The sequence below is a fragment of the Pontibacter brevis genome (assembly GCF_054779655.1).
In genome coordinates this window covers 115,343-159,596 of sequence record NZ_BAAGXV010000032.1, presented here as the reverse complement: position 1 = coordinate 159,596, position 44,254 = coordinate 115,343, and the positions used below count along the sequence as shown (strand labels likewise).

The following is a 44,254-nucleotide window of genomic DNA, read 5'->3' as shown; positions in this document are numbered from 1 at the left end:
AGAAAGTTCTGCCTGCCCGTGCGCTTTACGCCGTTTTTGACTACCTTCATACTGTGGCAGTAGGGGCAGTTTACTTGGATAGTTATCTCGCACATAACTTCCTATAAACACCCTTGCTGCCATACCTATTCCCGCATCATACATTGTAGGCCACAACCAATTATTTAGGATAGTTTATTAATTGCCGCAGCCTATGATCCAGCTAAATAATATCCATAAATATTATGCCATGGGGCAGAATAAGATGCACGTGCTGAAAGGGATAAACATGCACGTGCGCGAAGGTGAGTTTGTGTCTATTATGGGCTCTTCCGGTTCAGGCAAGTCCACGCTGCTTAACATTCTGGGTATTCTCGACGACTACGACAGTGGTGAATACACGCTGGCCGGCACCCGGATAAAGAACCTGTCGGCCTCTAAGGCTGCTTTTTACCGCAATAAGTTTCTGGGTTTTGTATTTCAGTCGTTTAACCTGCTCTCTTTTAAAAATGCGATGGAGAACGTAGCGCTGCCGCTTTATTACCAGCAGGTAAGCCGCAAGCAGCGCAACAAGCTAGCGCTGGAGTATCTCGATAAGGTGGGGCTGAAGGACTGGGCAGCGCATTCCCCAAACGAGATGTCGGGAGGGCAGAAGCAGCGGGTAGCCATCGCCCGGGCGCTTATCTCGCAGCCCAAGCTCATCCTGGCTGACGAACCAACCGGCGCCCTGGACACCCAGACCTCTTACGAAGTGATGGACATCTTCAAAGAGGTAAACCACAAAGGCATGACCGTGGTGATTGTGACGCATGAGAACGATATAGCCGATCAGACCCACCGCGTCATCCGGTTGAAAGACGGCCTGATTGTAAATGATCACGGCCTTCATGAAACTGCTGAAGCAGTGGCTTCGGGAGAGGCAGCGCGATAAATAATGCCTTCAATTATAGTAACAACCACAACATAATTACACGCAGATGTTTGACCTTGATAAATGGCAGGAAATAGGTGCTACGATGCAGAAGAACAAGCTGCGTACGTTCCTGACTGCTTTCGGCGTGTTCTGGGGTATTTTTATGCTGGTGCTATTGCTGGGGGCCGGTAAAGGCTTGGAAAACGGGGTGTACAACCGCTTCGGCGATGGTGCCAAGAACAGCATCTACGTCTGGAGCGGCAAAACAGCTGTAACGCACAAAGGCATGAAGCCTGGCCGCGAGATTAAATTCACAAACGAGGACCTGAAAGCTATTGAGCGCGAGGTGGCGAACCTGAACATCCTGGCACCCCGCAACCGCGTGTGGGGTGAGTACACCATCAACTATAAAAAGCAGAACGGCTCTTACCAGGTGTTTGGTGCTGAGCCAGCATTCCTGGCGCTGAACGGGGAGCGTCCCTTCCGGGGCCGCCTGCTGAATAAGCTGGATGAGCAGGAGAAACGCAAGGTGGTGGTGCTGGGCGAGCAAGTGGCGAAGGTGCTTTTCGGTGAGGTGGACCCGGTGGGGGAATATGTGAACATCCGGGGGATGCACTTTAAAGTAGTGGGCACGTTCAGAGCAAGCGGCAACAACAGTGGCCGCCGTGAAGAGCGGGCCTATATCCCTTTCGCTACCCTGCAGAGTGCCTTCAACCAACCAAACCTAGTGCAGATGATGGCGCTTGTTGCGCAGGAGGGTGTTCCGGCAAAGGAGCTGGAAGACCGGCTGAAGAAACTGCTGGCGCAACGGCACAAGTTCGCTGAGAACGATGATATGGCATTGGGGGTGGAAAACACCGAAGCAGAGTACTTGAAGTTGATGGGCCTGTTCAGTGGCATCCGCATTTTTGTCTGGATAGTGGGCATTGGCACCTTGATCGCAGGCATTGTGGGCGTCAGCAACATCATGATGATTATTGTAAAGGAGCGCACCCGCGAGATTGGCGTCCGGAAAGCGTTAGGGGCAACTCCGGCTTCCATTGTAAGCCTGATTCTGCAGGAATCGGTGGTGATTACAGCCTTTTCAGGCTATATGGGGCTATTGATGGGAACAGGTGTGCTGGCGCTGCTGGAGTATCTCCTGGTCTCGTCAGGGGCAGAACTGCCCTTTTTTGCCAAGCCAGAGGTAGACCTGGGGGTGGCTGTTTCGGCCACGGTGGTGCTGGTGCTGTCAGGAGCGCTGGCTGGTCTGATGCCAGCCCTTAAAGCCGCCAACATCAAGCCCATAGAAGCCCTGCGGGCGGACTGATGCTGAATGAGCGAATGAGTGATTGAGTGAATATCTCATTCAGAAGGAAAATAAACAGCGTGTTGAAGGCTGTCTTGTTCTAATAAGGAGCCTTAAGGAAGAGTAGCATGAAGTTCAGTTGTTAAAAATTGCTATTCACTCAATCACTCATTCGCTCATTCAAAATTAAAAAGAGCCATGATAGACATCGATAAGTGGACCGAAATCTATAACACCGTAAAAAAGCATAAGCTGCGCACGGCGCTGACAGCTTTTGGTGTGTTCTGGGGCATCTTTATGCTGGTGGTGTTGCTGGGAGCAGGCAAAGGGCTTGAAAACGGCATCACAAGCGAGTTTAACATAGCTAAGAACGCAGTCTTCATCTGGACGCAGCGTACCAGTGTGCCTTACATGGGCCTGAAAGCAGGGCGGTTTGTCCAGATGACGAACGACGATGTGGCTGCCATCAAAGCGACTATACCCGAAGTAGGCGTGGTGGCGCCCAGCAACCAGCTTCACGGCGACTTTACCGTCAATTACAAAGACAAGAGCTCCGCCTTTACCGTGAATGGCGAAACACCTGAGCTGCTATCGGTAAAGCCGCTGAAAGTAGCTACCGGTCGCTTCCTGAACGAAATAGACATGAAGGAGAAGCGTAAGGTAGCCATTGTGGGGCCGCGTGTGCTGGAGGTACTGTTTCCGGGAGAAGAGCAGCCCATTGGCAAGTACATCAGCATAAAGGGAAGCTATTTCCAGATAGTAGGTACCTTTGAGCCTGTTGGTAAAGGCGAAGATATCGTGGAAGACTCCAAAGTAATTTTTATACCCCACACTACACTGCAGCAGACATACAACCAGGTAAACAAGGTTGGTTTTATGGCACTCATTCCAAAACCGGGAGTTTCTGCTGCTGTGGTAGAGGAAAAGGTAAAAACCCTGCTGATGCAGCGCCACCAGGTAGCCCCGGAAGATTTGAAGGCATTCGGTTCTGCAAACGTGGAGAAAGAATTCCAGGATGTGCAGGGGCTTTTTGCTGGTATTGCCGGCTTTAGCTGGCTCGTCAGCATCGGCACCATTCTGGCAGGTATCATTGGAGTAGGTAACATCATGCTGATTGTGGTGAAGGAGCGGACAAAGGAGATTGGTGTGCGCAAAGCGCTGGGAGCCACACCCTGGTCCATCATCAGCTTGATCATCCAGGAATCTATTGTAATAACAGGTATGGCCGGTTACCTGGGGCTTCTGACAGGTACAGGCATTATTGCGCTGATTGAATATTTCATGCGCAAGTACGACGTACAGGCGGGCTTTTTTGGTATGCCCGAAGTGAACTTAGGCATAGCCGTTACGGCCACAGTGCTCCTGGTATTTACCGGTGCGCTCGCCGGACTGATACCTGCCACCAAAGCAGCCCGCATGAGCCCGGTGGTAGCACTGCGCGACGAGTAAACATTTCCTGTGTCATCCTGAAAGGGTATTGTGGGCAAGCCGTAACAGCTTCGCCTTTATTTCAACAGGATTCTTTCACAATGACAGGAATAACATAAGTTCGAAACATTCATCTGCAACAACGAAACATTAAATATTGCATTCTATGAAAAAGGTATTGCTTGGCGTTTTTGTGTTAGTCTTCCTGGGCCTGTCGGTTTGGCTGGGTTACTACTTCTACAACAAAGCGAACACAGATCCGGTGGTATATAAAACGGAGGCGCCGTTTGAGACAGCGATTGTGAAAAAGACTGTGGCAACCGGTTCTATTGTGCCGCGCCGCGAGGTGCAGGTGAAATCGCAGGTGTCTGGTACGGTGGAGGAACTACACGTAAAGGCAGGCCAGGTTGTGAAGAAGGGGCAGCTGCTGGCTAAAATCAGGATAGTGCCCAACATTGTAAACGTGAACAATGCCGAAACGCAGCTACAGACGGCGAAGCTGAATTTTGAAGAGGCGGAGCGCGAACTGGCGCGCTATGAACTACTATATGAGCAGAAAGTGGTGCCGGAGCAGGAGTACCGCAAATACAAAGCAGACTATGCCCTGAAGAAGGAGGCGATGCAGGCGGCAGAGACCAACCTGCAGTTGGTGCGCGAAGGTTCTTCCCGCAAAAGGGGACAGGAGTCTTCTAACCTGGTATACTCCACCATAGACGGTATGCTGCTGGATGTGCCGGTAAAAGAGGGTACTTCTATTATTGAACGTAACAACTTTAACGAAGGTACTACCATTGCTACCGTGGCAGATATGCGCAGCCTCATTTTTGAAGGTAAAATAGACGAGTCGGAAGTGGGCAAGCTAAAAGAGAACATGGACCTGTTGCTCACGATTGGCGCTATTGAAGGCCGCGTGTTCAATGCAAAACTAGAGTATATCGCGCCGAAAGGTGTGGATGAGGAAGGCTCCATTAAATTCCCAATCCGGGCGCAGGTGCTGCTCGATGAGAAAGACTTTATCAGGGCTGGTTATAGTGCCAACGCAGATATTGTGCTGGAAAAGCGCGACAAGGTAATCGCCATCAAAGAAAGTATGCTGCAGTTCGATAAAGAAAAACCTTATGTAGAGGTGGAGACAGGCCCTCAAAAGTTTGAGAAGCGCATGATCAAGACCGGCCTATCAGACGGTATCAACATTGAAGTAGTTTCCGGCCTGAATAAAACAGAGAAAGTGAAGGTGCCTGAAGTGGGTATAGCTCATATATAGTGTCTGATGATTTCCAAAGCCGCATCCATTCAGTCCCCTTAGTCCCAGCGGGACGACCTGTTTATAGAAATTACCCGACGATCATTCCTTTAGCTCCATCAGAGCGACCTGTTGTACGTTTATACCAAACAGGCCACTCCGGTGGAGCTCGAAAAGTGCAGGAAGGTGTTGCTGCTATGCACAGCAACTGATAATCGATACATCCAACTGCAGCTAAACTGCTTTACTTTTTGCGAGATGCTTTAGTTAAAGATCCATTTCAGCAGAAAGTGGGAGGGCAGGATAACTGCTGTGGCCCAGATGGCCATGACACATAGGAGGTACAGGCCCGGCGGGATAGCCTTCTGTGGCTTATTGCCAGGGCCAAACACCCAATTGATGTTCTCCTGCGGGTCTGTAATGAAGTAAGTTACCGGCAGCACGACCCATGTCAGGGCGGTTTGCCAGTAAATCGCTCTTGTGTCGTATCCCCACTCTATCAGTAGCCAGATAACAACGGCAGGCAGAACCACATGGAAAAGAGACAGGCCCCGCAGGAACAGGCTTTTGTCTTTGTCAAACATATAGTCCGTCAGCCCCACCAGTTGCTTTCCTGTAAATAACTGCACAAAGTAATCCACGTTCCAGATAAGCTCCAGCGCCAGCACGCCTACCGCCATCATGCTCACTAAAAGCTTGCTCCCGGTCCAGAGGGCAATACCTGTTGAGAAGAGGGCAATATCTGAAAACCAGAGAAAGTTGGCAGGTCCGTAGCGCTTCCAGTAAACAGGTATGAGTACCAGCACAAACAGGGTATAACTTAGCTGTAACCAAAGCGGAACGGAGGATTCCATCTGCAAAACAGGATTAACTTAAAGCAAAGTGTTGTAGGATCTCGCGCTTTGTCCACTCTTCTAACTACATGAAGCAGTAAACCGGGTAAAGCCTGAACATGCGCTGTTTAACTATGAATGCCTGATTGAAAGATTTTTACGCCGCCTCAGCTGTTAAGTTGATGCGCCAGACAAATAACCTGCAAGACAAGTGCTTGACAAATAACCTGCAAGACAAGTGCTTGCTAGAGAACTACTACAGCACGGCTTATGCGGCTTTGTACCAGAACATTTAGAAAGCTTAGTGCCAGCTATTAAATTTGCAGATACAGATTAACCGCTATACACATGCCACAGCATTATACCATGCCGTCGTCTATTCAGATTGTAGATTTTAACCCTTTCTACGCGAAGGCTTTTTATGACCTGAATCACGAGTGGATTTCTAAGTATTTTGTGATGGAAGAGGCCGACGAAAAGTCATTGGGCGACCCACAGAATTATATCATCAACAAAGGGGGCCACATCCTGATAGCGCTGTTCCATGGAGAGCCTGTAGGTGCCTGTGCCTTGCTGAAGGAGGAGGACGGTGTATATGAAATGGCTAAAATGGCTGTTACGCCCCGGGCGCAGGGGCTTCATATTGGGCGGTTGCTAGGCGAGCGGATTGTTGAAAGAGCTAAAAAAGCGGGTGCGCGTAAAGTATACCTGGTGTCAAACAGGAGGCTCACCACAGCGCTCAGCCTCTATACCCGCCTTGGCTTTGTGGAAGTGCCTATGCCTCCCAGCATTTATGAGCGCGCCGATATTAAAATGGAGCTGGACCTGGAGAAGGTGGAAAGTTAGAGAGTTGAGAAGTTAGAGGCTTAGAAAACTGATAAGGTGTAAAGTCAAAGAAGTGGATGTTTATCTGGTGTAACGCTCATCAACTCTTCCGGCTTCCTGATTAGGCGCACTTTGGATGTGCTAGGCCATAAGTCTAGCCTGAGCAGCCCTTGCGTTTTTTACATAAAAGTTGTTTCTGCACCTGGCTCCATACGGGCAATGCCCTCTGTCATCCAGCAATCTTTGTAACTGCCTTTGCGCTGTTTTGAAAGTATGAACATGTATACTTCCTCCCGGCCATTCCTGCCATCGATTACGACCAGTTGATAAGCAGTGTTATCCGTGATGACCATCTGCCCGGTTTTGTAACTTTTGAAGTTTAATATGGACCTATAGGCAGGGTCTCTGACGAGAACACGAAAGTGGTTAAGAGGACCGATGTGCAGCTTGTTTTTAGGAGATGAGAAGTTGAACATGGTGATTACTCCACTATCGCTTTGATCGTTTTGTTGCAGGGCGCGCAGCTGTATGCCCACTACTTCTTCCGGAGAAAGCGCCTTATCTGGTTTTAAATATGTCCATTTAGATGTAGAGGTGGTTTCTGCATTAGGTGTCATGTAAGAGGCGTAATGCTGCTCTTCTATTGTTGGCATGGCGGGGAACTGCACCCAGAATAGTATCAGCAGGAGAACCCCTATTACGAGCATTATCTTGTCAAACACGTTATCTTTTCCCTTCATATAAATATGTACTTTATTTAGGTAACAAGGGTTGTGGAGTTATCCTTTTTTGGGGTGTAGGGCTATTGTAGGGTAGGCAAGAGAGAATATTAGCAAACAAACCCGAAGGCCTGCGTATACCTTCATCATTGTATTCTCATGAAGAACGTCCTGACCAGTGATGTAAGGAAAGCGCTTGACTGGCTAAAACATCAGCCTGTCTTGCTGCGGCTGCGGCAGCGGTATCCTAATTTATCACGGTTCTTCATCAACCGGTTCAACACCAGGGTGTTTGTCGGCTTGCCGCTTACGCTGGTGCTGTTGGTGTTTGTGGTGAACATGGCACTTTTGTCGCAGCTGACGGAGAGCGTGCTGGAGTCTGAGGGAATGGTGGTTTTTGATGAACATTTCACTTCACTGCTTTACAAAGTACGCTCCGATACCCTAAGCAAGATGTTTTTTGCCTTTACCCTACTGGGTGAGCGGGAGGCTGTTTTTATAATCGGAGGCTTTGTCTCGGCTATTTTTCTCTACCGCAGAAATTATGTGGCGCTATTTGCCTTCTGGCTAACGCTTGCCGGAGTAGGGCTTTCCACCAGGTATGGCAAAACCTTTATCAGCCGGGAGCGGCCTGCCGACGTTGCTTACTATGTAGTAGAGCACTTTTCCTTCCCGAGCGGCCATGCCACCACAGCCATTGCTATGTTCGGCATACTGGCCTACTTCCTGTACCGGCATTATGAGGCACCCACGCAACGGAAGTTGGTGCTGTGGCTAGCTGCAATTCTGATTTTACTTATAGGCTTCAGCAGGATCTATCTGGGAGTACACTATTTATCGGATGTGCTGGCGGGTTTCCTGCTCGGAGCGCTCTGGCTATTGGTCGGGATTAGCTTAACGGAGGTTATGATGTACCGGAAAAAGAAGCGTTCCCGGATAAATGGCGCTTAAGCCTGCACCCTATGGCAGGAAGCGACGTATGTGGCATATTTAGACTATATGGGAATTAGAATATATAAAAGGCTCCTGTGTCTTGCCTTCACACTGTGTCTGCTGCTAACCACCGCGCCTACGGCTTTTGGCTATGGCATTTTGGCGCACCAGGCAGTGGTGGATGCCGCCTGGGAGAAGAGCCTGAAGCCACTCCTGCTTCAGCGTTTTCCCAATGCTACTGAAGAAGAACTGCAGCAGGCACACGCTTTTGCCTATGGTGGCTCTATTGTGCAGGATATGGGGTACTTTCCCTTTGGCAACGTCTTTTTCACTAACCTGACGCACTATGTACGCAGCGGCGATTTTGTGATGAACATGGTAAACGCCTCTGAAACGTTAAATGAATATGCGTTTGCGTTGGGCACGATGGCTCACTATAACGCAGATATTTACGGACACCCCATTGGTACCAACCAGGCAGTACCACTAGTTTATCCCAAAGTACGCGAGGAGCATGGCGACACGGTAACCTACGAGGAAAATCCGCTCGCTCACATAAAAACAGAGCTCGGATTTGATGTACTGCAGGTGGCGCGAAGCAACTTTGCGCCGGAGGCATACAGGAATTTTATTGGATTTGGGGTTTCGGAGGAAGTGCTGCAAAAGGCGTTTGTAGAAACCTATGGGCTGGAGTTAAACAAGGTGTTCATGAACCTGCCGCTGGCTGTCGGGAGCTATCGTTACACTATACGGAACTTGTTCCCAAAACTAACAAAAGCTGCCTGGCAAGCTAAAAAGTCAGAAATACAGGAAGCGCAGCCTGGAATTACCCGACGTAGGTTCGTTTACCATATGAACAAGGCAAAATTCCATGAAAACTGGGGGCAAAACTATGAGCGGCCCGGGTTTTTCACACGCATCCTGGCCTGTTTCATTAAAATGCTCCCCAAAATAGGCCCATTGCGTCCTCTTGCTTTCAAACCACCTACTCCGGAAGCAGAGGAGCTGTTTTTAAAGAGCTTCAACGCCACAGTAGACGGTTATAGTGCCATGCTGGGTCAGTTGGGGCAGGGAAAACCTGTTATGAAGAACATGCACCTTGATACAGGACAACAGACAGCGCCAGGACAATACGAACTAACAGATGAAACCTACGCAGAGCTGTTGAAAAAACTAGATGACAACGATTTCAAACAGGTAACTCCTGCTTTGCAGTCCCATATTCTTCAGTTCTATAAAGAGGCTCGTGCACCACATCAAAAAGAGGGAACAGATGATTGGGAAGAGACGCAGGAGCAGCTTATAAGGCTAGCCGCTATGCAGCTGTAAACAGCCCGTTCGGGATTTGAGCGATACAGATGGCAACTTAAGAACTGCTGCTGCCGGGAAGGAAGAAAAATAAGTAAACAAGAAGAGCAGTAAAGCAGAAACACAGCGGCAGACGCAACTATATCGGTAAATTCACGATAAACTACTTTAGACTCTGGCAATAGCCAAAAACATGTAAAGAGATTGCCAGGGCTTAAAAATCGTACTAAACTTAATAAAGATAAAACCATGGAAAACAACTTAAATAATAAATCAGCACAAGGTAATAACAACACATCTGGTAAAGGTTCTTCTGCATCAGGCAACATGAACAGCAACCAGTCAGCGCAAGGCCGAAGCAACCAGCAGGCTACATCAGGACAGGGAGGCATGAAGAACATTCAGGACATGCTGCAGCAGTACTCAGGCCCAATTGCTAAGAAAATCAACGGCCTTACTACTACGCAGAAAATTGTGGGTGGCTCTTTACTTGCCCTGGGTGCAGGTTGGATTGCGATGAACACTGGAAATAAAGAAAAGCTTAAGAGCAAAGCCAGTGGTTTAACATCTTCCGCCAAGCAGATGATGAACAAGAACAAAGGCAACAATTCAAGTGATAGTACTTCCAGAGGTAACTCTAACAGCAGCAATGCTAACAGAACTGGAAGCTCTGCTATGGATGCAAGAGCAAAATAAGCTTGCTAGCAGCAGCTACAATAAAAAGCAAAACGAGCCGGGCCTGAAAGCCCGGCTCGTTTTGCTTTAGACAAATGAAAGGGCGCCTTTTCGGTTGCCACATTTATTTGCAAGAACTAAATTGTTGGTACTTATGCAGTTCTTCCACGTACAGCCGAATACACTTCATCAAACCTAAACTAAGCTAATGACAGATAAAATAACGCTTCAGTTTGACCCGCAGCAAAGCCTGAACCCCGAAGGGAAGCACGTGCGCGACGGCTTATCGACAGCACTCCGTACAGGAAACAACCTTTGGCTGAGTTGCGATGAGCGTACCACGATTGAGCGGCTCACCCTCACCAGCGACGGTTCCTTTGCCAAACATCGCTCCTTTGACCTGACAAACTACCTCGACTTGCCCGACGCAGACAACAGCGAGATTGACATTGAAGGAATGGGCATGGCGGGTAATTACCTTTGGATTGTGGGCTCGCACAGCTTAAAGCGCAGAAAGCCGCGTCGGCACGATTCGGTGAAAGACCAGATGAAGCGCCTGGCTAAGGTAAAGAACGACCCGAACAGGTACTTGCTGGCCCGCATCCCCTTTCTGCTTGATGAAGCCTCAGGAGACTACGTGCTGCATAAAACATGTGAAGATCCTGAGCAGCCCGGCCATGTGCTGCGGGCGGCACAACTGCGTGGCAACAGCACCAGCAGCATTCTGACAGATGTGTTGCAGCAGGATGAGCACATAGCGCCTTTCATGCATATTCCCGGTAAAGACAACGGCTTTGATGTGGAAGGACTGACGATTAGCGGCAAGCGCATCTTTATAGGTTTGCGTGGGCCCGTTCTCAGAGGCTGGGCCATGGTGCTGGAAATAGAGACGGAGGAAGATGAAAACGGCATACTCCACCTGAAGCAGCTGACGGAGAAGCGGCCTTACAAAAAGCACTTCCTGAACCTGCGGGGCAAGGGTATACGTGAACTCCGTGTCTGCGGAAATGATATCTACATCCTGGCTGGTCCCACCATGGACCTGGATGGCGTTATCGCTATTTATCGCTGGCCGGATGCCCTTCTGAACCAGGAGGAAGCCTTTCTGCACAACAACGAACTGGATCGCCTGGCCGAGGTGCCGCATGGCAGAGGAGAAGAGTCCGGGAAAGACAAAGCAGAAGGGCTTGCTATTTTTGATGAAGAGCATGTACTGGTAGTGTTCGACAGCCCGACAGATGCCCGCAAAGAGGGGGATAACGCTGTGATAGCCGATAGGATGAAAGTGCTGAAATGACTCCGGCTAAAACTTTCTGAACCGCAAGGAGCTAAAACAGGTAAAACAGCCAAAGGAAAATCCATAAACCTGAAAGCTATGAATAATCTACTTAAGAACTTTGCCGGTGGCCTTGCAGCTGCCTGTGTCGTAACGGCGGTACACGAAACCCTTAGAAGAGTCGTATCTGATGCTCCGCGCATGGACGTGCTGGGCATGCGTTCTATTTCTGAACTCATGCAGAAAGCAGATCTGGAACCTCCGCAGGACAAGGACGAGCTACACACCTGGGCTCTGGCAGGCGATATTATTTCCAACTCACTTTATTACAGCCTGGCTGGCACGGGCAAGGATGCCTGGTGGCGGGGTGCTGTATTAGGTGCCGCTGCTGGTGTGGGTGCGGTGCTTCTGCCGGGCCCACTTGGATTGGGAGAGGAGCCGAGCAATAAAACAACAAAAACACAGGCCATGGCTGTTGGCTACTACCTGCTTGGCGGCCTTGTAGCTGCTGCTGTAGGTTATGCCCTCCATGAGGATGAATAAATTTAAACGCAATACCAGCAAGAGAAAAGGGAGGCACTGCACAGTGCCTCCCTTTTCTCTTGCTGGTACAGAACCTATAGCCTATCAGTAGCCATTGTCTGTTGTTGGCGTTGTAGTACGGGGAGCATTGCTTCCGTTATTCTGGCTGTTACCGTTATTCTGTGTATTGCCGTTGTTTTGGTTGTTGCCGTTATTTTGGTTATTTCCGTTGCTTCCGGGGTTGCCGCTGTTGTTGTTCTCGTTGTAGGTGTTGCCATCGTTGTTATAGTTAACATCGGTGTTGGCAGTATCCAACGGGCTTACGTTTTCACCCGCAGGGCCGCCGCCTGCGTTTCCGCTACTCATGTTGCCGGCGCCCTCAGATGCTGTTGTCCCGGTGTCTACGCCAGTCGTATTCTCTGATGTGCAGCTGCTTAGGCCAACGCCTGTAAGCATGGCTGCCGAAAGTATAAAAGCATATGTTGTTTTCATGATTTCTATCTTTAGTTTCTAAAAAGTATTGTATTGTTTACGAGGTAAGAGGAAAATCGATAATAGGCATTTTTTCAGGCTACCTTTCCGGCTCATTGGCACAAACGCAGAGTACCTCCCGTGTAGGTACCGCTACCTGGTAATTCGGTAAAGAAGGTTCCTTCATATAAACCACTTGCAGCTGTGTAATAGGCTTGGCCGGGTTGTCTTCGTTCCAGCGTCGCATCATGTAGTTGCAGTAGTAGGGCCGCATGTAAGCATTGTTTACAAATAAATAGTTTTCGGAGTACTTGCGCCAGCGGTCGTTCTTAAACAGCGACATAACAGAGGCCGGCTTCACGTCATCCACTTCTTTTCCCTGTTGGTTCAGGTCAATTGCTTTGCCGCTGGCAGTTTGCCCTTCCAGTATATACCAGCCATCATCCCGAAAAACAATCGGAGCAAACATACCCCAATGCTGGTCCAGGCGCAGGAGGTAGCCGAACCACCTGCTGCTATCCGGTAGCTTGTGCACAGGCAGGTGCGTTCCGCTCAGGTTCCACCAGATGCAGTAAAGCAGTGTGACAGAAACAAAACCGTTCCGAATATGTGGCAGCAGGTGTGCCGGTATCAGGGGGCGGTGTAGTTTTACCTGAATACTTAGCAGGGCAGGTTTCCGGAGCCGCTTGAATACTTTTTTAAAGTGACCGGTCTTAGGCCTTCTGAAGGAGGAAAGAAGCCGCCTGTCTATCCAATCCATAACGGGAGTAGGAAGAAGGCCAGCTACAGAGGCAATGTTGATAAGGTAAAACAAGCCCACAAAAAGCGTCAGGCTAATGCCGATATGGAAACTTACCAGCACGCCCACCACCACCATCCTGAAGAAGTTCGTGTAGAATGGGATAAGCAGCAGGAATGGTAGCAGCAATTCTGTATAGTAAGCAGAAAGAGTTAGTACACGCAATAGCTCCGGGTAAGGATAAATGAGCCTGCCCATCGGCATCAGAATCTGGTCCAGGCTCAGGGCATAGTACAGGGCGGTGCCCTCGGTGTGCCACTCCGGAGAGTTCTTCAGTAAAGCAGTACTGACGTAAACCAAACCCACCTGCACAATATAGGCTACTGTGGCTGCGCTAAAATAGGTTGTATCAGAAGAGGTGTGGGAAGGCTGTTGGCTTTTCCGGGCGGCATCGTAAGAATAGAACTTACCCCATGGCAGAAAGATCCCCCAGAATATGAGCATCCGCAGAAGGTCGTCGCCGCCCTGCCCTATCAAGAGGTTCCTGTTTTGCAGCGATATAAGCAGAAGCCAGCTTGCTACAGTTGCCAGCCTTGTTCTGTAGCCTATCAGCATACAAAAAGCAAAAACAGCGGCTATGGCAAACAATACCGCCTGAAACTGCCACAGCCCACTCATTGCGTGGAAGGAGAATAAATAAGGTAACCATTGATACTGGTGCAGCACATGCAGTGGCAGCACGCCCATGTTGGAGTAATGTGCCTCCAGGTCGGTTGCCCTGATGGCGAGGTCTATGAGAATGATACCTGCCAGCCAGACACGCATAACAGCCAGCGCACGCAGGTCTACCGTGAAAACTTTGCGTAAATATAGCTGAAGGTACTTCATCTGTGATGACACTAAAGGGTGCTAAAAGCAAAAGGCAAAGACCTGATGGTATTTGCCTTTTGCTTTATATCATGTTAATTATTACTTGTTGCCATACTATTACATAGTAGTACCACCTGTTGTACCAGTAGTAGTTCCAGCTGTTGTACCAGTAGTAGTTCCAGCTGTTGTACCAGTGGTAGTTCCAGTTGTTGTGCCGGTAGTAGTTCCAGTTGTTGTACCGGTAGTAGTTCCAGTTGTTGTACCGGTAGTAGTTCCAGTTGTTGTACCGGTAGTAGTTCCAGTTGTTGTACCGGTTGTTGTTCCAGTGGTAGTACCGGTTGTTGTACCAGTGGTAGTACCAGTTGTTGTTCCAGTGGTAGTACCGGTTGTTGTACCAGTGGTAGTACCAGTTGTTGTTCCAGTGGTAGTACCGGTTGTCGTGCCATAGGTAGTAGTACCTGCGGTCGTTGTTCCGGTAGTAGTGGTACCCGTCGTAGTAGTACCATAATCATCTGTGGTGTTCGTACCGTCAGTTGTTGTATCACCAGTTGTACAGCTAGACATCAGGCCTGCTATCACAAATGTTGATGCACAAAGATTTAAGAATGTCTTTTTCATAGCTTTATTGTTTGTTTAAGTATTTACTAGAGTTGTTAAACTTTTGTTTGTTTGAGTCCAGGCACTTACCTAAGCCCTTTAACTTTAGATAAGCTTTTACGAGCCGCAAAAAAAACAAGACAAGATTTTGTGCAATAAATCATGATTATTAAGGGATTGGGGGTATTTTGTAAGTTAACACGAGCAAAATCAATACAAAATGGCAGCAGCGACAACCGATAAGGAGTGCAATTGCAAGGAACAAGCAACAGCACGGGAGCTTTAAGAAGGGGTGTTTAGGAGGGCCAGGTATTCCTGCTTGGCTGTTTCCAGTTCTGCTATAATCTCCTGCCGCTGCTGCCTTAGCACCGAGACAAGATCCTGGCGCCTGGCAAAGAGCCTTAGCAGTAACAGGTGTTCCTGTGTGTGCTGCAGGGTGCTCCAGTAGTGCAGGGCGAAGAATCCGCTCAGGGGCAGGCTCAGGATGTATAGGAGCGCCCACGGCAGTGTTAGATCCAGCAGGTCTATTACCAGCCGACCAGCTAGCAGGTAAAACAAAGGGAACGTGAAAATGCCAACTGTCAGCATGATAGGTGCATACCATTCTTCCTCCTTTGTAACGGCTCTGGCAACCTTGGAAGGGACGATGTACGGAATATAATTGTGCAGCACGCCATACAGATGAACAGGTAAACCAGCAATCAGGTAAAACAGGTTCAGGAGACTCTGCCGCAATATAGTTTTGCTCCTTTTTCCCATCAGAGCATCCTGCAGGCGCAGGCGCTTCAGTTGTAGCATGTAATTGTTTAACTTCTGTTTTAACGCCACCACCCGCACAGGCGCCGTTTGGCTGAAGTATTCAATGCTTTTTAAAATGGTTTTGGTAAGCAAGAAGTCGTGTTCGGGCGCTGACACATCGGGCGGGGCTGCTGTTGCCAGATGTTCTTTATAAATGGCCTCTATCTGCCGTGCCAGCTCGTCTTCCTCATCGGTTGGCGTGTGGATAATGAGGCGCTCTAGTCGCTGTCGGATTTCCTCTGTCAGGGTCAGCACAGCTGTCTGCCCGTCCTGTTGGTAAGCGGCGGCATAATCAGCAACAGTAATCGGCTCCCCGATATTCACGAACACATTGCTCCGGAAACGGGTGGGAGCAGCGTAGTTGAGGCCCACCGGCAGAATTTTTATACCCAGGAGGTTATAGTTAACATCGGCTTCAGCGCCTAAAGCAATACGGGCCGTTCCCGTCTTTATTTTACGCAGACGCCGTTGGTTAAAGCTGTTCCCCTCAGGGAAGATGAGCAGGGTCTTCTGCTGCTGCAGGGCCTTAAAGCTGGCGGCAAATGCCTCATCGTTGCTGACTGGCTGGTCCGGGTTGTCCTCGCGGCGGTGAATCGGGATAAGGTGCATCTGGCGCAGCATCCAGTTCTGGAGTCCGGAGCCAAACACCGTACTCTTGGCAATAAAGTGCACCGGCTGGCGCAGCAGCGAAGCTGTCACAATCGGGTCCATGAAAGTGTTGGGGTGGTTCGAGACCACTAACAGAGGACCATTTTCCGGCACCAGGGAACGGTTGCGCACTTCAAACCTGCGGAAGAACACCCACAGCCCTGCTTTATAAAACAGTTTCAGGATAGTATACAGCATGGCCGAGTCAGTTGGCAAAAGTTAACAACGCCTGGTAAACGCCCTCTACTACCTGTGCCATACGTGCTATGTCCAGTGTGGCAAGTGTGTCTGTTTTCTTGTGGTAATTGTTGTTGCGATAGAAGGATGTATCCGTAATCATAAGCGCATTGTAGCCAAAGTGCCAGTAGTTGAGGTGGTCAGAAAAATCGACTCCGGGTACGGAAGCAGGTGCCGTAAGCGACTCGACCGGCAGTGTAGCCTTACGCTTGAAGTTGCGCGTGAACTTGGTGCCAAAGTCTCCGTTTGCGAACTTCTGCACCACGGCAATGAAATTGGCCCGGGTGCCATACTTCAGCTTCATGGGCGCTAGCGGGTAACTTTGGGAGTTTTTGGCATCCGAGAAGAAGCCGATCATCTCCAGTGACACCATACCCATTACTTCTGCCTGCGCCTCTTTCAGCGACTTGGCGTGTACATAACTCCCCATGTGCTCTGTCCGGAAGTAGGGTGGTTCTTCCAGGGTATAGGCTACAAAACCGACCCGAAAAGGAAGTTTGTGCTGTTGCAGCAGCCTTGCCAGTTCCAGCATTCCTGCCACGCCGCTGGCGTTGTCGTCGGCCCCGGGCTGATCCCCATACACATCGTAATGTGCTCCTATCACCAACATAGGGCCTTTCTTAGGGCCAGTAGAGAGGATGATGTTACGGTAGTTCTTTCCGTCTACCTGGTACACCTGCTCTGTAACCTGCCCCTGCAGTGCCACGAACTCGGTTTTTATATAATCGGCTACCTGGTTCAGGGCGCCCAGGTTCCGGTGGTTGCGCGCTTCCGGCGTGGAGGTGATAGCCTCCAGGTGCCGTTTCAGTTGCAAGGTGTCCGCCATCGGTGCGGTGGCAAAACCAACGGCTGCAAAAGCCAGCAAGCACAAGAGCAAAAGGAGCTTTCTCATAAGGCATTAACGCAGTAAACAGGAATAGCAATATAAGTATTTCCCTGATTTGTGCCTGCCTGGGGGCGGAAGGATTGTGCTGTGGGGTAAGGCTTTGTGCTGATAAATATGAAAGTACAGGAAGGGGAGATGAGGGGACATCATTCCGGACAGCCAGGTCCTGTTATCCAGAAGCCAGGTTCTGCCTTGCGGCGGTAGCATGTACCTCAGCGTTTCCCTTTGCAGCCAGAGAGTTTGCGTGAAGCACCGGTATGCCCGTAAACCTTTAAATAAAATCTAAGTTTGCAGTTGTAGTAACAAGTTAAGCAGCAATGAAAAAAATGACACTAATATATGTTCAGGATGCCCTGTGTGGCTGGTGCTATGGTATGAGCCCTGTTATGCAGCAACTATACAGAGAGCACCAGCAGGAATACAATTTTGTAGTGCTGAGTGGTGGCATGATTCGGGGCAGCAACGTGCGTCCTATCAGTGGCATGGCAGACTATATCCGGCAGGCATCCAAACAACTGGAGGCAGTAGCAGGGGTAAAGCAGACACAGGCTTATCATGAGGAAATCCTGGACAAAGGTATTTACATCACCAATTCGGAACCACCCGCCATTGCCCTGCTCATACTGAAGGAGAAGTTCCCGGATCAGCAGGTGCCCCTGGCCGCAGCCATACAGAACCTGCACTTTGTAGAGGGAAAAGACCTGAACGAGGTAGAGACTTACCTTCCGGTAGTAAGACAGTTCGGGGTGAGTGAGGGTGAGTTCAAAACGAAGTTCGTGAGCAAGGATTATGCGGATATGGCCAGGCAGGAGTTTGAGCTGGTGGAGAAATGGGGCATCAGCGGGTTTCCGGCTGTGGTGTGCGAGGCCGGGGAAAAGTTGTACCTGGTAGCGCAGGGCTACCAGCCCTACGACCAGCTTATAATAAGACTGGCGCAAATACAGCAGGAGGCTGCCGAAGAGAACAAGGGGTGATTATGCTTCTACCGACAGCAGCCACTCATAGGCCGATGTCAAGTCCTCGAACACATGTACCTCAAAGGGAAGGGGATACTGCTTGCTGTTCAGGAAATGAACCAGTTGCTCTGCCGCCACCTCGTCGAAGGAGTTGATTGCGGCAAAACGCTTGAGCGGAAGCTGGCTGAATTCCGGAAGAAATTCAGTGGCGGTCCATTGAATATCTTCTAAAGGGAGTGGCGGAAGCAGGCGCCTGTCTGAGATCGCGAACGGAATGTTCAGTTCTTTGATGTAGTTGGACGTCATGATAACAGCGTCGCGGTACTGCTGGCTGCTGCAGCCGCCGTACCACTGGCTTATCAACACGTGGTGTGCCGCGTAGTATTCCAGATGTATATACTCAGAGTCGAATAAGACCATAGTCAGCGGCATTAAGAGGTATTTAAATATTTTAATATTACTAATAACTACCTTAATAACAAATACTTTTACTTATTTTAAATCGTGTTTTAAGAAGAAAAAAATGAGCTTTAGGTTAGTTGACCCCTTAAGCAGCATGATTAATGAGCTGTATTAGCCACAAATAAATCAGCCCCGGCATAGGTGCTTCCTATAGCCAGGGCTGTAAAGTTTATGATGTGCTTAAAAATGAGTTACTTAGTGCGAAGCGTATTGGCGTTGCTGCCGTCCAGTTTACGGGTATCAGCCTCATCTTTTGCAGCGGCATTGCCTCCTTCTTCCTTGCCCTCAAAGCCTCTCTCCATTATATCGGTTTCATCTTTCTTTATACCTGTTAGTGGCTCCGGGTTCTCGTCCGGCAGGCGCTTACTTTCATCTGAGTTCGTGATGAAATCGTCTTCTTTTGGTGCTTCCATAGTCTTGTTGCTTTTGCTTTTATTCTTTTTTACGCAGATCAGCCTGATTATGTGTAAAGTATTTCTGCTGCATCGAATTTTTGGCGGGTGTATAGCGTTACTGTCCCGGAGAAAGATAAACAGAAGAAGAGGATGATAGCATTACAATACCTGATGATATGGCTTGTCCTGCTCCTGCCCGCTACGGCAGGTTTGCAGGAAAATGATTTACAGGCCGCAGTAGAGGCAAATTTTAAAGAGCTGAATGCAGTAAGGCAGAACCCTGCCCAATATGCTGTTATTTACAAAGTGCCTGCCCTGCGCAAGGTGCCAGCCAAGCCCGCCCTCGTGTGGGACGAAACGTTGGCAAAGCTGGCGCAGCAGAAAGCAGAGGATATGGCTTCAAAAAACTACATGGCGCATGTAGACAAAACAGGGCGCGGCATGAACTCTTACCTTTGGCAAGCGAACTACCCTCTGCCGGATTTTTACTCTAAAGAGGTAAGAGCGAACAATGTGGAGTCTATAGCGGCCAATACAGCCGGCCCGATGGACTTTGTGAAGCAGTTAATTATAGATGAGGGCGTGCCAAACCTGGGTCACCGGAAGCACCTCCTTGGTTTTAACGACGGTGACACGCCGGCCACGCATGTGGGCATTGGCATTGCCTATAACCCAAAAGCGAAGTACAAATACTATTGCAGCATTCTGATTGCGCCGAAGGTGGAGAACCAGTAGGCGCAGCTGAACTGCCGCAGAATGGTCATTACAATTTATTGATTTTCAAACAAAATGAATTTCCCTTTGCCCGGCTTAGCATTTTGCACTAACTTTGGGCAATTTATAGATACCAACCCAAATGCCTAAAGACACCAGTATTAAATCCGTTCTCATTATTGGTTCTGGACCCATCATCATCGGCCAGGCCTGCGAATTCGATTACTCCGGCTCCCAGGCCGCCCGCTCGTTACGGGAGGAGGGTATTGAAGTAATACTCATCAACTCTAACCCGGCCACCATCATGACTGACCCTGTAACGGCAGACCATGTATACCTGAAGCCGCTGGAGAAGAAGTATATCATTGAAATTTTAGAAAAGCATAAAATCGATGCGGTGCTGCCTACAATGGGCGGCCAGACAGCATTGAACCTGGCAATTGACTGCGACAAAGCCGGTATCTGGAAAAAGTACGGCGTTCGCATTATCGGTGTGGACATCAAAGCCATCGAGACGACAGAAGACCGTGAGGAGTTCCGCCTGAAAATGCTGGAGCTTGGCGTGAATGTTTGTAAAGGCGAAACAGCTACTTCTTTCCTGGAAGGTAAAGAGATTGCGCAGGATATTGGATTCCCGCTTGTTATCCGTCCGTCATTTACGCTGGGTGGCTACGGCGGTGGCTTCGTAAATACGCCGGAAGAGTTTGACGCTGCCCTTACCCGCGGCTTGCACGCATCGCCTACACACGAGGTGCTGATTGAGCAAAGTATTATGGGTTGGAAAGAGTATGAGCTGGAACTGCTGCGCGACAACATCGGCAACGTCATCATCATCTGCTCTATCGAGAACTTCGACCCGATGGGGGTGCATACCGGCGACTCTATTACGGTGGCTCCTGCTATGACGCTTCCTGACACGGTGTACCAGCAGATGCGCGACCTGGCCATTAAAATGATGAATGGCATCGGGCAGTTTGCAGGTGGCTGTAATGTGCAGTTCTCTGTGAGCCCGGATGATGATAAGATCATCGCCATCGAGATTAACCCGCGTGTTTCTCGTTCTTCTGCCCTGGCCTCTAAGGCCACAGGTTATCCAATCGCCAAGGTTGCTGCAAAACTGGCCATTGGTTATAACCTGGACGAATTGAAAAACGCCATCACTAAGACAACATCCGCTTACTTTGAGCCGGCACTGGACTACGTGATTGTGAAGATACCGCGCTGGAACTTCGATAAATTCCCGGGTGTGAACCGTACGCTGGGGCTGCAGATGAAGTCTGTGGGCGAGGTAATGGGTATCGGCCGTACCTTCCAGGAGGCACTGCAGAAGGCTTGCCAGAGTCTCGAGATTAAGCGAAACGGCATCGGAGCTGACGGCAAGGAGAAGACGAGCTACGATGAGCTGATAAACAGCCTGAAAAACCCGAGCTGGAATCGCCTGTTCAGCATCAAAGATGCCATGCGCATCGGTATCCCGACCAGCACCATTCAGAAACTCACGAAGATCGACCCGTGGTTCCTGGCGCAGATTGAGGAGCTGGACCAGATGGAGAAGGAAATAGAGAAGTACAACCTGGATAACATACCAGCCGACCTAATGCGTGAAGCAAAGGTGAAAGGCTATGCCGACCGCCAGATTGCTCACCTGCTGCGTTGCAAAGAAAGCGAAGTGCACAGTGCGCGCACAGAGATGGGCATTAAGCGCGTGTTTAAAATGGTGGATACCTGCGCCGCTGAATTTGAGGCAAACACTCCGTACTACTACAGCACCTTCGATGGTGAGAATGAGAGCATCGTAACAAACAGAAAGAAAGTGGTGGTGCTGGGTTCTGGCCCGAACCGTATCGGGCAAGGCATCGAGTTTGACTACAGCTGTGTGCACGGGGTGCTGGCAGCGCGAGAGTGCGGCTACGAAACCATCATGATCAACTGTAATCCGGAAACGGTAAGTACAGACTTTGATATCTCTGACAAACTGTACTTCGAGCCGGTGTTCTGGGAGCATATCTATGACATTATCCTGCACGAGAAGCCAGAGGGTGTGATTGTGCAGCTAGGCGGACAAACAGCCTTAAAGCTGGCAGAGAAACTGCACCGTTATGGCATCAAGATTTTCGGAACCAGCTACCAGGCACTTGACCTTGCCGAAGACAGAGGCTCATTCTCAAGGTTGCTCCGCGACCTGTCCATTCCTTACCCTCCGTTTGCTGTAATTGAGACAGCGGAAGAGGCGCTGGAACTGAGCAAGGAACTGAAGTTCCCGCTGCTGGTGCGCCCGAGTTATGTGTTGGGAGGCCAGAGCATGAAAATCGTGATAAACGAGAAGGAACTGGAAGCCCACGTAATTGACCTCCTGAAGGATCACCCAGGTAACAAAGTGCTGTTAGACCACTTTCTGGACAACGCCATTGAAGCAGAAGCTGATGCTATCTGTGACGGGCAGGATGTGCATATCTGCGGTATTATGGAGCACATTGAGCCTGCTGGTATCCACTCCGGCGACTCTTATGCAGTGCTGCCTCCGTTTGACCTGAGCGAGAACGTGCTCAACCAGATTGAGGAGTATACCAAAAAGATTGCGGTGGCGCTGCAGACAGTAGGTGTTATCAACATCCAGTTTGCCATCAAGGACGAGACCGTGTACATCATTGAGGCCAACCCAAGGGCTTCGCGTACATTCCCGTTCATTGCAAAGGCATACAAGGAGCCGTACATCAACTACGCCACCAAGATTATGCTGGGCGAGAAGAAGGTGAAGGACTTTGAATTCAATCCATACAAGCATGGATATGCTATCAAGGTGCCGGTATTCTCTTACAACAAGTTCCCGGAAGTTAACAAGGAGCTTGGCCCGGAAATGAAATCCACTGGTGAAGCCATCTACTTCATCGACGACCTACAGGACGATTACTTTACGCAGGTTTACTCAGAAAGAAACCTGTACCTCAGCAGGTAGTAAGTTGAGAAACAAGAAGTCAGAGCCTCCCCAGAAATGGGGAGGCTTTTTTGTTGCTGCTGGTTCAGTGTCTGTATTTTCTTCCTGGTAGCGAGCTGCATGGATTGCGCAGTATGTGGCTTATTCTGTAGCTTTACACTGTAATTGTAAAATGTCGGACAGGAAAAACGGAGCAAAAGAACCGGATTTCCAGGCTGCTGCCCGTGTGAGCGCCTTCCTTTCCTGCCCATACTTTTTAAATTCTTTTGCAGGCATTTCATATAAAGGTAAGGTATGCGTACTTCTGTAGCTTTTGGGAACACAATGTGGCCTTTTGTGCTGCTCTGTTTAATGATGGGCTGTACAGCGCCACGCGCTGTTATTAACTCCGGCAAAGTAACGGCGGCGGGCAAGTTTAAGGCAGGTGTAAACTTTGGCGGCAACATTGCCACAGAGCCAATCGGGCAACTGGACGACATAGCCCGGTCGGCAGTAGATGCTATCGCGCAGAAAGACTCTGTTTACTATAACGGTGAAATAGAGACGGCCACAAGAGCGATGTTAGCTTATGCGCTGGACCCCGTAGGCCCTACCTTCGACTTATACCTGCGCTATGGTGTAGTTTCTCGTATGGACGTGGGGTACAAGTATGCTTCAGGAGTTCATGTGTTTGATACACAATACCAGTTCTTGGGCCCAACGGGCACGCCTGAGAATCCGGGAGCCGGAGCAACCGCGGATGTCTGGTATGGCAGTATCGGTTTGCAGTATGCTGGGCAAAGCTCTGAATGGGTGGATAAGCTTTTCCTGGGTAAGCTGCAGCCCCTGTTTCAGTTTACTGCGAAACGCAGGGACGTCACCGTTCCGCTTATCTTCAGCAAGTCTTTTGGAATAGAAGAAGAGAAAGGAAGTATTGCTTTTGGGGCAGTGTATAACTTTACTTCCATCCAGTACGGCTTTGAGCCTGGCAGGCTGTTTAAGAGGTATGGCGGTGATGTGGAGAAAGTTAATCCGCTCATGGAGAAGAACAACTTCAGCTCTTATGGCCTCTTTGTGAATGGCAAACTGGGCTTCAAATATATCTATGTATTACCCGCTCTTACCGTCTACTACCAGAACTACGGCGATTACAAGCTCTTGGATAATGCCTCCTACAGCTACTCCGGCTTTACGTTTATCCCGTCTCTGGGCGTACAGGCAAGCTTTGGAAGGGGAAGGCAGTAGTAAAGGTGCTGCACCCGCTGAAGTTGCGCACGCAGCAAAGCCTGGGTGAAGGAATCAGCTAAGGCGACAGCAAAAAGCTGAAGGCTGTGTTGTTCCGGAACTAAGCCCCTCTAAAAGGCATTTTAAGGTATACTTCTTATCTTTGCGGGCAATTACGTCAAAAAGGCAACAACAAAGTTTTGGCAGAGGAGTTGTAAGAAATAGGGTACTGTTTTTGCAGTCAGTACCTTACTTAAGAGAGCTTTATCATGATCAAATTCATATTCACCACACTACTCATTATTTTCTTCATCCGCATGGTCGCCCCGGTCTTGTTCAGGTGGCTTATCGGCATGTTTATCAAAAAGAAAATGCGCAACGGCACGTTCTTCTATACCAACATGCACCAGCAGCAACGCCAGCAACAGCCGCCATACAACAACGGCAGCCAGCAGAACGGCAGGACGAAAGGCAACGTGAAAATCGACTATATTCCGGAGCAGCCGGAGCGGAAGGATTTCAACGGAGGGGAATACGTTGATTATGAAGAAGTGAAATAAAACTGTTATCTTTCAACCTCTATTCTGAGGTTTTTGAAAGATATGACAACTACTTCCTTCGATTTTAAGCGGGATGCACTACCCCACATCATCGCTGTTCTTATTTTCCTTATTTTAACGGCCATATACTTCTCCCCGGTTCTTTTCGAGCAAAAAGGCCTGGCGCAGCACGACATACAGCAGTTCCAGGGTGGTGCCCGGGAAATACAGCAGTACCGGGAAGCTACCGGCGAGGAGGCGCTCTGGACAAATTCCATGTTCAGCGGTATGCCCGCCTACCTGATAAACACACACTTTCCCGGCGACTGGTCCCGCTACATACATTCTGTTTTAACATTCAACCTGCCAGCCCTGGCAGGTAATATTTTTGCTACGCTGCTGTGCGCGTACATTCTGTTGGTGGTCATGGGCATGAGCTCGTGGCTGGCCATTGTAGGCGCCATTGCCTTTTCCCTCACGTCCTACAACATCATCATTTTAGAGGCAGGCCACAACACAAAGTCGCTGACCATTGCTTACATCCCGATGGTGCTGGCGGGCCTGATTTACGCGCTGCGCCGCAACCTATGGATTGGGGCTGCCCTGTTTGCCGTGGGCCTTACGATGAACCTGCACTTCAACCACCTGCAGATGACATATTACATGCTGCTGCTGGTGCTGATTTTCGGTATAGTAGAGATTATTTACGCCATCAAGCACGGCACTTTTGCAGAGCTTCTGAAGCGTGGGCTGGTGCTGGCAGTAGCGGCTGTACTGGCCGTAGGCGTTAACTTTGGCCGTTTGTATACCACAGCAGAGTATAGCCAACACAGCATCCGGGGCAAATCTGAGCTGACGCAGCCAAACAGCGGTGACCGTGTTGGCAGTGGCCTTGACAGGGAGTATGCCTTTAACTGGAGCTACGGCATCAGCGAAACAATGACTTTGCTTATCCCGGACTTTTACGGTGGAAGCAGTGCTGCGCCTCTGGAAACAGACTCTGAGACCTACAGTGCCTTTACCCGAATGGGTGTGCCGCCGGTGCAGGCAGAGCAGATTGTGAAGCAGGGCCTGCCGATGTATTGGGGCCCTCAGCCGATGACCAGTGGTCCGGTTTACGTGGGAGCAATTGTGTGCTTCCTGTTTGTGCTGGGTATTTTTATTGTGGATAAACGCTGGGTGAGTTGGCTGGTGGCGGGTACGCTGCTGTCGTTTATGCTGGCATGGGGAAAGAACTTCGAAGCCTTCAACTACTTCATGTTCGACTACTTCCCGGGCTACAATAAATTCAGGGCAGTGTCCTCGGCCTTGGTGATTGCACAGATCACCATGCCTTTCCTCGCCATACTCGCCCTCTGGAAGCTCATTAATGAAAGAGGCCGGATTGAAGGGCTGGATAAGAAACTCCTCCTCTCAGGCGGCATCACGGCGGGAATTTGTTTGCTCGTGTGGCTTTTTGCCGGTACAGCCAGTTTTGTAGGAGGTTCCGACCAGCAGCTCATCCAGGCGCAGTTCCCGATTGATGCTATTCGTGCTGACCGTGAGAGCATGATGCGCAGCGACGCCTTCCGTTCCTTTGCTTTTATCCTCCTAGCTGCCGGCCTGCTGTATTTCTATGTAAAGGGCAAGCTTTCCGCTACGGTGGCCATTGCCGGAGTAGGCGTACTGGTGCTGGTAGACCTTTGGGCGGTAGATAAGCGCTACCTGAACAACAACGATTTTAGGGGCAATGTAGTGGCCGACTACTTTAGGCCTACCCCAGTAGACCAGCTGATTATGCAGGACAAGGACCTGAGTTACCGTGTCATTAACCTGGCGAACCCATTTAACGAAGCCCGTACCTCCTACTACCATAAATCTATCGGCGGGTATCATGGTGCCAAGCTGCGTCGCTACCAGGACCTGATCGACCGTCATATTTCACGGAACAACCTGGAGGTATACCGCATGCTGAATACCCGCTACGCCATTACGGGCGACCAGCAACAGCCGGTGCAGCGTGTGCCGGGAGCTTTGGGTAATGCCTGGTTTGTAGAGGAGGTGCAGCCAGTGCAGTCGCCGGACGAAGAGTTGGATGCCCTCACAATGTTTGACGCAGGCGAAACGGCTGTAATAGACGTAAGCAAGTTTCCAATTGAGAAGCAGAGCTTTTCGGCAGACAATGCCAACATCGAGCTGGTGGAGTACCAGCCAAATTACCTGAAGTATGAGTATGAGGCAGCCGAGGAAGGATTGGTAGTTTTCTCCGAGATATACTACGCCGATGGCTGGCAGGCCTACCTTGATGGGCAGCCCGTAGACCACATTCGGGCTAACTATGTGCTGCGCGCCATGCAGGTGCCGGCCGGGCAGCACACCATCGAATTCAGGTTTGCTCCGAAGGCCTATACGCTGGGCAATACCATTTCGCTTATATCCTCTATTTTGCTGCTGTTAGTGATTGTAGGAGCCATTGCTTACAGTGTAAAGAAGAAACCGACAAGGGAGGTGCCTGTTGTAGAGAAAGTGTAGGCAAGTCCTGTGTATCCTTCTTTCATCCTGTAAATCCTGAACCAGACAATAAGTTAAGAGCCTCAGCCAGCGCTGGGGCTTCTTTTTAAACCAAGTATGGAAGCACCACTGCAACAACTAACAGACCCACTCCTGCAGGAACACCAGGTGGAGCTCTGGATAAAGCGGGAAGACCTGTTGCATCCGGAAATACCGGGCAATAAGTGGCGCAAGCTGAAGTACAACCTGCAGGAGGCTAAGCAGCTACAACACCACACGCTCCTGACCTTCGGCGGAGCCTACTCTAATCACATTGCGGCCACCGCAGCAGCCGGCAAAGCTTTTGGCTTCAAAACAGTGGGTATCATCAGGGGAGAGGAATACCTGCCCTTGAACCCCACCCTCCTCTATGCTACATCATGCGGCATGCAACTGCAGTATATCTCCCGCGAAAAGTACCGGCAAAAGGGTGATGCAGCATTCTTGGACGAGTTGGCGGAGCAGTACGGAAAGCCCTATATACTACCGGAAGGTGGTACCAACAACCTGGCGGTGAAAGGCTGCACCGAAATCGTGCAGGACATCGCTATTGAATATGATTCTGTTTGCTGCGCCTCCGGCACGGGTGGCACGGTGGCTGGTATTATTGCTGGCTTGGCAGGCGAGAAGCAGGTGCTGGCTTTTCCGGCGCTAAAGGGCGGTGATTTCCTTCAAGAGGAAATAGAACAGCTGGTCCTTAACTACTGCGGGCAGACATATCAAAACTGGCGACTCATTACGGACTACCACTTCGGCGGCTACGCAAAAGTAAAAGCAGAACTGTTGGCTTTTATGAAGGCATTCCAGGACCAGCACCACATCCCTCTGGAGCCTATCTATACAGGTAAAATGATGTACGGCCTCTTTGATTTAATCCGGCAAAGCTACTTCCCCAAAGGCAGCCGCATTGTGGCTATCCATACCGGTGGTTTGCAAGGCAATGCAGGCTTTAAGGAGCGGCTGGGGATAGAGGTGTAACTAAACATCGAGCTTAGGCTTCCACTTTTCTATTTGCCAGCTGATTCCTGTGGCACCGAAGGCAAAAACGATGAACACGACACTTAACAGGAAGCGGCCGGTTTCATTTTCACTTGTAATGGTGGTGATGAACGCCTGCTGTAGCACCAGCAGCACACCAAACATTCTGATGGCAAGTGGTATCCTGTCCTTTAGTAAAGCTATGGCTCCAAAAACATACAGCGGGTAGAGAAGCAGCACAATCATGGTGTTATGAAACACCGAAAAGAACGGCTTTACGTTTCCCCAGAACAGCAGGAAGCGCAAAGCGGACATCCTGAAAAAGTAGGAGGTATTGTCACGCACAAACAGGTAGAGCTTCGTAAGTGGAGAGGCGTCTGCCGGAGGCATAACAATAGGCTTGTCTGAATGCACTAGCAGGCCTTTGTACAGGTAAATCACTTCACCCTTCTCGTAGGTTTCTACAACAGTAAAAGACTGCAACAGGTACTGGTCAACCACAAGGATGGCGGCAAGCGGTACGATAACTACTGCAGTTAGGAGCAACCGGCGCTGCTGTTTGGTAGGGGCTGTTTGATATGCAATTGTAATCAGGTAAGCGGCATAGGCAACTACTGCTATGAACCCATTCGGCCGGACCAGCGCCACATACAGCAATACCGGAACCGCCCAAAGTGATTGCCTCACCGAATTAGTCCGCACGATGAGGTAGAAGGCGAACATCAGCAAGCTGACATATAGCGATTCAGTCATGATGAAGGCATGAAACAACTGCAGGTCGTACCAGATGATCAGTATAAAAGTAGCAAGTGCAGGAGCGAGTACATTACCAGCCAGCATTTTTGTGGTGCGGTAAAAGTAAACGGTGGCAACACCCGAAAGCAAGGTCTGCGCTATGATGACTCCTTTAAGGCCGATGCCTAATTTGAACAGAAGCGCCAGAAACAGTGGGTAACCCAAGTATTTAATATAATAGTTGTTGGCGAAGTAAAACTCATCTGCAATGGCATGGGCATATTTCAGGTACTCCCAAGAATCGTCGGTGGTGCGGACGCCATACTTGAAGAAAAGAGTAGTATGCAACACTGTCCAAAGAACAATCAACGCTATGTGTATTCTCTTTTCAGATGCTGTGCTTAACTGCGGGTGGGGCAGTAAAGCCTGTAACTTATTGGGCATGATTTCTGTTGGTATAGCGTAAAAATAACATAATTAACCACGCATCTGCTAAACTTATTTCACTACATGCCCCTGCTCCGCCTTCTGTTTAAACTCATCCCCTGGATTCTCATTATTTTGGCTGGAATTTTCCTCTGGCGCACCTTCGGGAGCTTTTTTGATAAGTCTGAGGAGAGAAAGGTGCCGGAGGTGGTGGTGAACTACAACACCGTGCTGACCTCCGTGGAAGATATGGGCCGTATGGAGCTGGTGCGTTACAATTTCAAAGATGTGGTGGAATACGAGAAAACTGTTTCCCGTTTCATTCCAAATTCCAAACTGGTGCTTATCGTATCCGGGGAGGCGGTAGGCTGTGTAGACTTTGCCAAAATCACCCAGGAGGATATTGAGTTTCAAGGCGATTCGTTGATACAGGTAGCACTGCCTGCACCAGAAATTTGCTATTACAAGGTAGACCACAGCAAATCGAAAGTCTTCAGTAAAGAGAACACTTACTTCCAGGATGCGGAGCTGGTGGAAGAGGGATACAAGTACGCTGAGCAGAACGTGAAGAAGGCAGCCCTGAATTCAGGTATCCTGCGCCAAACAACCGAGAATGCTGAGAAAGTCCTCAAACCCATGCTGGAGGAAATTACCGGCCGCCGTGTAGTGCTGGTGCCGCAGCGCAGAATCCAAAACCCACAGGTACCACCGAAGCGGTAAAAGCGACACACGTATTTCGTACTTTGTAGAACGACTTCAATACCGCCAGTTGCAATACGTACTTTGAGGCAGCAGGAAAATAATACAGCCGAATTCCCCCTCCTATTTTAGGGTAGGGCCGGGGGGAGGTAATTTCGCAAGTGAGTCTGGAGACTCGCTCCCATTGTATGTCACCGGTTAGATACCGGCGCCAGCGATTCCTTTTCAACTTTCTAACTTTTCAACTCTCTAACTTTCTAACTTTTTCACTGCCTCCTGCACCAGGTCATTTTCATAGCCTTTGCTCATGAGAAAGTAGCTTAGCTTCTGGCGGCGCGTGAACGGGTTCTTTTCTTTTTCAGAGGCATTTTTTTTCTCCAGCAGGTTCAGGAGGTTCTCCTCATACACCTCCGGGTCAATTTCTTTCATGCCCTGTTTGATGCAGTAGTCGGAGATGCCTTTGCTCTTCAGGCCCTGCATAATCTTGCGTCGGCCCCATTTCTTCAGGCCGTACTTGCCGCGTACATAGCTTTGCGCATAGCGTTCCTCATCAATCAGCTTCTCCTGGCTTAGGCGCACAATCAGTTCTTCCACATCGTCCGGCTCCAGGCCGTAGGAGAAGAGCTTGGTCCGAACCTCCTGCTGCGTACGGTCCTGGTAGGCACAATAAGCTGCTGCTTTTATCAAGGCTTCTTTGGGTGTGTAGTGCTTCTGTTGCTTTTGTCGCTCCAAATCTCTGGTGGGTTGGTTACTCAAATATAAACAATCTGCTGCTGTGCATGGTTCTTGGGCAAAATAAGAAAATTAAAGAGTTAGAAAGTTTAGGAGTTAGAGTTTCTACACCCGGCTGTAGAACCATTCAACACAACAATTAGCAATCAACAATCTAAAGCCTGACCTTTGTCGCCTGATTTGAATAAAAGCTTATGCTTTCCAAAGGAGTTAAGTACATGCTGCTGTCCACGCTGTTTTTCTCACTGATGAACGTTAGTGTAAAACTGGTGTCGCATATACCGGCGGTAGAGGTAATTATGTTCCGGTCCGTTATCTCGCTGATTATTAGCTTCGCTTACCTGCGCAGGGCAAACGTAAGCGTGTGGGGGAACAACCATGCCTGGCTGATAGCAAGAGGAGCAGTAGGGGCAACAGCGCTGATTCTTTTCTTTAATACACTACAGAACATCCCGCTGGCCACGGCCGCTACGGTGCAGTACATGTCACCCATATTCACGGCTATACTGGGGATTTTTATCGTGAAGGAGAAGGTGAGGCCCTGGCAGTGGGTTTTCTTCCTGCTCTCGTTTTGCGGCGTACTGGTAATTGAAGGGGTAGAGACAGGTGTTGATACGTTTTACCTGTGGCTGGGCGTGCTAAGTTCTGTTTTCTCCGGAATTGCCTATACCATCGTGCGCAGACTTAATACGCAGGAGCACCCGCTGGTCATTATCTTTTACTTTCCGTTGGTTACCTTACCGGTGGTAGGTATCTACTCCATGTTCAATTGGGTGCAGCCCGAGGGTTGGGACTGGGCGCTGCTGTTACTGGTGGGGATCCTTACCCAGTTGGGGCAGTATTACATGACCATGTCTTACCAGACCGAAGAAATATCTAAAGTTGCAAACCTTAACTACATCGGTATCATCTATGCCTTGTTCCTGGGCTTTATACTCTTTGGTGAAACGTTTGATGTGTGGACGTATGTAGGCATGGGGCTGGTGCTGCTGGGGGTGGTGCTGAATATGCGTTACAAAACACGGCTGACAAAGCAGGCGGCTCTGGCGCAGGCAAGCAAACCGCTTGAGAAGAATGGCCTGTAGCCAAATATGTGTAGGTGATCAAACATTTTGTGTTAGTTTTTTCGTTAGCAAAACAAGTCTCTGTTCTACTTGTAAAACCCTTTATGTCATAACTTTGCCTGCCAGCCTGGCAAAGCGCCATAACCCTTAGCACATGCGTCAATATTGCCTGCTCCTTCTGCTCTTTCTGCTGCCTCTTTTTTCCATGGCCGGTGTGTTGCGCGGCCGCATTGTAGACGAAAATGGCAAAGGCCTTCCTTTTGCCAGCATTTATATCAAGGAAACCGCCAGTGGCACTGCCTCTAACGATGAGGGCTATTACCAACTACAGCTTAAGCCGGGTACCTATACCCTCGAATTCAAGTATGTCGGTTACCGAGCCACGTTCGAGAAAGTAACGGTAGGAGAGGGAACGCAGGAACTGAACGTGCAATTGCAGCCGGAGGTGCTTAATCTGAAGGAGGTAGTGGTACGTGCCGCCGACGAAGACCCTGCCTATGGCATCATGCGCAATGCCATCCGGTTGCGCAAATACCACCAGAACGAGGTAAAAGCCTGGAGCGCCCGCGTGTACATGAAAGGCGTCTACCGTCTCGACAAGGTGCCGCCAAAGGTATTGGGTATAAAAGTGGTGGACGTGGACACGGGCATTGTGTACCTTTCGGAGTCGGTGTCGGAGCTGAGCTTTAAGCGGCCGAACAAGGTAAACGAGCGCATTATCTCAAGTAAAGTAAGCGGGCAGAAGAAAGGCTTCAGCTTTAACCAGGCCTCTGAAATGAATGTCAGCTTTTACGATAACCTGCTGAAGGTGGAGGGGCTGAGTGAGCGGGGATTCGTGTCGCCGCTGGCGAACAATGCTCTGTTCTATTACCGCTTCGAGTATCTGGGTACTTTCCAGGAAGATGGTCGCACCATCAACAAAATAAAGGTAATACCGCGCCGCAAAAATGACCCTGTCTTCTCAGGTAATCTTTACATTGTAGACGGCAGCTGGCGCATCCACAGCACAGACCTGCGGCTGACAAAGGATGCCGGTATCGAGTTTGTAGACTGGATACGGGTACGGCAGGTGTATGCGCCGGTGGCGGAGCATGTGTGGATGCCGGTGTCGCAGCGCTTTAGTTTCGAGGCGGCAGGTCTTGGCTTTAAGGGCGGTGGCTATGCCATGGCGGTGTACTCCAGGTACAGGGTGCAGCCGGCTTACGCAAGGCCTCCCCAGCTAAAGGAGGAGGAACCAGAGCCTGTGGCGGAAACAGCCGTGGCGGAGGCGCAAGCTCCTAAAAAGCCAAGGGTAAAGCTTATAGAGCCCGAGCCTGTCGCGCCGGAAGAGCAGAAGCCCATCCACGATGAGAAGCTCTTCAGCAAAGAGATACTGGTGGTAGAGAAGGAAGCCAATGACCGGGATTCTGCTTACTGGGCGGAGGTGCGGCCTGTACCCCTGACACAGGAAGAGGTAAAAGATTATCAGAAAAAAGATAGCCTGGAGGTCATTAAAAAATCAAAGCCCTATCAGGATTCACTGGACCAGGTGCGGAACAAACCCTCTTTTGGGAGCTTCCTGATTGGCGGCTATACCCACTCCAATACCTATGAGAGAAAATATTACCGTTTCGACCCGCTGCTTAGCATAACCGGAGGGCCCAGTATTTTGCAGTACAATACGGTAGAGGGCGTGGTGGCTGATGTGCGGATGGAGTATGTGAAGCGTTTTGAAGACCGTACCCGCTACGAGATTGCCCCTGCTGTGCGTTACGGGTTCTCGAACGAAAAATTAAACGCGAAGCTGCGCCTGAGCTACCAGTACGACCCGATTAAGAACAGCACGGTGTCGGTGGAAGGAGGGCGTTACGTGGAGCAAATCAGCGCTGTAAATCCTATCTCCCCTTTTGTGAACACTGTCTACACACTGGTGGCAGAGCGCAACTTTATGAAGCTCTACCAGCGCGACTTTGGCCGTGTCAGCTACCGTGGCGAGCCGCTGAACGGGGTTTATTTTCATGGGTGGGTGGACTATGCTCACCGCATGCCCCTGCACAACACCACTGATTACACCTTCCGAAGCCGGGAAGACACAGAGAGCCGCTTCACCTCCAACGTGCCGGTGAATGCTGAACTGGCAGACGCGTCCTTCTCTGCGCACGAGGCGCTGACCCTCAGCCTGAATGTGAGCATACAGCCAGGGCAACGGTACATTACCCGCCCGGATAACAAAATCAACCTGGGTTCTAAATATCCTACTTTTACGTTAGGCTTCCGGACGGGTATACATGCATTGGGCAGCGATGTGAACTATAGCACTGCCGCCCTGCGCATCAGCGATGACGCTAGTATGGGCCTATTTGGACGAAGCAAGTACAGCGTAACGGGAGGTTCCTTCTGGGACAGGCAGAACATGTACCTGATGGACTACAAGCACTTCAATGGCAACCGTACCTTGTTTGCAGGCGTGTACGAGGGCTTCCAGTTGCTGGACTATTACCGATATAGCACCAATAACCGTTACCTGGAGGCGCACTACGAGCATCACTTCAATGGTTTCCTGTTCAATAAAATACCGCTGTTTCGCAAGCTGAAATGGCAGGAGGTAATAAGCCTGAACTACCTGAACACGCAGGAGTCGCGGCACTACCTGGAGTTGGGCCTGGGCATTGAGCATATTTTTAAGGTAATCCGGATGGATTTCGTCACCTCGTTCCAAGAAGGTAACAAGGCCAGAACCGGTATCATGTTTGGATTCGGGTTTTAACGGCTTGTAGGAAGAAAGCCTGCTTTCATAACCTATTAGCGCTGTGTTCGTTAAAAACAGTACAATAACTAATGAAAGAAACCGACATGAAAATGATATCAAATATATTTAAAACAGGGGTAGCAGTGGCTTTTGCAGCCGTTGTTGGGTTTGGCTGTGGAGATAGGCCAGCCTCTAACCCCACCGACGACACCAGTACCTCAGCGGCCATTGTGGAAATGACAGATGCCGAACACTTGAATGAGCCGCGCCCATCTACCATAGGCGATAGTGCTGAAACAGGTGAGCAAGCCGACCAGTTTGGCGATATGCGCTCTAACGTGGATACGGCTGCACGACGACTGCATCAGCAGAATATGGAAAGGCAGCAAAGAGAAAACCCAAACCAGCGCCCAATTCCAACTACGCCTCCAAACCGTGAAATTGACGGTCAATAATACAGAAGCTTAAATAGAAGAAGCCCCGGCAGTAACAACTGCCGGGGCTTCTTCTATTTAACAATTGCGGTAGTGCCCACTGGTGGAATAACCAGCCCATTGCCCCGCTTTTTGCGTCCCTTGATGTTCAGGTTGTAAATGATAACAGAGACAAAAATCAGCAGGTAAGCCAACAGCTTTGTGGATGTTGTCTGCTCGTTAAAATACAGGAATGCCATCACGAAGTTGATGATGGGGTTGATGTACATCAGAATGCCAATGGTGCCGGAGGTAAGCTCTTTCAGCGCGAAAAGGTTCAGGAACAGTGGCAGCACGGTAAAGCCAGCGCTCAGAATAGCGATGTTCAGGAAGAAGTGGGAGTTTAGCGCCACATTGCTTTCCCCTACAAAGTAACTGTAAAACGGTGCCAGGAGTGCAAAAGAAAGCAGCAACTGTAGCGTAAGCAGCACAATTTTGTCATAAGCCTTCAGGAGACGCTGCGTGATGAGGTAAAAAGCATAGCTCAGCGCAATCAGCAGGCTAAACAGCAGGCTTGACAGTTCGCCGGTTCCTACCAATACACAGCTCAGGGCGCTAAGGCCAATGGCCAGCCATTGATTTGCCCGCAGCTCTTCCTTCAGTAACATAAATCCGAGCACCGCCGTCAGGATAGGGCATAGCAAATAGGAGAAAGAGCCGGTCTGTATATTAATATGGTTGATAACATAAATAAATGCCAGCCAGTTGATAGTAAGCAGCGCCCCGCCGAGAAAAGTGTAGAGCATAAACAGGCGCTTCTGCCGGGGCAAAGCGTTTTTTACCTGCGCCAGCGTTTGCTGCATCTGCCTGCGGCGAAATAACAGCGAGATAAGCAGCAGCAACACAATGGAGAAGGCCACCCGGAAATGCAGAATCTGCCCGCTTGGATATGCCGCCAGCGCCTTGAGCGGAAAGGGAATGAAGCCCCAGATAACAAAGGCTGCTATGCCTGCCGCATAATATGGTTTGGTTTCCGTAGTTTCCATAGGAAGTAATCGTATTAAAAGAGCGCAAAGGTAAAGAAAGTAGAGGCAGGTGAAGTACAGGAGGCTGCTTTTTTGTAGTGAAAAATGTCTGTGATCTCATGCGCTGAATTCTGACTCTATTTTACTTTATCTTTGCGCAGGCATATCCCTATATTTCATGCTTACATTCCAGGAACTCACTTCAATCATACAAGGGCATGTGGTGCAGTTAGTGCAGCCACAGCCAGTTGTGCACCTGCTCACCGACAGCCGTAAGCTTTCGCAGCCCACGGGCACCCTTTTCTTCGCTATCCGGGGCAGGTACAATGATGGGCATAAGTACCTGCCGCAGCTGTATCAGCAGGGGGTAAGGGCTTTTCTGGTAGAGCAGGGTGATGAGGCGGAATTGAAGCAGCACTATCCGCAGGCAAACATACTACGGGTAGCAGATAGCCTGGAGGCGCTGCAAAAGCTGGCGGCCTGGCACCGGGCGCAGTTTCAAATTCCGGTCATCGGGGTAACAGGCAGCAATGGCAAAACTATTGTAAAGGAGTGGCTGGCGCAGCTGCTGAGCCCGGACGAACTGGTAGTGAAAAGCCCCCGCAGCTATAATTCGCAGCTGGGCGTGCCATTGAGTGTGTGGCAGATAGAGCAAAACCATACCTTCGCTATTTTTGAGGCGGGCATCTCGCAACCGGGTGAGATGGAGAAGTTACAACAAATCATACAGCCAACCTTCGGCATCTTCACTAACATTGGTAGCGCACACGACGAAGGTTTTGCATCACATCAACAGAAGGTGGAGGAGAAGCTGAAGCTGTTTAAGGATGTAGAACTGCTCTTTTACTGCGCTGACCATTCGCTGGTGCACGAGGCAGTGCAGGCGCAGGGAATCAAAACATTCACCTGGGCCAGAACACAGGCAGCGGACGTTGCTATCACGGCTACAAATACTGTCGGACATAAAACTATTGTGGTATTTGCCTACCAGGGAGCAAAGCAGCGGCTGGCAATTCCTTTTACGGATGAGGCGTCTGTAGAAAACGCACTTCATTGCCTGGCTGTGCTGCTGTACCGCAACCTGCCGCTTTCTGAAATCCAGGACCGGCTGGACCGGCTGCACCCTGTGGCTATGCGTCTCGAAATGAAAGAGGCCATCAACAGTTGCTACCTCATCGACGATACCTATAACAATGACCTTGCTGGCTTAGCCATCGCGCTGGGCTTGCTGGTAAACCAACCGCAGCGCGGCAACCGCACAGTTATTCTTTCTGACTTGCTGGAATCCGGGCTGCCAGAGGAGAAGCTGTACCGCCAGGTAGCAGAGTTAGTTCAGGCGCGCGGGGTAGAGCGGCTGATTGCGATTGGTGAGAAAATCAGCAAGTACAGCAACCTGTTCAGTGTTCCGGCAGAATTTCATCCCTCTACTGCAGACTTCCTGGCGCAGTTCAGTCCCGCCCGTTTCCGCGACGAGCTGATTCTGGTAAAAGGCGCGCGTGTGTTTGAGTTTGAGAAAATTGTACAGGCTTTTCAGCAGAAGGTGCATGGTACGGTGCTGGAGGTGAACCTGGATGCGCTGGTGCACAACCTCAACTACTACCGCTCCAAGCTGGCCCCGGATGTGCGGCTGATGGTGATGGTAAAGGCCTTCGCCTATGGCAGCGGCAGCTTTGAGGTCGCTAACCTGCTGCAGTTTCACCGCGTGGACTACCTTGCAGTGGCTTACGCGGATGAAGGAGTGCAGCTGCGGGAGAATGGTATCACGCTGCCCATTATGGTGATGAACCCATCGCCGGACAGTTTTGCCAAGCTCCGGCAGTATAACCTGGAACCGGAAATATATGCCCTGGAACAGCTGCAGGCGTACGTTACCTCTCTGGCTGGCGCTGCCGTCGTTAAAATACACCTGAAGCTGGACACCGGTATGCACCGCCTGGGCTTTACGGAAGAGGACTTTGGCGCACTGTTCACCTTGCTGCAGCAGTATCCGCAGGTGCAGGTCATGACTGCTTTCAGCCACCTGGCGGGAGCTGACGAGGCAGTACACAATGATTTCTCACAGCTGCAAATCCGCAGGTTCAGAGAGATGGCTGATGAAGTAGAGACGCGTTTAGGCTATCGCGTTATCAAGCATGTACTGAACTCTGCGGGTATTGTGCGTTTTCCGGAGCATCAGCTGGACATGGTGCGCCTGGGCATTGGGTTGTATGGTGTGGAGGCCACAGGGGCTGAACAGGAGGCGCTGCGCCCGGTGAGTGTGCTCAAAACAACAGTGTCGCAGGTGAAGAAGGTAAAGCAGGGTGACACAGTAGGCTACAGCCGCAAAGGAGTAGCAGATTCAGATAAAACTACTGCTACCATCGCCATAGGCTATGCCGATGGCTACGACCGACGCTTCAGCAACGGCGTTGGGCAGGTGCTCATTCACGGGCAGCGCTGCCCTCTCATCGGCAACGTGTGCATGGATATGTGCATGGTCGATGTGACAGGGCTGGATGTAAAAGCGGGCGATGAGGTGATCGTGTTCGGTCCGCAACTGACGCTGGTGGAGCTGGCCAAACAAATAGGCACCATTCCGTATGAGCTGCTCACCAACGTCAGCACCCGCGTCAAGCGGATTTTCTACTCAGAGTGAATTTCCTGATTTGGAGGTGGGAAGATGAGGAAATGTGAGAATGATTCTTACATTTCCTCATCCCGGGATTCCCCTATCTCCATGTCTGCATCCAACTTTTTTTAACTATTTAACCTGCTCATTTCCAATTATTCACATCTCCCTGTCTCCAAATCTGCAAATCTTTTGCTTTCCTACTGAACACCTTGTAACTTGCAGTTGTTTATAATGAGTCTAAATAAAACCAGTTAGAGGTGCGAAAAAAGGCAGAAGAACAGCAGGGGCAAAAAAGTGTGCGCGACCTGAAAATAGGGGAAAGCGGTGTTATCTGCTGCCTGAGTGACCCTGAAATGGGGCTGAAACTGCTCGAGATGGGTTGCATACCCGGTACGGAGGTGAAGCTGAACAGCCGTGCCCCCTTTGGCGACCCTATCACGATTATTGTGAACGATTATACCCTCTCACTGCGCTTAGACGAAGCCGAGACAATATTGCTCAAGCAGTAAACCTGATTCATGACTTTTGTAACTACCCAACCTGATATACCAAAGGTCGAAAGGCCATCTGTGCAGCCAAGCATGGCAAAAATTGCCCTGATTGGTAATCCAAACTCAGGCAAAACATCTCTTTTTAATCAGCTTACCGGCCTTAACCAGAAGGTTGGCAACTTTCCGGGTGTTACAGTAGATAAAAAAACCGGCTACAGCCAATTGACGCCAAATTTAAAGGCGCAGGTTATTGACCTTCCGGGCACTTACAGTCTATACCCGAAGTCCCTGGACGAGCGGGTTGTTATTAATCTGCTTTATGACCCGGAGTCTAAGCACTACCCAGACCTTGTTATTGTAACCGCTGATGCGTCTAACCTGAAGCGCAACCTGTTGCTGTTCTCGCAGCTGGCAGATTTACAGATCCCGTCGGTGCTGGCACTGAACATGGTGGATGTGGCTGAGCAGGAAGGGGTGAAAATTGACATTCCTGCCCTGCACCGGGAACTGGGAGTACCAGTAATACCCATGAATGCCCGTAAAGGGCTGGGAGTGGCAGCTCTCAAAATTGTGATGTCACAGCAACTGGAGGCAACAAAAGTATCCTTTTATGAGGTGCCTGCAGAGCTAAAGCCATTGCTTCAGGCAGTAAAGTCGAGGTTTGGCCTGGAGAATGATTATGTGGCGCTGCAGTATGCCCACCACTATAAAGGCCTTAAATTTTTATCAGAGCAGGATGTGGCGTGGTTGGAAACGTTGCTGCAGAAAGCAGAATTTAATTCCATCACGCAGCAGGCCAATGAAACCGTTGCCCGCTATACCCGCATCAACGAAATGCTGCTCGACATTGTGCGGGTAGAAAAGGCTGATAAAGCCGAGAAATTCAGTAACCGCCTTGACCAGATTCTGACGCACAAGGTTTTCGGTTACCTTATCTTCTTTACCATCCTGTTCCTCATTTTTCAGGCGGTGTTTGCATGGGCAAGTTACCCCATGGACCTGATTGATCTTGGAATTGCCAACCTGAATAGCCTGATTCAGGAAAATTTTGAAGGGCCTCTGGTTAATCTGCTCACAGAAGGTGTGATTGCCGGACTGGGTGGGGTACTGATATTTGTGCCGCAGATTGCCGTGCTGTTTGCCTTTATTGCCATTCTGGAGGAAACTGGCTATATGGCGCGTGTCACGTTCATGATGGACAAAATCATGCGTAAGTTCGGCCTGAACGGAAAAAGTGTGGTGCCACTTATTTCCGGAGTGGCTTGTGCCGTGCCCGCAGTGATGTCGGCCAGAACCATTGAGAACTGGAAGGACAGGATGATTACCATTTTTGTGACGCCGCTGATGAGTTGCTCGGCCCGCATACCTGTGTACACGGTCCTGATTGCACTGGTGGTGCCGGAGAAGTATTATTTTGGGTTCCTGAACCTGCAGGGGCTGGTGCTGATGGGGCTGTACCTGATTGGTTTTTTGGCTGCTATCTTCTCTGCTCTGCTGCTCAAGACTATTCTCAAGGCCCGCGAGCGCAGCTACTTCATTATGGAGTTTCCGGTGTACAAGATGCCGCGCTGGAAAAACGTGGGGCTTACTATTGTAGAGAAATCAAAAGCTTTTGTGTTTGAGGCGGGTAAAGTGATTGTTGCTGTTTCAATTATACTTTGGGTGCTGGCTTCTTACGGTCCCGGCGATAACTTTGAGGAGGCCCGTCAAAAAGCTGTGGCAGAAGCACAGGCACAGAACCTGAGCGAGGCACAGATAGAGAACCGTATTGCCTCTTATCAGTTGGAGTCCTCTTATGCCGGCGTGATTGGCCGCACCATAGAACCCGTTATCAGGCCGCTGGGTTACGACTGGAAGATTGGCATTGCCTTGCTTACCTCCTTTGCGGCACGTGAAGTGTTTGTAGGGACCATGTCCACCATCTACAGCATAGGCGAAGAGGAGAATGTGAGCACCATTAAGAATAAATTAATGACAGAGAAAGACGCCAACGGAGACCCGTTCTTTACGCCTGCCCGCGCTTTCTCCCTCATGATTTTTTACCTGTTCGCGATGCAGTGTGTGAGTACGCTGGCCATTGTGCGCCGTGAGACAAAAAGCTGGCAATGGCCGCTGGCACAACTACTCTATATGAGCGGCCTGGCGTACGTGATGGCATTTATGACGTACCAGGTTTTTAGTTGATATTCCCTTTTCCGGACTGGAAAGGAAGCCAAAATAAAGGCCGCTGCTCATGAAGAATGGGCAGCGGCCTTTATTTTGGCTTCTACGTATAAGGCTTGTATAAAGGGAATTATCATCTGCAGTGGCAAGTGCAGGACAGCGTTTTGCTTTTCTTTTCTCTGCGGATTAGTATTATGAAAACAACTAATTAGGTAATACCCGTTCTTGAACCTGCTCCTTTCTTATAGAAAGATCGGACTTTTTTGTAGCGTTTTTTTCTGTTTCCGGATGAAAAGGTACAGTACGCGCGGTAAAAAGTGCTACTGCAAGACTGGCATAAATAGTCCTTCTTTATTAAAGAACTATTTATGTTATGGAGTGAAAATTTGTTTAATGTTTATAGCAAGAAAAAATCCTTTTGATATTCATAAAGTAAGTATCTGCTAATTAAAATATTAAAACTTTAAAATTACCCTGAGCATCTTTAAAAGGTATGCATAAGCACGTTAATTATTTGTTAATAAGCGCAAATTTCGGTAAACTTGGCTCATTCGCCTACTTAAATATAAACCTATGAAGAAAACTTTACTGTTAAAGCTTCCTTGCCAAATACAATATAACCTCTTCTCTGTTTTAAAGCGGCCCTTCTCTTAGGAGAGGGTACGACAACTGCAGGCCCATATCCATCCTACTTTACGACTAAAGACGGCCGTGCCCTCTTAGTCCTCTTCCTGCAGTTGGTTGACCTGCATGACGCTCACTTTGAGCGCTGACGCAGCATAAGTCTTATCAGTTCAGTATTCTTTTTCAACAAACAGTGGAACGCGAAAATTTGTGGTAACAGATAATCATTTTGTCTTGGAAAACTACAGGTTAAATCTATTTACTCTCCGGGTGGGCCTGCTTTAGGCCTGTTTTAATTCAACTATTATATGTTAAACTTCTACTTATTATTAACTAAACAAACAACGCAATGAAAAAAGCTCTAATGTTATGCTTCTTTCTGGTCTCAGTCCTGCTGCAGCAGGCGATGGCCCAGAGCAGAACAGTAACGGGAACAGTGACTGACGAAGCAACCGGGCAGGGGCTGCCTGGGGTTGCTGTTATCGTTAAAGGAACCACAATAGGTACCACAACTGGTGCTGAGGGTGCCTATTCTATTAGTGTGCCAGCAGGTAATAATACATTAGTGTACCGTTTCATTGGTTACAATAATGTTGAACGTGCGATAGGCAATTCCAACACGGTAAATGTTTCTTTATCAACAGACACGAAACAATTACAGGAGGTAGTAGTGACCGCTCTTGGTATTGAAAGAACGAGAAACGAGCTTCCTTATGCAGCACAGTCTGTTGGTGGTGAGGAAGTTGCCCAGACAAGACAGCAGAACTTCACTAATGCACTTTCTGGCCGTGTGGCTGGTGTGCAGGTGCAGCAGAACAACAACCTCGGCGGTTCTACCAACGTGGTTATCCGAGGCAACAAATCTATCGGTGGTAACAACCAGGCGCTTTTCGTAATTGATGGTGTTCCTATCGATAACTCTACCAACAACACAGCTAACCAGGCAACTGGCCGTGGTGGTTATGACTACGGTAACGCCGCAGCCGACATCAACCCGGATAACATCGAGTCGATGACTATTTTGAGAGGTGCTGCTGCAACAGCGCTTTACGGTTCCCGTGCCGCTAATGGCGTTGTAATGATTACTACCAAAAAAGGTTCTAAGAGACAAGGTATTGGTGTTACAGTTAACACAGGTGCCAACTGGGGCTTTATGGATAAAAGCACGTATACCCGTTATCAGAAAGAGTATGGTAGAGGTTACCCGGGAGCTGTTTATAGCTCGGAGTATCCTGGCTTTTATGCCAACGACGTAAACGGTGACGGAACTCCAGAAAGAGTAGTTGTTTTGAACGAAGACGGATCTGCCGGACCTCGTTTCGATCCAAACCTGCTTGTTTGGAACTGGGATTCATTCGATCCAAGTTCTCCTAACTATAACCGTCCTACCCCATGGGTAGCTGCTGAGAACGATCCTACTACCTTCTTTGAGACTACTTACGGTACTTCGCACAACGTTGCAATCGACGGTACAAGCGATAAAGGCTTCTTCAGAGTAAGTTATGGACGTAACAGCAACGACGGTATGCTGCCAAATTCTAACGTTACAAAGAACTTCGTAAACTTCTCTTCTTCCTACAAGGTTGTTGATAAATTAACAGCCACTACTTCTCTTAACTATACTGAAACCGATGGTCTTGGCCGTTATGGTACTGGTTATAGTGGCCTGAACCCTAACCAGGGCTTCAGACAGTGGTGGGGTATTGATGTGGACCTGGCGGAGCAGGAGCGTGCTTATTTTGCTACACGTCAAAACGTAACCTGGAACCCTAGATCCTGGAACGATTTACGTCCGATGTTCTTCGACAACCCGTACTGGACACGTTACGAAAACTACAACACAGATAACAGACGCCGTGCTTTAGGGTATATCCGTCTGGATTATGAGCTAACTGATTGGTTAAGCATCATGGGGCGTGCTTCACTGGATACTTATGATGAGGTTCGTGAGGAGCGTTATGCAGTAGGTTCCGTAGGCGTATCCAGCTACACCAGACACAACGGTCGTTTCAGCGAAGCAAACTATGACCTGATGGCGAACGTGGACAGAGACCTTTCTGAAGATTTCAACCTGAAGGCTACAGTTGGTACTAACATCCGCGATACGCAAACATCAATGATCCGTGCTACTACAAACGGTGGCTTGGTAGTTCCTCGCTTGTATGCTCTGTCTAACTCCCGTAACCCGCTAGGCCCGCCTCTTGAAGAAGATACTCGCCTGCGTGTGAACGGTTACTTTGCCAGTGCGACCCTTGGTTTCAGAAACCTTGCTTTCTTAGACGTAGCTTCTCGTATTGACCAGTCTTCTTCACTGCCTGCAGCTAACAGAACTTACTACTATCCATCTATCTCTGGTAGCTTTGTGTTCTCGGAGCTAATGGAGCCTAATTACTGGTTAACCTTTGGTAAGATAAGAGCTAACTACGCAGAGGTTGGTAACATGGCGCAGCCACTGAGTGTATTCAATACTTACAACCTGTTGGCTCCTTTTGGTTCTACATCGCTTGCTTCTGTTAACGGTACCCGCAGGAACCCAAACCTGAAGCCAGAGCGCACAAACAGCTGGGAGCTTGGCCTGGAGATGAACTTTATGGATGCCCGCGCAGGTTTTGACGTGACGTACTACCACGCAAGCAGCGTTGAC

General features: G+C 49.6%; 38 protein-coding genes (1 of these 38 only partly in view). 25 read left to right on the top strand and 13 right to left on the bottom strand.

Annotated elements, in window-relative coordinates; genetic code table 11:
• The coding region (locus tag ACYVB1_RS11295; protein WP_460923686.1) for a transposase-like zinc-binding domain-containing protein at positions 1-95 on the bottom strand (95 nt) is incomplete at its 3' end.
• A 98-nt stretch (positions 96-193) separates the two neighbouring features.
• Here ACYVB1_RS11295 and ACYVB1_RS11290 point away from each other — a divergent pair.
• The 4 genes from ACYVB1_RS11290 (at position 194) to ACYVB1_RS11275 (ending at position 4,872) form a co-directional block, all read left to right on the top strand.
• Positions 194-910, top strand: a complete 717-nt coding sequence (locus ACYVB1_RS11290; RefSeq protein WP_460923682.1) for an ABC transporter ATP-binding protein — start codon at positions 194-196, stop codon at positions 908-910.
• A gap of 46 nt (positions 911-956) precedes the next feature.
• Positions 957-2,201, top strand: a complete 1,245-nt coding sequence (locus tag ACYVB1_RS11285; protein WP_460923681.1) for an ABC transporter permease — start codon at positions 957-959, stop codon at positions 2,199-2,201.
• 177 nt (positions 2,202-2,378) lie between these two features.
• Positions 2,379-3,629, top strand: a complete 1,251-nt coding sequence (locus ACYVB1_RS11280; RefSeq protein WP_460923680.1) for an ABC transporter permease — start codon at positions 2,379-2,381, stop codon at positions 3,627-3,629.
• A 145-nt stretch (positions 3,630-3,774) separates the two neighbouring features.
• Positions 3,775-4,872 (top strand): efflux RND transporter periplasmic adaptor subunit, encoded by a 1,098-nt coding sequence (locus tag ACYVB1_RS11275; protein WP_460923679.1) that lies wholly within the window; start codon positions 3,775-3,777, stop codon positions 4,870-4,872.
• Between the two features lie 242 nt (positions 4,873-5,114).
• On the opposite strand, the gene ACYVB1_RS11270 is transcribed toward ACYVB1_RS11275, so the two are convergent.
• Positions 5,115-5,705 (bottom strand): membrane-associated protein, encoded by a 591-nt coding sequence (locus ACYVB1_RS11270; RefSeq protein ID WP_460923678.1) that lies wholly within the window; start codon positions 5,703-5,705, stop codon positions 5,115-5,117.
• Between the two features lie 327 nt (positions 5,706-6,032).
• On the opposite strand from ACYVB1_RS11270, the gene ACYVB1_RS11265 reads away from it, so the two are divergent.
• A complete protein-coding gene (locus tag ACYVB1_RS11265; RefSeq protein ID WP_460923677.1) occupies positions 6,033-6,530 on the top strand; it encodes a GNAT family N-acetyltransferase in 498 nt (165 codons plus the stop codon).
• Positions 6,531-6,688: 158 nt separating this feature from the next.
• Here ACYVB1_RS11265 and ACYVB1_RS11260 read toward each other — a convergent pair whose 3' ends face one another.
• A complete protein-coding gene (locus tag ACYVB1_RS11260; protein WP_460923676.1) occupies positions 6,689-7,249 on the bottom strand; it encodes a DUF4864 domain-containing protein in 561 nt (186 codons plus the stop codon).
• Positions 7,250-7,387: 138 nt separating this feature from the next.
• Between ACYVB1_RS11260 and ACYVB1_RS11255 the strand changes: the two genes are divergently transcribed.
• The 5 genes from ACYVB1_RS11255 (at position 7,388) to ACYVB1_RS11235 (ending at position 11,963) form a co-directional block, all read left to right on the top strand.
• Positions 7,388-8,179, top strand: a complete 792-nt coding sequence (locus tag ACYVB1_RS11255) for a phosphatase PAP2 family protein (protein WP_460923675.1) — start codon at positions 7,388-7,390, stop codon at positions 8,177-8,179.
• Between the two features lie 48 nt (positions 8,180-8,227).
• Positions 8,228-9,490 (top strand): zinc dependent phospholipase C family protein, encoded by a 1,263-nt coding sequence (locus ACYVB1_RS11250; RefSeq protein ID WP_460923674.1) that lies wholly within the window; start codon positions 8,228-8,230, stop codon positions 9,488-9,490.
• A gap of 228 nt (positions 9,491-9,718) precedes the next feature.
• A complete protein-coding gene (locus ACYVB1_RS11245) occupies positions 9,719-10,165 on the top strand; it encodes a hypothetical protein (protein ID WP_460923673.1) in 447 nt (148 codons plus the stop codon).
• A gap of 187 nt (positions 10,166-10,352) precedes the next feature.
• The gene (locus tag ACYVB1_RS11240) at positions 10,353-11,441 is read left to right on the top strand and encodes a DUF3616 domain-containing protein (RefSeq protein ID WP_460923672.1); all 1,089 of its coding nucleotides are present in this window, start codon (positions 10,353-10,355) and stop codon (positions 11,439-11,441) included.
• A 78-nt stretch (positions 11,442-11,519) separates the two neighbouring features.
• The gene (locus ACYVB1_RS11235) at positions 11,520-11,963 is read left to right on the top strand and encodes a hypothetical protein (RefSeq protein WP_460923671.1); all 444 of its coding nucleotides are present in this window, start codon (positions 11,520-11,522) and stop codon (positions 11,961-11,963) included.
• Between the two features lie 84 nt (positions 11,964-12,047).
• Here the strand turns inward: ACYVB1_RS11235 and ACYVB1_RS11230 are convergent, their stop codons facing one another.
• The 5 genes from ACYVB1_RS11230 to ACYVB1_RS11210 all read right to left on the bottom strand — a co-directional run bounded on the left by ACYVB1_RS11230 (position 12,048) and on the right by ACYVB1_RS11210 (position 17,194).
• A complete protein-coding gene (locus ACYVB1_RS11230) occupies positions 12,048-12,434 on the bottom strand; it encodes a hypothetical protein (RefSeq protein WP_460923670.1) in 387 nt (128 codons plus the stop codon).
• Between the two features lie 79 nt (positions 12,435-12,513).
• Complete coding sequence (locus tag ACYVB1_RS11225; RefSeq protein ID WP_460923669.1) at positions 12,514-14,040, bottom strand: HTTM domain-containing protein; 1,527 nt, start codon at positions 14,038-14,040, stop codon at positions 12,514-12,516.
• 99 nt (positions 14,041-14,139) lie between these two features.
• Positions 14,140-14,640 (bottom strand): hypothetical protein, encoded by a 501-nt coding sequence (locus ACYVB1_RS11220; protein ID WP_460923668.1) that lies wholly within the window; start codon positions 14,638-14,640, stop codon positions 14,140-14,142.
• A gap of 261 nt (positions 14,641-14,901) precedes the next feature.
• Entirely contained in the window at positions 14,902-16,281 is a 1,380-nt protein-coding gene (locus ACYVB1_RS11215) for a lysophospholipid acyltransferase family protein (RefSeq protein ID WP_460923667.1), read from the bottom strand.
• Complete coding sequence (locus ACYVB1_RS11210; protein WP_460923666.1) at positions 16,271-17,194, bottom strand: M28 family peptidase; 924 nt, start codon at positions 17,192-17,194, stop codon at positions 16,271-16,273. The genes ACYVB1_RS11215 and ACYVB1_RS11210 overlap by 11 nt, the downstream gene beginning before the upstream one ends.
• Before the next feature lie 320 nt (positions 17,195-17,514).
• Here ACYVB1_RS11210 and ACYVB1_RS11205 point away from each other — a divergent pair, with 320 nt between their 5' ends.
• On the top strand, positions 17,515-18,162 hold the full coding sequence (locus ACYVB1_RS11205; protein ID WP_460923665.1) for a DsbA family protein: 648 nt from the start codon (positions 17,515-17,517) through the stop codon (positions 18,160-18,162).
• Here ACYVB1_RS11205 and ACYVB1_RS11200 read toward each other — a convergent pair whose 3' ends face one another.
• Both ACYVB1_RS11200 and ACYVB1_RS11195 read right to left on the bottom strand, forming a co-directional pair.
• Positions 18,163-18,564 carry a hypothetical protein gene (locus tag ACYVB1_RS11200; RefSeq protein ID WP_460923664.1) on the bottom strand — a complete coding sequence of 134 codons (402 nt, stop codon included), beginning with the start codon at positions 18,562-18,564 and terminating at the stop codon, positions 18,163-18,165.
• A 233-nt stretch (positions 18,565-18,797) separates the two neighbouring features.
• On the bottom strand, positions 18,798-19,019 hold the full coding sequence (locus ACYVB1_RS11195; protein WP_460923663.1) for a hypothetical protein: 222 nt from the start codon (positions 19,017-19,019) through the stop codon (positions 18,798-18,800).
• Positions 19,020-19,151: 132 nt separating this feature from the next.
• Between ACYVB1_RS11195 and ACYVB1_RS11190 the strand changes: the two genes are divergently transcribed.
• The 6 genes from ACYVB1_RS11190 to ACYVB1_RS11165 all read left to right on the top strand — a co-directional run bounded on the left by ACYVB1_RS11190 (position 19,152) and on the right by ACYVB1_RS11165 (position 27,899).
• Entirely contained in the window at positions 19,152-19,736 is a 585-nt protein-coding gene (locus tag ACYVB1_RS11190) for a CAP domain-containing protein (RefSeq protein WP_460923662.1), read from the top strand.
• A 121-nt stretch (positions 19,737-19,857) separates the two neighbouring features.
• Positions 19,858-22,671, top strand: a complete 2,814-nt coding sequence (gene carB, locus ACYVB1_RS11185) for a carbamoyl-phosphate synthase large subunit (protein WP_460923661.1) — start codon at positions 19,858-19,860, stop codon at positions 22,669-22,671.
• 273 nt (positions 22,672-22,944) lie between these two features.
• The gene (locus ACYVB1_RS11180) at positions 22,945-23,874 is read left to right on the top strand and encodes a hypothetical protein (RefSeq protein ID WP_460923660.1); all 930 of its coding nucleotides are present in this window, start codon (positions 22,945-22,947) and stop codon (positions 23,872-23,874) included.
• A 248-nt stretch (positions 23,875-24,122) separates the two neighbouring features.
• Positions 24,123-24,413: a DUF4834 family protein gene (locus ACYVB1_RS11175; protein WP_460923659.1), complete on the top strand. Its 291-nt coding sequence runs from the start codon at positions 24,123-24,125 to the stop codon at positions 24,411-24,413.
• A gap of 42 nt (positions 24,414-24,455) precedes the next feature.
• Entirely contained in the window at positions 24,456-26,903 is a 2,448-nt protein-coding gene (locus tag ACYVB1_RS11170) for a YfhO family protein (protein WP_460923658.1), read from the top strand.
• A 96-nt stretch (positions 26,904-26,999) separates the two neighbouring features.
• On the top strand, positions 27,000-27,899 hold the full coding sequence (locus ACYVB1_RS11165; RefSeq protein WP_460923657.1) for a 1-aminocyclopropane-1-carboxylate deaminase/D-cysteine desulfhydrase: 900 nt from the start codon (positions 27,000-27,002) through the stop codon (positions 27,897-27,899).
• Here ACYVB1_RS11165 and ACYVB1_RS11160 read toward each other — a convergent pair whose 3' ends face one another.
• Positions 27,900-29,078, bottom strand: coding sequence for a hypothetical protein (locus tag ACYVB1_RS11160; RefSeq protein WP_460923656.1), 1,179 nt, complete (start codon positions 29,076-29,078; stop codon positions 27,900-27,902). It lies immediately after the preceding gene.
• A 66-nt stretch (positions 29,079-29,144) separates the two neighbouring features.
• Between ACYVB1_RS11160 and ACYVB1_RS11155 the strand changes: the two genes are divergently transcribed.
• Positions 29,145-29,780 carry a DUF4230 domain-containing protein gene (locus ACYVB1_RS11155; RefSeq protein ID WP_460923655.1) on the top strand — a complete coding sequence of 212 codons (636 nt, stop codon included), beginning with the start codon at positions 29,145-29,147 and terminating at the stop codon, positions 29,778-29,780.
• A 228-nt stretch (positions 29,781-30,008) separates the two neighbouring features.
• Here ACYVB1_RS11155 and ACYVB1_RS11150 read toward each other — a convergent pair whose 3' ends face one another.
• On the bottom strand, positions 30,009-30,515 hold the full coding sequence (locus ACYVB1_RS11150) for a regulatory protein RecX (RefSeq protein WP_460923654.1): 507 nt from the start codon (positions 30,513-30,515) through the stop codon (positions 30,009-30,011).
• A 170-nt stretch (positions 30,516-30,685) separates the two neighbouring features.
• On the opposite strand from ACYVB1_RS11150, the gene ACYVB1_RS11145 reads away from it, so the two are divergent.
• The 3 genes from ACYVB1_RS11145 to ACYVB1_RS11135 all read left to right on the top strand — a co-directional run bounded on the left by ACYVB1_RS11145 (position 30,686) and on the right by ACYVB1_RS11135 (position 34,738).
• Complete coding sequence (locus tag ACYVB1_RS11145; protein WP_460923653.1) at positions 30,686-31,576, top strand: DMT family transporter; 891 nt, start codon at positions 30,686-30,688, stop codon at positions 31,574-31,576.
• 133 nt (positions 31,577-31,709) lie between these two features.
• The gene (locus ACYVB1_RS11140; RefSeq protein WP_460923652.1) at positions 31,710-34,301 is read left to right on the top strand and encodes a DUF5686 and carboxypeptidase regulatory-like domain-containing protein; all 2,592 of its coding nucleotides are present in this window, start codon (positions 31,710-31,712) and stop codon (positions 34,299-34,301) included.
• A 92-nt stretch (positions 34,302-34,393) separates the two neighbouring features.
• Positions 34,394-34,738 (top strand): hypothetical protein, encoded by a 345-nt coding sequence (locus tag ACYVB1_RS11135; protein ID WP_460923651.1) that lies wholly within the window; start codon positions 34,394-34,396, stop codon positions 34,736-34,738.
• Positions 34,739-34,791: 53 nt separating this feature from the next.
• Here ACYVB1_RS11135 and ACYVB1_RS11130 read toward each other — a convergent pair whose 3' ends face one another.
• Positions 34,792-35,742 carry an EamA family transporter gene (locus tag ACYVB1_RS11130; RefSeq protein ID WP_460923650.1) on the bottom strand — a complete coding sequence of 317 codons (951 nt, stop codon included), beginning with the start codon at positions 35,740-35,742 and terminating at the stop codon, positions 34,792-34,794.
• Positions 35,743-35,899: 157 nt separating this feature from the next.
• On the opposite strand from ACYVB1_RS11130, the gene ACYVB1_RS11125 reads away from it, so the two are divergent.
• From ACYVB1_RS11125 to ACYVB1_RS11110, 4 genes are all read left to right on the top strand, one after another.
• The gene (locus tag ACYVB1_RS11125) at positions 35,900-38,356 is read left to right on the top strand and encodes a bifunctional UDP-N-acetylmuramoyl-tripeptide:D-alanyl-D-alanine ligase/alanine racemase (protein ID WP_460923649.1); all 2,457 of its coding nucleotides are present in this window, start codon (positions 35,900-35,902) and stop codon (positions 38,354-38,356) included.
• Positions 38,357-38,589: 233 nt separating this feature from the next.
• Complete coding sequence (locus ACYVB1_RS11120) at positions 38,590-38,841, top strand: FeoA family protein (protein WP_460923648.1); 252 nt, start codon at positions 38,590-38,592, stop codon at positions 38,839-38,841.
• A 72-nt stretch (positions 38,842-38,913) separates the two neighbouring features.
• On the top strand, positions 38,914-41,007 hold the full coding sequence (gene feoB / locus ACYVB1_RS11115) for a ferrous iron transport protein B (RefSeq protein ID WP_460923685.1): 2,094 nt from the start codon (positions 38,914-38,916) through the stop codon (positions 41,005-41,007).
• A gap of 952 nt (positions 41,008-41,959) precedes the next feature.
• Positions 41,960-44,254 carry the 5' portion of a SusC/RagA family TonB-linked outer membrane protein gene (locus tag ACYVB1_RS11110; RefSeq protein ID WP_460923647.1) on the top strand. The gene runs 948 nt beyond the window's last position, so 2,295 of the gene's 3,243 nt are visible here — the first part of the coding sequence; it begins with the start codon at positions 41,960-41,962; the stop codon falls past the right edge of the window.

Bases quoted from the DNA above. Each gene is read 5' to 3' on its own strand.
- ACYVB1_RS11165 (WP_460923657.1), top strand. From the start codon at position 27,000: ATGGAAGCACCACTGCAACAACTAACAGACCCACTCCTGCAGGAACAC.
- feoB (WP_460923685.1), top strand. From the start codon at position 38,914: ATGGCAAAAATTGCCCTGATTGGTAATCCAAACTCAGGCAAAACATCT.
- ACYVB1_RS11170 (WP_460923658.1), top strand. From the start codon at position 24,456: ATGACAACTACTTCCTTCGATTTTAAGCGGGATGCACTACCCCACATC.
- ACYVB1_RS11220 (WP_460923668.1), bottom strand. From the start codon at position 14,640: ATGAAAAAGACATTCTTAAATCTTTGTGCATCAACATTTGTGATAGCA.
- ACYVB1_RS11280 (WP_460923680.1), top strand. From the start codon at position 2,379: ATGATAGACATCGATAAGTGGACCGAAATCTATAACACCGTAAAAAAG.
- ACYVB1_RS11265 (WP_460923677.1), top strand. From the start codon at position 6,033: ATGCCACAGCATTATACCATGCCGTCGTCTATTCAGATTGTAGATTTT.
- ACYVB1_RS11275 (WP_460923679.1), top strand. From the start codon at position 3,775: ATGAAAAAGGTATTGCTTGGCGTTTTTGTGTTAGTCTTCCTGGGCCTG.
- ACYVB1_RS11235 (WP_460923671.1), top strand. From the start codon at position 11,520: ATGAATAATCTACTTAAGAACTTTGCCGGTGGCCTTGCAGCTGCCTGT.
- ACYVB1_RS11155 (WP_460923655.1), top strand. From the start codon at position 29,145: ATGCCCCTGCTCCGCCTTCTGTTTAAACTCATCCCCTGGATTCTCATT.
- ACYVB1_RS11255 (WP_460923675.1), top strand. From the start codon at position 7,388: ATGAAGAACGTCCTGACCAGTGATGTAAGGAAAGCGCTTGACTGGCTA.
- ACYVB1_RS11140 (WP_460923652.1), top strand. From the start codon at position 31,710: ATGCGTCAATATTGCCTGCTCCTTCTGCTCTTTCTGCTGCCTCTTTTT.
- ACYVB1_RS11270 (WP_460923678.1), bottom strand. From the start codon at position 5,705: ATGGAATCCTCCGTTCCGCTTTGGTTACAGCTAAGTTATACCCTGTTT.
- ACYVB1_RS11240 (WP_460923672.1), top strand. From the start codon at position 10,353: ATGACAGATAAAATAACGCTTCAGTTTGACCCGCAGCAAAGCCTGAAC.
- ACYVB1_RS11210 (WP_460923666.1), bottom strand. From the start codon at position 17,194: ATGAGAAAGCTCCTTTTGCTCTTGTGCTTGCTGGCTTTTGCAGCCGTT.
- ACYVB1_RS11260 (WP_460923676.1), bottom strand. From the start codon at position 7,249: ATGAAGGGAAAAGATAACGTGTTTGACAAGATAATGCTCGTAATAGGG.
- ACYVB1_RS11245 (WP_460923673.1), top strand. From the start codon at position 9,719: ATGGAAAACAACTTAAATAATAAATCAGCACAAGGTAATAACAACACA.
- carB (WP_460923661.1), top strand. From the start codon at position 19,858: ATGCCTAAAGACACCAGTATTAAATCCGTTCTCATTATTGGTTCTGGA.
- ACYVB1_RS11175 (WP_460923659.1), top strand. From the start codon at position 24,123: ATGATCAAATTCATATTCACCACACTACTCATTATTTTCTTCATCCGC.
- ACYVB1_RS11285 (WP_460923681.1), top strand. From the start codon at position 957: ATGTTTGACCTTGATAAATGGCAGGAAATAGGTGCTACGATGCAGAAG.
- ACYVB1_RS11195 (WP_460923663.1), bottom strand. From the start codon at position 19,019: ATGGAAGCACCAAAAGAAGACGATTTCATCACGAACTCAGATGAAAGT.
- ACYVB1_RS11200 (WP_460923664.1), bottom strand. From the start codon at position 18,564: ATGGTCTTATTCGACTCTGAGTATATACATCTGGAATACTACGCGGCA.
- ACYVB1_RS11135 (WP_460923651.1), top strand. From the start codon at position 34,394: ATGATATCAAATATATTTAAAACAGGGGTAGCAGTGGCTTTTGCAGCC.
- ACYVB1_RS11130 (WP_460923650.1), bottom strand. From the start codon at position 35,742: ATGGAAACTACGGAAACCAAACCATATTATGCGGCAGGCATAGCAGCC.
- ACYVB1_RS11230 (WP_460923670.1), bottom strand. From the start codon at position 12,434: ATGAAAACAACATATGCTTTTATACTTTCGGCAGCCATGCTTACAGGC.
- ACYVB1_RS11290 (WP_460923682.1), top strand. From the start codon at position 194: ATGATCCAGCTAAATAATATCCATAAATATTATGCCATGGGGCAGAAT.
- ACYVB1_RS11225 (WP_460923669.1), bottom strand. From the start codon at position 14,040: ATGAAGTACCTTCAGCTATATTTACGCAAAGTTTTCACGGTAGACCTG.
- ACYVB1_RS11180 (WP_460923660.1), top strand. From the start codon at position 22,945: ATGCGTACTTCTGTAGCTTTTGGGAACACAATGTGGCCTTTTGTGCTG.
- ACYVB1_RS11145 (WP_460923653.1), top strand. From the start codon at position 30,686: ATGCTTTCCAAAGGAGTTAAGTACATGCTGCTGTCCACGCTGTTTTTC.
- ACYVB1_RS11250 (WP_460923674.1), top strand. From the start codon at position 8,228: ATGGGAATTAGAATATATAAAAGGCTCCTGTGTCTTGCCTTCACACTG.
- ACYVB1_RS11160 (WP_460923656.1), bottom strand. From the start codon at position 29,078: ATGCCCAATAAGTTACAGGCTTTACTGCCCCACCCGCAGTTAAGCACA.
- ACYVB1_RS11125 (WP_460923649.1), top strand. From the start codon at position 35,900: ATGCTTACATTCCAGGAACTCACTTCAATCATACAAGGGCATGTGGTG.
- ACYVB1_RS11205 (WP_460923665.1), top strand. From the start codon at position 17,515: ATGACACTAATATATGTTCAGGATGCCCTGTGTGGCTGGTGCTATGGT.
- ACYVB1_RS11190 (WP_460923662.1), top strand. From the start codon at position 19,152: ATGATAGCATTACAATACCTGATGATATGGCTTGTCCTGCTCCTGCCC.